The sequence below is a fragment of the Streptomyces sp. NPDC005141 genome (genome assembly GCF_053599975.1).
Window position 1 is genome coordinate 1 of the sequence record NZ_JBSFYW010000055.1, and the last position, 51,148, is coordinate 51,148.

Below are 51,148 nucleotides of genomic sequence, written 5' to 3' on the forward strand. Positions count from 1 at the left end.
GTGCCGACCAGGCGTCCGGTGCGGACTGGACTGCGGGTGGGGCTCGTCGTGCCGTTCATGGCGGCGTGGTGGACAGCCGCGCTGTTCCTCCGGACCGGGCCCGCAGTGTGTTCCGGGGCCGCTCCGGGAGTGCGCGTGGTCCCTGTTCCGGCTGCCCGCTGCCTGCGGCAGGCGGGCGATCGGGGGAGGGAGGGGGCGTGGGCGCTGGGTTCGGGGTCCTGGACCCGAGGGCAGAGGTCCTGGGCCCGTGGGTGTGCGGCGGGTCGAGGAGTGGGGCCGGGCCCTCGGCGGACGGTCACGCGCGAGCGGGCGCGGAGTCGTAGGCTGGATACCCCCGGCCCGTCCCACGTGTCGGGCGCCTCGCGTTGCCCACTCCCCGGGATGGAAGCCCTTCATGAGCCTGCACGGTCTGCTCGACGCCGTCGTCAAGGACGCCGCCCTCAAGGAAGCGGTGAAGGCCGCCGCCGACGGCAACCGGATGCACGTCGACCTGGTCGGCCCACCCGCGGCGCGCCCCTTCGCCATCGCCGCGCTCGCACGCGAGACCGGTCGCACGGTGCTGGCGGTGACGGCCACGGGCCGCGAGGCCGAGGACCTGGCCGCGGCCCTGCGCTCCCTGCTCCCGCCGGACGGCGTGGCGGAGTACCCGTCGTGGGAGACGCTGCCGCACGAGCGGCTCTCGCCCCGGTCCGACACCGTCGGCCGGCGCCTCGCCGTGCTGCGGCGACTTTCCCACCCCCGCCCCGACGACCCCGAGACCGGCCCGGTGTCCGTCGTCGTCGCGCCCGTCCGCTCGGTCCTCCAGCCGCAGGTCAAGGGTCTCGGCGACCTGGAACCCGTCGTCCTGCGCACCGGCAGCACGGCCGACCTGGGCGAGACCGTCGAGGCGCTCGCGGCAGCCGCGTACTCCCGCGTCGAACTCGTCGAGAAGCGCGGCGAGTTCGCCGTGCGCGGCGGCATCCTGGACGTCTTCCCGCCCACCGAGGAGCACCCGCTCCGGGTGGAGTTCTGGGGCGACGACGTCGAGGAGATCCGCTACTTCAAGATCGCGGACCAGCGCTCCCTGGAGGTCGCCGACCACGGCCTGTGGGCCCCGCCCTGCCGCGAACTGCTGCTCACCGCGGACGTGCGGGCGAGGGCCGCGGCACTCGCCGAGGCCCACCCGGAACTGGGCGAACTCCTCGGCAAGATCGCCGAGGGCATCGCCGTGGAAGGCATGGAATCGCTCGCCCCGGTCCTCGTCGACGACATGGAGCTGCTGCTCGACGTCCTGCCCAAGGACGCGATGGCCGTCGTATGCGATCCGGAGCGGGTACGGACGCGGGCATCGGACCTGGTGGCGACCTCACACGAGTTCCTGCAGGCGTCCTGGGCCGCGACGGCCGGGGGCGGCGAGGCGCCCATCGACGTCGGCGCGGCCTCCCTGTGGTCCATCGCGGACGTACGGGACCGGGCGCGCGAGCTGGACATGATGTGGTGGTCGGTGTCGCCGTTCGCCGCCGACGGGGACCTCACGGACACCTACGACGCCGCGGGGGACACCCTCAAGCTGGGCATGCACGCCCCCGAGACCTACCGGGGCGACACCGCCCGCGCGCTCGCCGACACCAAGGGCTGGCTGGCCGACGGCTGGCACACGGTCTACGTCACCGAGGCGCACGGCCCGGCGGCCCGCACCGTCGAGGTGCTGGGCGGTGAGGGCATCGCCGCCCGTCTGGAGACCGACCTCACCGAGATCGGCCCGTCCATCGTCCATGTGGCCTGCGGCTCCATCGACTACGGCTTCGTCGACCCGGCGCTCCGGCTCGCCGTCCTGACGGAGACCGACCTCTCCGGCCAGAAGGCGGCGGGCAAGGACGGCGTCCGGATGCCGGCCCGCCGCCGCAAGACGATCGACCCGCTGACCCTGGAGACCGGCGACTACATCGTGCACGAGCAGCACGGTGTCGGCCGCTACATCGAGATGGTGCAGCGCACCGTCCAGAGCGCGACCCGTGAATACCTGGTCGTCGAGTACGCCCCCGCCAAGCGCGGCCAGCCCGGCGACCGTCTCTACATCCCCACCGACCAGCTCGAGCAGATCACCAAGTACGTCGGCGGCGAGGCCCCGACGCTGCACCGCCTCGGCGGCGCCGACTGGACCAAGACCAAGGCGCGCGCCAAGAAGGCGGTCAAGGAGATCGCCGCCGACCTGATCAAGCTGTACTCGGCGCGGATGGCGGCCCCGGGGCACGCGTTCGGCGCCGACACGCCCTGGCAGCGCGAGCTGGAGGACGCCTTCCCGTACGCGGAGACGCCCGATCAGCTCACCACGATCGCCGAGGTCAAGGACGACATGGAGAAGACGGTCCCGATGGACCGCCTGATCTGCGGCGACGTCGGCTACGGCAAGACGGAGATCGCCGTCCGCGCCGCGTTCAAGGCGGTGCAGGACGGCAAGCAGGTGGCGGTCCTGGTCCCCACGACGCTGCTCGTGCAGCAGCACTTCGGCACGTTCTCCGAGCGCTACTCGCAGTTCCCGGTGAACGTCCGCGCCCTGTCCCGCTTCCAGACGGACACCGAGGCCAAGGCGGTCCTGGAGGGGCTGCACGAGGGCTCGGTCGACCTGGTCATCGGTACCCACCGGCTGTTCTCCTCCGAGACCAAGTTCAAGGACCTGGGCCTGGTCATCGTCGACGAGGAGCAGCGCTTCGGCGTCGAGCACAAGGAGCAGCTGAAGAAGCTGCGCGCCAACGTCGACGTCCTGACGATGTCCGCGACCCCGATCCCCCGCACCCTGGAGATGGCGGTCACCGGCATCCGCGAGATGTCGACGATCACCACCCCGCCGGAGGAGCGGCACCCGGTGCTCACCTTCGTCGGCCCGTACGAGGAGAAGCAGATCGGCGCGGCGATCCGCCGTGAACTGCTGCGCGAGGGCCAGGTCTTCTACATCCACAACCGGGTCGAGTCCATCGACCGAGCGGCCGCCCGGCTCAGGGAGATCGTCCCGGAGGCGCGGATCGCCACGGCCCACGGCCAGATGTCGGAGCAGTCGCTGGAGCAGGTGGTCGTGGACTTCTGGGAGAACAAGTTCGACGTGCTGGTCTCCACGACGATCGTCGAGTCGGGCATCGACATCTCGAACGCGAACACGCTGATCGTGGAGCGCGGCGACAACTTCGGCCTGTCGCAGCTGCACCAGCTGCGCGGCCGGGTCGGCCGCGGCCGGGAGCGCGGCTACGCCTACTTCCTGTATCCGCCGGAGAAGCCCCTCACGGAGACGGCCCACGAGCGGCTCGCGACGATCGCCCAGCACACCGAGATGGGCGCGGGCATGTACGTGGCGATGAAGGACCTGGAGATCCGCGGCGCGGGCAATCTGCTCGGCGGCGAACAGTCGGGCCACATCGCCGGCGTCGGCTTCGACCTGTACGTCCGCATGGTGGGCGAGGCGGTCGCGGACTACCGCGCCTCGCTGGAAGGCGGCGTGGAGGAGGAGCCGCCGCTCGAGGTCAAGATCGAGCTGCCGGTCGACGCGCACGTCCCGCACGACTACGCGCCGGGCGAGCGGCTGCGCCTCGCCGCGTACCGGTCCATCGCCTCCGCGAACACGGAGGAGGACGTCAAGGCCGTACGGGAGGAACTCGTCGACCGCTACGGCAAGCTTCCGGAGCCGGTCGAGAACCTGCTCCTCGTGGCGGGCCTGCGGATGCTCGCGCGCGCCTGCGAGGTCGGCGACATCGTCCTGCAGGGCAACAACATCCGCTTCGCGCCGGTGGAGTTGAGGGAGTCCCAGGAGCTGCGCCTGAAGCGTCTGTACCCGGGAACCATCATCAAGCCGGCCGCCCACCAGATCCTCGTCCCCCGCCCGAAGACCGCGAAGGTCGGCGGAAAGCCGCTGGTCGGGCGGGAACTGCTCGGCTGGACCGGGGAGTTCCTGGCTTCGATCCTGGGGTCTTAGGTCCTGGGGTCTTCGGTCTTGAGGCCCAGACCCTGGGGTTCCAGACCCTGGGTCTTTGGGGCACCCGACCTGCCGGGATTTCCGGCGACCGGGGTTTCCGGCGGTCCGGCTCCGGTGGGGACTTCGCCCCGGAGCCTTCAGCCGGTCAGGGCCGCGGGGAGCGGAACAGCATGCCCGCCAGGGCGTGGAAGACCTCGTCGGGGTCCTGCTCGCCCACCTGGGCGTCCAGATTGTGGCTGAGCAGGAGCGTGGCGAAGCCGTGGGCGAGGGACCAGGCCGCGACGCCGGCGAGGCGGGTGTCGGGGCCGCGGCCCTCCGAGGGGAGTGCGGAGACGGCGGCGCGCAGACGCTCTCCCGCGAGCGCTCTCGCCGCGGTGAGCTCCACGTCGTTCTCGCGGAGCAGCTCCGGGGAGAACATGACCTGGAAGTGGGCCGGATGCTCCCGCGCGAAACGTACGTAACGCACGCCCGCGTCACGCAGGTCGTCGGCCGCGTCGAGCGCGGTCGCCAGGAGGCCGTAACCCTCAGCCGCGATGGCCGTGAGCAGGCCGGTGCGGTCCTTGAAGTGGTGCGCCGGGGCGGCGTGCGAGACGCCCGCGCGGCGCGCCAGGTCGCGCAGGCTCAGCGCGGCGGGCCCCTCGACGGCGATGACGTCGAGAGCGGCGCCGAGGATGGCGCGGCGCAGGTCCCCGTGGTGGTACGGGCGCGCGGAGCCGCTGGTCTTCGCGGGATTCATGACAGCAGCGTACGCCGAATCTAGGCATTGCCAAGTTCGGGTGCCCGGTTCGGCCAGGAGAATCTAGTCATTGACAAGTTGAGTCGGGTCGGGCAATCTTGTCAGTGTCAAGTTGTGGAGCGTGTCGTTACGTGACAAGGGGTGGAGTCATGTCGGGGAACGTCAGCGAGACAAGCGGGGCCGGCGGAGCGGGCGTGGCGGAGGAGAGCGCGGGCGTCGAGCTCGGCCGGGTGCGCCAGCTCTGGCATCTGCTGGAGCCCCTGCACGCCGTGCTGTATTACGCGCCGGAGACCTTCGAGGAGGCGGTGGCGCTCGGATACGGGATCGAGGAGCGCTGGCCCAGCTACTTCCCCTACCGTGCGGCGCCGTTGGGGGTGGTCGGCAGCGGGCGAGTGGCCTCCGCCTTCTACAGTTTCAGCCCGCGCATGGTCGACGAGAACATCAAGTCGGCCTGGGAGACGGCGAGTCCGGAGCAGGTGCTCGCGGCGCGCGAGCGGGCCGTCGACCGGGCGTACCGCGCGATACTCGGCGACCGCGTCACCAGCCCCGAGCTCGCAGAGGCCGCCGCGCTGGCCCGCCGCGCAGCCGAGGCCGTGGACACGGCGGGGCGCCAACTCGCCGCGGCCAACGCGGATGTGCCCTGGCCCGAGGCCCCGCACCTCCAGCTGTGGCATGCGGCGACGATCCTGCGTGAACACCGAGGCGACGGCCACCTCGCGGCCCTGCTGGTCGCCGGGCTGGACCCGGTCGAGTCCCTGGTCTCGTTCGCGGCGATAGGGGCGGCCTCCGTGGAGCGTTTCGAGAGCCGTGGCTGGAGTCCCGAGGAGTGGGGAGCCGCGAGGGACCGTCTGTTCGCCCGTGGTCTGGTGGACGAGGACGGTGCCGCCACGGACGCCGGACGTGAGCTGCGCCGCCAGGTCGAGCAGCACACCGACCGACTCGCCTCCGCCCCGTGGCAGGCGCTCGGCCCGGACGCCGTCGCCCGACTCGCCGATCTGCTCGGCGAGTTCTGGGTCGCGGTGCTGGGCTCGGGGCTGCTGCCGTCGGAGACGACGCTGGGGATCGGCAAGGTCTGACAGCCGATCGGCTTTGCCTGACGGGGGCGGCGGTCGACGGTCGGAAGGTGCGGGGCTCGGGCCGGGGGCACCCCAATGCCCCCGGCCTGCCCGGCCAAGGACCGCGGCAGTCCGGCGGGGGCGCTACGGCCCCAGTCCACCGGCGGGGGCGCTACGGCCCCAGGCTCTATAGGCGAGGGTGCAACAGCCCCTGGTTCCAGCGGCGAGGGCGTAACGATCCAGGGCCCCACCCCGCGGAGACGCAACCACCCCGGCCCCACCCGGCGAGGCGCCGTGATGGGGCTGAAGTGGACGTACTGGTCGTAGCGCGCGCATCACGCTCGCTGTCACCGATCGGCTCATCGGCCGGTGGGTGGACCTGTCGGGCGAGCCGATCTGCCGCCTCGGTTCCGTATGGGGCGGCTCAGCGCCTGCACACGGCACCTGGCTGCGGTGCGCGACGGCTCAACGCCCGCGCGCTGCACCTCGGTGCGGTGCGCCCAACGGCCGACGATGGGCCGGTCGGTGCGCATTCTTCGGATCGCTCCGGCTATGGCTGTCCGGGCCGGTCACGGTCGCGGTCCATGCCCATCGCGCCTTCGGCCTTCTGTTGCGCGTCGTCGACCTTGTCCGTGTATTTGTCGCCGGTCTTCTTGTTGACCTGCTTCTCCGCGGCGTCGGACATGTCTCCTGCCTTGTCCTGTGCCGCCCGGCTGCTCTTGAACCTGTCGAAGATGCCCATCCAGAGCTCCTTCCGGGGGTGACTCACGATCGACGATACGCCCGGCATGCGCCGATTGCCCATCGATGCCTGGTAAGGCCGAGGAATGGCGGCCATTACCTTGGGCAGACGGGAAACACGCCCGAGCAGGGCGGACCCGGGGAGGCGAAGGGGAGGGGCGTCGTGGCGCGTCTGAGGGGTGGGGCGGCTGCTGCCGCAGTGGTGCTGGTCGTCATCGGTGCCGGGATCAGCGGCTGCAAGAAGGATGCCATCGGTTCCGCGGGACCGGAGGAGACGGCGGCCGGCGGCGGTGGCGCCGCGCTTGTCGCCGTGGACTCGCTGACCGTCAAGGGGCGCGCGCCCAAGACCGGGTACAGCAGGGAGCGGTTCGGTACGGCGTGGGCCGACACCGATTCGAACCACTGCGATACCCGCGACGACATCCTCAAGCGGGACCTCGGGGAAGTGAAGTTCAGCGACGGCAAATGCAGGGTGTCCAGCGGAGTCCTCGAACCGGATCCGTACGGCGGCAAGGACGTCACCTTCACCCGCGGGCGCAGCCTGGTCGACATCGACCACCTCGTCGCGCTCTCGGACGCCTGGCAGAAGGGCGCCAAGTACTGGGACGCGAGCAAGCGGATCGCCCTGGCCAACGACCCGCTCAACCTCCGCGCCGTCGGCGCGAGCGCCAACCGCAGCAAGGGCGACGGCGACACGGCGACCTGGCTCCCGCCCAACAAGTCGTACCGCTGTACGTATGTCGCCGCGCAGGTGGCCGTGAAGAAGAAGTACGGGCTGTGGGTCACCGGCGCCGAGAAGGCGGCCATGAAGAAGGTGCTGGCCGGCTGCCCGGGCCAGAAGCTTCCCTCGGGCGGGAACCCGACGGCCGCGCCGAAGAGGTTCCACGCGAACTAGGTAGTACCGGGTACGCGTTGGCGTGTGACGCGATCCGGGTGGGGTGCGTGAGCCGGCTGTGAACAGGTGCGACGCCGGGGCCGGCCTCGTCCCGCCGTGCCGTGCCGGTCGGATACGGAAAACGGTTTCATCCGGGTCGGGTCGGCGCCTACCGTGTCCGGCATGGAGCTGAAGACATCGTGCCTTGCCGAGCGCCCGGAGATGCTGCGGGAGGTGGTCGGGATGGCCGACAGCTGGCCGGAGTTCCTGCTCCACGACCCGGTGGGGAACGCGCACTACGGCCGGATCGCCACCGAGCTTCCCGAGTATGTGCTCTTCGCCGAGGACGAGCGCGGGCGGGTCGTCGCGCATGCCTACAGCGTGCCGTTCGCGCTCGCGGGCGAGGAGGGGGACGAGTTGCCCGCGCGAGGCTGGGACGAGGTGCTGGCCCGGGCCTTCTCCGACCGCCGCCGTGGCACCCCGCCCGACACGGTCAGCGCCATCTCGATCGTCGTCGCCCCGCACGCCCAGGGCGGCGGCCTGTCGGCCCGGATGCTCTCCGCGATGCGGGACAACGCCCGGGCGCGCGGCTTCGACGAGGTCGTCGCCCCCGTCCGCCCCAGCGCCAAGCATCTGGAACCGAGCACCCCGATGCGGGAGTACGCCTTCCGGGAGCGTTCCGACGGTCTGCCGCACGATCCGTGGCTGCGCGTGCACGTGAGGGCGGGCGGCCGGATCGAGGCGGTGGCGCCGGCGTCGATGACGGTGGCGGCCTCACTGGAGGAGTGGCGCGACTGGACCGGGCTGCCCTTCGACACGGAGGGCCTGGTCGAGGTGCCCGGCGCGCTGGTGCCGGTGCACTGCGAACCGGAGCGAGGTTACGCGGTGTACGTCGAGCCCAACGTGTGGGTGCGGCACTCCGTCTGAGCCCGACGCGGGGTGGTGAACGGTGCGTGGTCAGCTGCCCAGCTCGTCCAGGTCGAGGATTTTCCCGGCGGGCTTGTCGGCGGCGACCGGCTTGTCGTACTCGCTGAAGGTGATCGTGCCCGGGTCCTCGGCGGAGGTGCTGTCGACCCGCAGCAGGTAGGGCTTGCCCTTGGTGGCGACGTACAGGGTGTACCGGTCCTTGCCGTCCTTCTCGTGCAGGACGATCGCCGGGGTCCCGTCGACGGTGGTCGTTTTGCCGCGGGTGGCATCGGAGTTCACGTCCTCCGCGTCGGCGAGCACGGAGTCGAGGTCGCAGAAGCCCGCGATGTCCTTGGCGTCGGAACCGGTCGCGGACATCTTGGTCCACTTGCCGGCCAGCATGTCCACGACCCCGTCCGTCTCGGCCTTGGAGTCGCCCCCGCTCTGGGCGCGGAGGAACGCCTCGTCGTACTTCATGTAGACGGTGTCGCCGGTCTTGATGAGGTCGGCCTTGCCCTGGCCCTTCATGTTCATCGTTCCGGCGCACTCGCCCTTCTTGTCGAGTGCCATGTCGATCCGGATGGTGCCGCCGTCCTCGTCGTCGGGTACATCGCCCTTCATCCGGAGCGAGGTGGCACCCGTGGTGGCCTTCACGGCCCGGTCGGCGATCTCGCCCCCGGACAGTCCGGCGAACGGTTCCTTCGGCTTGCTGTCCGCTTTGGTCTCGCCCGGCAGACAGCCGGTGAGGCCCGCGGTGGCCGCGGCGGCGAGGCAGAGAGCGGCAAGTGCGGTGCGACGCATGAGAGTTCCTTGGCGTGGTGTCGGGTGGGTCGGGTGGTGGAGAGGGTGGCGAGCGGTTTCCGGGGTGGCGGGACGGCGTCAGCCCGTCTTCTTCCAGTCCCCGCAGCCCGCCGTCTTGAAGTAGGCGTCGCCGGCGCCGATGGTGACGACGGCGGTGCCGGACACGTTGTTGTTGGCCACGATGGAGTTCATGGAGTGCGAGGCGTCCTTGTCGCGCTCCCAGTAGCAGGAGTCGTCGGCGTTGCCGTTGGACTTGTAGGTGCCGGGGGCGATGTCCGCGCCGACTCTGTACATGCCGCCGTCGCCCTTCATACGCGTGGCGGGTGAGCCGGTCGCCTTCGCGTCGACGGCCTCCCAGTCCTCGCAGTCGGTGGTCTTGAAGAGCTTGTCGCTCGCCTTGACGGTCACGTAACTGGTGCCGCTGACGTTGTCGTTGGCGATCAGGGAGTCCATCTCGCCCGAGGCGTCCTTGGCGCGTGCCCAGTAGCACATGCCGTCGGTGTTGCCCGTGGTCCGGTAGGTGCCGGGCTTGATGTCGCTGCCGACCTGGAAGTCGCCGTCCCCCTTGAAGGCGACCTTCTTCGCGGCCTTGTCCGCCGCGCCGCCCTTCTTGGTGTCCGCCTTCTTGCCGGACTCGTGCTGGGCGGCGGAGGTGTCCTTGCCGTTGCCGTCGGAACCGCTGTCGCCGTTGTTGCCCGCGTTCGCCGACACGGCGCCGATGACGACGATGCCGACCACGGCCCCCAGCCCCAGCTTGACCTTGATGCCCATGACTGCGCCCTCCCCTTGCTGTGAACAGATTGCGTGAACACGCACGGCGACCGGTTCGTTCCGGCGACTTGCCCGTTCGATGAGTCAATAACAGCAGAGCGTGTGAACCGAGTCAACACGATGAACGAGAAAGTGTGTGTACACGTGCGTGAAGGGTTGGATCTTGCATTCGTCGGTATGCTCGGCGTCACAGACCGGACGGTGGGCCACGGGTGTCACGAGCCGCGTGGCGTGGCGCCGGCCGGACCGGCGCCACGGGTGCCACGAACGCCAGGACACCGCAGCGGGAACGGGTGTCTCAGGCAGCAGGTGTGCCACGGGGGCCCATTGGGGGCGCCGACCAGAACGAGGGGAGCCGGGCGGGTGCAGCACAACGCGACAGAGGTGACCGCCGCCGGAATCGCACGGCTCGCCGGAGTCGGCCGCGCGGCCGTCAGCAACTGGCGCCGCCGGCACGCCGACTTCCCCAAACCGGTCGGCGGCACCGAGACCAGCCCCTCGTTCGCGCTGGCCGAAGTCGAGGCCTGGCTGCGCGACCAGGGCAAACTCGCCGAGGTTCCGCTGCGCGAACGCGTCTGGCAGCAGCTCGCCGGCCACCCCGAAGGCCCCGTCGCCGCACTCGTCCACGCCGGATGCGTGCTCCTGCTCATCCACGACCGCCCCACCGACTGGCTGGAGCTGAGCGCGGGCTCCGACGAACGGCTCGCCGCCCTGCTGCCCGCCGCCCTCGACCAGGTGATCACCCCGCGTTTCGGCGCGCCGCGCGAGCGCGCTGTGAACACACCGACCGGCCCCGCGCTGCTCACCTCCGCCCCGCTGCTCCGCGGGGCCGCCGAGCTCGCCGCGGAGCTGGGCGCCCGGCAGACGTACGAGTTCCTGCTCGGGCGTCACCTCGACGCCAACCCGCGCCAGTACACGCTCACGCCGGGCGACCTCGCCGAGCTGATGGCCGAGCTCGTCGGACCGGCGCGCACGGCGCTCGATCCGGCGTGCGGCACAGGTGCGCTCCTGCGCGCGGTGGCGCCCCGGCCGGACCAGGAGCTCTACGGCCAGGACAGCGCGCCCGAGCTCGCGGCGCTCTCCGGGCTGCGGCTCGCACTCCAGGGGAAGGCCGCCGTCCGCACCGCCGCCGGCGACAGCCTCCGCGCGGACGCGCACCGCGCGCTCAAGGCCGACGTCGTGCTGTGCCACCCGCCGTTCAACGAGCGCAACTGGGGGCACGACGAACTCGCCTACGACGCCCGCTGGGAGTACGGGTTCCCGGCCCGTACGGAGTCCGAACTGGCCTGGGTGCAGCACACGCTGGCCCACCTCAAGGACGGCGGCGCCGCCGCCCTCCTCATGCCGCCGGCCGCCGCCTCACGCCGCTCGGGCCGCCGTATCCGCGCCGACCTGCTCCGCCGCGGTGCCCTGCGTGCCGTGATCGCCCTGCCGGTCGGCGCGGCGCCCCCGTACAACATCCCGCTGCACATCTGGGTGCTGCGCCGCCCCGAGAAGGCGCCCGCGCAGCCCGAGCTGCTGGTCGTCGACAGCGGCGTGTCGGCCGGAGAGGGCCGCGGCGGCTTCGACTGGGCGGCCGTTCGCGGCGCGGTGCTCGATGCGTGGCGGCCCTTCGAGCGGACCGGCACCGCGCCGGAGCGGCCGGGCCTCAGCCGTTCGGTTCCGGTCATCGAACTCCTCGACGACGACGTCGACCTGGCCCCCGCGCGCCACCTTCCGCCGGCCGCCGCCGGAGGCGGCACCGAGCGGCTCGCGAGCGTGCGGGAGCACCTCGGCGACACCCTGCGCCTCACCGCCGACCTCACGCCCGCCGAGGCGCAGCGCATGCCCCCCGTGCGCTGGCCGCTGATCACCGTCGGCGAACTCGCGCGCGGGGGAGCCCTCTTGCTGCGCACGGGCGGAAGCAGCGCCCCCGCGCGCGCGGCGGTGCTCACCGACCACGACGTGCTCGCCGGAATCGCGCCGTCCGGAAGCCTCCCCGAAGGCGAAGAGGAAGCCGTGCTCGTCGAGACGGGCGATGTCGTGGTCCCCGTGCTGGGCGGCGGTTCCATGGCGCGGGTGGTCGACGAGGACACGGCGGGCGCCGTCCTGGGGCGCAACCTCACGCTCCTGCGCCCCGATCCGGCCTCCCTGGACCCGTGGTTCCTCGCGGGCTTCCTGCGTGGCACCGCGAACAACCGGCAGGCCAGCAGCTACGCGTCCACCGCCACCCGGCTCGACGTGCGGCGCCTGCAACTGCCCCGGCTCGCGCTGGACGACCAGCGCCGCTACGGGGAACGCTTCCGCGCGCTCGCCGAGTTCGAGGAGGCGCTGCGGCGCGCGGGGCGGCTCGGGGAGCAGCTCGTGCGGGGCATGTACGACGGTCTGACGGACGGGACGGTCACGCCGGGCTGACGGAACGGGAGTTTCCTGCGGGGGCTCCCGAAGTCCGCCGGGGCACGCGAAGCGATCAGCACGACAACGGTTCGGTACAACCCGGGACCGGTTGTCCTCGTCGGCCTATACGCTCGGACTCCCAACTCGTACGTCCGTCCCCATCAGGCCTCCAGGAGCAGTCATGCACGGCCACGGCTACGCGCCGCCTCCGCCGAAGCGACCCTCGACCGGGGTGCTGGTCGTGCTGCGCGTGATCTTCGCAGCGGTGCCGATCCTGAGCATCGGCTTCCTGGCGTGGGTCGCCACGCTGCGCGTCGCGCTCGTGACCCGCAGGGCCGCCGACTGGTGGATCTTCGTGGGTTCGCTCGTGGCCATGGGGATCAGCTTCGCCTACCTCAGCACCGACCACACCGACGACTTCAGCAGCCCGAACGGCAACGTCGGAATGATCATCCTGCTGCTGAACGCCGCTGCCTGCACGGGCTACTTCCTGTTCGCGGACATCCGCCACTACAGCCGGCCGGCCCCGTTCGTCTATCCGCAGGCCGCCCACCCGGCCGAGCACTACGGGTACCCGCAGCCCGCGTCCCCGTACGCGACCCCGGTCCCTCAGCAGCCGGCGGCGCCCGTGCGGCAGGCCCCCGTGATGCCGCCTCCGCCGCAGCGGCCCGCGCCCGCGCGGATCGACCAGGTGCGTGCCGAGCTCGACGAGCTCAGTGACTATCTCCGTAAGCGCGACGGTCAGCACGAAGACGGCAGGGACGGCAGATGAGTGTGGCGACGAGCCGTGTGATCGCGGACCGTTACGAACTGTCCACGCTCATCGGGCAGGGCGGCATGGGCCAGGTCTGGACCGCCTACGACCAGCGCCTGGACCGGCGTGTCGCGGTCAAGCTGCTGCGCCCCGACAAGGTGGCCGGCCAGGAGGCCGACGAGCTGCGCCGCCGCTTCGTGCGGGAGTGCAGGGTGACCGCGCAGGTCGACCACCCCGGTCTGGTCACGGTCCACGACGCGGGCAGCGTGGGCGAGGAACTGTTCCTCGTCATGCAGTACGTGGACGGGGCGGACCTCTCCGACCATCTCGCCGAGCACGACCCGTACCCCTGGCAGTGGGCCGTCGCGGTCGCGGCCCAACTGTGCGCCGTGCTGAGCGCGGTGCACGCCGTCCCGATCGTGCACCGGGACCTCAAGCCGCGGAACGTGATGGTCAAGCAGGACGGCACGGTCACCGTGCTCGACCTGGGTGTCGCCTCCGTCATGGACACCGACACCACCCGGCTGACCCACACCGGCTCGCCCATCGGCAGCCCCGCCTACATGGCCCCCGAGCAGGCGATGGGCGGCGCGGTCGGCCCGTACACCGACCTGTACGCGCTCGGGGTGCTGCTGCACGAACTCCTCAGCGGTGACGTGCCGTTCTCCGGTTCGACCGCGCTCGGCGTGCTGCACCGGCACCTCTACGAGCCGCCCCTCCCGGTGCGCCGACTGCGCTCCGAGGTGCCGCCCGCGCTGGAGGACCTCGTGCTGCGCCTGCTCTCCAAGGACCCGCAGCACCGGCCGGCCTCCGCGCAGGAGACGTACGAGCAACTGCTCCCGCTGCTGCCGGCCCGCGGCATGCCCACGGGTGCCCCCCTGGACCCCACGCGCCCCTTCCTGCGCCCGCACGCGCCGTGGCCGGACCGGGCGCGCACGCCGGCACCCCAGCCGCAGGCCGCGCCCGCCGCGGAGAAGCCCGATGTCGCGGGCGCCGTCGACGAGGTCAAGCGGCTGCTGGGCGAGGGCCGCATCACGCAGGCCGTGGACATCCTCGGCTCGATCCTCCCGGCGGCCGCCGCCGAGCACGGGGAGCACTCGCCCGTCGTGCGCACCCTGCGCAAGCAGTACGCGGCCACGCTCATGGACGACGGCCAGTACCGCCGCGCGCTGCCCGAACTGCGCCGTCTCGCCGACGAGCGCGCCGCCGAGGCGGGCCAGGCCGACCCGCAGTCCCTGCGCTTCCGCTACGAGGCGGCCCAGTGCCTGGAACAGCTCGGCGAACCCGCCGCCGCGCTGGCGGAGTACCGCGCCCTGCTGCCGTACTACGAGAACCAGTACGTCGCCGGAGACCCGGAAGTCTCCCTCGAAGTCCGCCGCAGGATGGGCCACTTGCTGCTCGCCCTCGGTGACCGCGGCGCCGCCCACGACATGCTGGCCAGACTCCTGCACGACGTGGAGCGGCTGCGCGGTCCCGGATACCCCATGGCGGCGGAGATCCGGCGGACCCTCCAGTGGCTGGGGCAGGTGAGGGGCTAGGGCGCGTCCGCCGTCCTGCCGCTCCGGCCCTCGAAAGCTTTGCGCCACCTTGGCCGAAGCTTGTGGTGATCACGGTGCGCAGTTTTCCGAACGGTGGCGGCGCGCCCGGTACGGTGCGATCCGCTTTCGTGCGCCACACGCGCGCGGCGCCCACTCGATGCGCGCCGCACGCCCGCGTGACCCGCGCACCCGACACTTGAACCATGGGGTGGGGATTTTCATGTCCAGCCATCGGCATTCCAAGAAGCGCAGATACGCGGCATGGGCCGCGGCGGGCGCGGCTGTGGTCGCCGGAGCGGGGATCGCCGCGCAGACCTCGATGGCCACGACCACGTGGCCCGCGCAGAAGACCTTCACGGGCCGCGCCTTCGACACCTGCGCCGCGCCCTCGCTGAACGCGATGAAGGCCTGGCACACCGGCTTCTACGGAGCGGCCGCCGTGTACATCGGCGGCAAGAACCGCGGGTGCGGCCAGCCCAACCTGACCGCGTCCTGGGTGAAGTCGGTGAGCACGGTGGGCTGGAAGCTCATCCCGCTCTACGTCGGCGCCCAGCCGTCCTGCCAGACCGGGAGCAGCCCCGAGAAGCTCACCACCGCGACCGCCGCGTCCCTGGGCGCGACCGACGGCGCGGACGCGGTCGCCAAGGCCTCCGCCCTCGGCATGAAGGCCGGCAGCCCGATCTACCTCGACATGGAGTCGTACGACGTCACGAACAAGGCGTGCAACGACGCCGTGCTGACGTATGTGCGCGCCTTCGACAAGACCCTGCACGCGAAGACGTACCGCACCGGGTACTACGGCTTCACCAGTTCCAGCGCCAAGGCCATCGCGACCGCGACCGACAAGACGGATCTGCCGGGCAACCTCTGGTACGCGCTGTGGGACAAGACGAACACCACGACCACCGACTGGCCGTGGGGCGCCACCCAGTTCACCGACCACAGCCGCGCCCACCAGTACATGGTCAACAGCAAGGAGAGCCGCGGCGGTTACGCGATCACCGTGGACCGGGACGCGTGGGACGCGCCCGTGGCGATCACGGGCTGAGGACGATGTGACGTGCGGCGGTGCCCGAAGTCGTCGCGAATCGTTGGTCGAATGGCTGGCCGAGAGGCGGGCCACTGCCTACCATCGATCACCGCAAGACTTTGTGCACCGCCGCACAATCTCCTCGGGAGGCTTCCTTGCACCGCCGCCGTCGTACCGCGCTCGTTCTCTCCGCCGCGATCGTCGCGGCGGCCCCTCTCCTCACCGGCTGCGCCAGTGACGCCCATCCGGGTGCCGCGGCCGTCGTCGACGGCCGGCGGATCACCGTCGCGCAGCTGGAGAGCCGGGTGAACGAGGTGCGCACGGCGCAGCGGGCCGCCAGCAAGGACGACGCCCAGTACGAGCAGGTCATCGCCAACACCGGCACCCTCACCCGCGACACCCTGCACGGCATGGTCCTGGACCGGGTGCTGGACCGGGCGGCGAAGAACGCCGGGGTGAGCGTGACCCGCAAGGACTCCCAGCAGATGCGGGCGGCCCTCGAACAGCAGGCGGGCGGCTCGGAAGCGCTGGAGTCGGCCTGGCTGACGAACTACGGTGTGGCGCCGCGGCGCCTCGACGACAGCCTGCGCACCGAGATCGAGGCCCGGAAACTCGCCTCCGCGCTCGGTGCCGACATGAACACCACCGACGGCAAGGCCGCCTTCTGGAAGGCGATGTCCGCCGCCTCCAAGCAGCTCCACGTCGACCTGAACCCGCGCTACGGCACCTGGGACGTCCAGAAGAGCAGCCGCGTCGACGCGAAGACGCCGTGGCTGCGGGAGGTCACGCCGACGGGGACCCAGCAGACGGCGTGACCGTCTCCGGGCCGTCCGCGAACCGACGGCGCCCCCGGGCCTGTGGACGACTTCGGGGGCTGTCGGCGGTGTGGGTTACGTTCGAGGGGTGAACGCAACCAGCAGCTTCGAAGGCGACGAGCGGACCGCTGCCGACGCGACCGTCGTCGGCTCCGCCCCCGGCCGTATCGTCCTGCTCACCACCAGCCACCGTGTCGCGCCCGGGCTGTTGTCCTGGCCCGCCTGGCAGGCGCTGCACGGCGCCGACCGGGTCCTGTGCGCGGACGGCGCGCACCCGCAGGTGCCGTATCTGCGCGAGGCCGGCATCACGGTCGACGAGGAGTCCCCGACCGCGGAGGACCTGGTCGACGCGTGCGCCGGCGGCCGTTCGCTGGTCGTCGTCGCCACCGGTGAGGGCGAACCCCGCCTCACCGACGGCCTGGCACGGCTGGCCGGCTCCGGCCGGGTCCAGATGCCGGACCTGGAACTACTGCCCGCCTCGTACGACCTGCCGGGCGCCCGCCTGCTCGACCTCGTCCAGGTGATGGACCGCATCCGTGCCGAGTGCCCCTGGTCGTCCCGGCAGACCCACAAGGGCCTGGCGAAGTACGGCATCGAGGAGGCGTACGAACTCGTCGAGGCCATCGAGGAGGGCGACAGGGACGAGCTGCGCGAAGAGCTCGGTGACGTCCTGCTCCAGGTCGTGTTCCACTCCCGGATCGCCGAGGACGACGAGGAGGCCCCCTTCTCGATCGACGACGTGGCCGGCGGCATCGTCGCCAAGCTGATCCACCGCCACCCCCATGTCTTCGGCGACGAGACGGCCACGACGCCCGAGGAGGTCAAGGCGCACTGGCTGCGCACGAAGGCCGAGGAGAAGCGGCGTACTTCCGTCACCGAGGGCGTCCCACTGGGTCAGCCGGGCCTGGCCCTGTCGGCCAAGTTGTCGTCCCGGGTGCGTACGGCCGGACTCGAGGTCCCGCTGCCCGCCGGGGAGGGCGTGGGGTACGAGCTGCTGGCGATGGCCGCCCGCGCCGAGGCCGGGGGCGTGGACCCGGAGGCCGCGCTGCGGGCGGCGGCACGGGCGTACCGGGACGCGATCCGCGTGGCGGAGGGCGTCGTGGGGACGGACCAGGACCAGCACGAGGACCAGCACGAGGACCGGGACGGGGACCGGGACGAGGAAAGGTGAGGGGTGAGGACGGGGAGGGCGAAGGGGAGGACTGACGGCGGTCGGAGCTACGCCCCCGTGGCGCGGTCCGCCGGGTTGTGCCAGTTCGGCACGGGGCGGTCGAGCAGCCACTCCGCCGCGCCCAGCGGACGGGGACGGCTCTCCCCGGTCGGCGGCAGCAGGTCGTGGAAGACGCGGTCGGCCGGTGCGCCGAGGGCGGGAAGGGCCTCGCCGACCTCCTCGACGAGATCGGGCGGACCGGCGATGTAGACGTCGTGCCGGGTCCAGCCGGCCCGGTTGCCCAGCGCGGTGAGCAGCCGTTCCGTCGCCTGCGCCTTGGGGCGGCCGGGCGCGGGCGTGATGAAGGTGACGGCGAGCTTGGGGAGCCGGACCCGCAGGCGTTCGACGGCGGGCCGGTCGTAGAGGTACGCGATGTCGCGGGCGACGAGGAACAGACGGGCCTCGTGCGATGGGTCGAGCTGTTCCAGCAGGGCCTTCACCGGGGCCCAGCCCGTCCCGGCCGCGATCAGGGTCACGGGCCGGTCGGCCGGGGTCCGCAGGGTGAGGCCGCCGCCGGGTGCGCCCAGCCGCAGCACGTCGCCCACGCGGGTCTGCCGGACGAGCGCGGTGGAGAGCACCCCGTCCTCGACACGGCTGATGTGCAGGTCGACGGTGCGGTCGGCGCGGGGTGCGTTGGCGAGGGAGTAGGGGCGCCAGACGCACGGCAGTTGGGGCATGTTGACGCTGACGTACTGACCGGGGGAGTAGGTGAGCCGTTGCCGAGGCCGCAGGGTGAGGACGACGAGATCGTCGCCGTGCCGGGTGCGGGAGACGACCTCCGCGTCCCACCAGCGGGGCTCGCCGTTGTGCTGGGCCTCCCAGGCGCCCTGCAGCATGAGGTGGGTGATCGTCCCGTACGCCTCGGCCCAGGCCTTCTCGGCCTCGGTGCTCCAGGCGGAGCCCGCCACGAACGCGAACGCGGCGATCAGGCTCGCCCCCACGGCCGCGTAGTGGTCCGGCTGCGCCAGATACTTCCGGTGGTCCCGCCCGAGATCCCTCAGGTACCGGGGCAGTTCCGGATCCTCCAGGCCGTCCATGACGAACGTGAGTGCCGCGAAGAGCCGGTCCCGCTGCCGTTCCATGTCCTGCGGGAGGTCCGCCGGGAACAGCCCGCGGAGCTCCGGGTTGTGGCGGAACAGGTGCGAGTAGAAGTACTTGACCGCGAACTCGGCCCGTCGTTCCACGACCGCGAAGCTGGATCTGAGTATTTCGGGGTCCACTGCGTGAATGTAGGGAGGTGCCGAGCGGCCGAGTCAAACAGCCGGCCATGTCTGGACAGCCTTGGGTGAAAGGGACAGGGGTGCTCTCCGCCGCCGCCGGGCGTCCCCGGTGCCGCCCCGATCGCCGGCCGGCCCGGGCGTCCCCGCCTCCTGCGGATACCGTCGAGGAGTGACCGAGCACGAATCCCCCGCCAGCGCCGCCCCCGAACTCTTCACCTGGGAGTTCGCCACCGATCCCTACCCGGCCTACGCGTGGCTCAGGGAGCACGCGCCCGTGCACCGCACCCGGCTGCCCAGCGGAGTGGAGGCCTGGCTCGTCACGCGGTACGCCGACGCCAAGCAGGCGCTCGCCGACCAGCGGCTGTCCAAGAATCCCGCGCATCACGACGAACCCGCGCACGCGAAGGGCAAGACCGGGATTCCCGGGGAGCGCAAGGCCGAGCTGATGACGCATCTGCTGAACATCGATCCGCCGGACCACACCCGGCTGCGGCGGCTCGTCAGCAAGGCGTTCACCCCCCGGCGGGTCGCCGAGTTCGGCGCGCGGGTGCAGGAGTTGACGGATCAGCTCATCGATCAGTTCGCGGCCCGGGGCTCGGCCGACCTCATTCACGAGTTCGCCTTCCCGCTTCCCATCTACGCCATCTGCGACATGCTGGGCGTCCCGCGCGAGGACCAGGACGACTTCCGGGACTGGGCGGGGATGATGATCCGGCACGGCGGCGGGCCGCGGGGCGGGGTCGCCCGGTCCGTCAAGAAGATGCGCGGCTATCTCGCCGAGCTCATCCACCGCAAGCGCGAGGCGCTGTCCGATGTGCCGGACCCCGGCGAGGACCTCATCTCCGGACTCATCCGCGCCTCCGACCACGGCGAGCACCTCACCGAGAACGAGGCCGCCGCCATGGCCTTCATCCTGCTCTTCGCCGGTTTCGAGACCACGGTCAATCTCATCGGGAACGGGATGCACGCCCTCCTCACCCACCCCGAGCAACGGGCCCGTCTCCAGGCCTCCCTCGCGGCCGGGGAGAGCGGACTGCTCGAGACGGGTGTCGAGGAACTCCTGCGCTACGACGGGCCCGTCGAGCTGGCCACCTGGCGGTTCGCGACGGAGGAGGTGCGGATCGGCGGGCAGGACATCGCGGCCGGCGATCCCGTGCTCGTGGTCCTCGCCGCCGCGGACCGCGACCCCGAGCGGTTCGAGCAGCCGGACACGCTCGATCTCGCACGGCGTGACAATCAGCACGTGGGCTACGGCCACGGCATCCACTACTGCCTGGGCGCGCCGCTGGCCCGTCTGGAGGGGCAGACCGCGCTCGGCACACTCCTCACGCGCCTCCCCGACCTCCAACTTGCGGGAGATCCGGCCGATTTGCGCTGGCGGGGAGGACTCATTATGCGTGGGTTGCGCATGCTTCCGGTGGAGTTCACCCCGGTCAAATAGTTCTTGATCGGTTCATCGGCGACCCTTCGCCACCCCTGTCGAAGGGGTTCTTCCGAATACCGGAAAGAGAGCCCTTCCGGCTACCGGAACATGACGATCCATCAAATCTGTGATCTTCACGTGATCTGTACTGCATCGACTTGTGACAAGCGTTCGAGTCCGGCTACGTTCACCCATCAACGCGGCACCTGCGCTTCTTACTTCGCAGGGCGCCCGTAGTCCCCTGCTGTCACGCGAAAGGCTTCCGCATGCTCTCCGGGAACGGCCGTCACCGTCGCCCCCGTCAGGCCCCGGCCCTCATTGTCGCCGCAGGGGTGACCGGATCGGCGATCGCCATCCCGTTGCTCGGCGCGACGAGTGCGAGCGCGGCCGACGGAACCACCTGGGACCGGGTGGCACAGTGCGAGAGCGGCGGCGCGTGGAGCGCCGACAACGGCAACGGGTACTACGGCGGGCTCCAGGTGACCCAGGACGACTGGGAAGCGCACGGCGGTCTCGAGTACGCCCCGAGAGCCGACCAGGCCAGCCGTTCGCAGCAGATAGCCGTGGCCGAGAAGGTGCTCGACGACCAGGGGCTCGCGGCCTGGCCGACCTGCGGACCGCTCTCCGGGCTCAGCGCGGACTCGGGCGAGGTCCATGTCGACACGGGCCTGGCCGGAGACTCGTCGGCCGGCGGGAGCGACTCGAGTGGCTCCGTTTCGTCCGGATTGTCGACTTCGCCAAACTCGTCTCCTTCCTCCACCTCGTCCGGTTCGTCCGAGAAGGGCGACTCCTCCGACGTGACCGACGACACCGCGAAGTCCGGCGCTTCGAAGGGTTCCGGTAGCTCGGACAAGGCGACCGCCAAGGGTGGCGAGTCGGACAAGTCGGGGCAGAACGGCACCTCTTCGGATGCCTCCGACGACGCGAGCGCCAGTGCCGGACGGCACCGCGGCGGCAGCGCCGACGAGGACGCGGTGGACGACGCGGCCGGCGACCGTACCGACAGCGCCGCCGGGCGGCACGCCTCGCGCGGCTCGAGCGCCTCGCGCGACACCGCGGACGACGCGTACGTCGTGCGCACCGGGGACAACCTCTGGAGCATCGCCGACGCCCTTGACCTCGAGGGCGGATGGGCCGATCTGTACGTCGTGAACGAGGACACGGTCGGCGCCGATCCCGACCTCATCGTTCCCGGTCAGAGCCTGTCTGTTACTACCGAAACGGTCGAAAAGTAGCGGGAGTTCACGTCACGGTTCGCTGTGGAATGTCCGGTTTGGCGCGAGTGAGAGATGGGTCTCAGAAGCCCTGATCGTCTTTGAAAATCCGCCGATCGACTGCTTACGGTCGTGACCGCTCGCCACAGCGGGCCCCGACGGTCACAACGCCGAATCCTGCCAGCGGCCGTACGGGAACAGTCGTCGCGTCATGCGCCGTAGGCAGGAGCGGGGGACCCAAGGTAAGCGCCGCGTCCGGGAGTTGAGAGACACCCGGAACGGCTTGGGGTTAAGTCGCGTGTCGGACGTCCCGGAGACGGGGCCGAAGACACGCGGCCGGGCAACTCAACCGGCCCGAACCCGACAGCTCACCTCGCAGGCGTCGGTGAGGGGATCACTCCATGCTGTTTTCCAGCAAGGGCAAGCACCGCCGTCCGAACAAGGCCACCCGCGTCGCCACGCTCGCCGGTGTCACCGGTGTCGCCATCGCCGCTCCGCTGATGGCGGCCGGCAACGCCTCCGCCGCCACCGCCTCCGAGTGGGACGCCGTCGCCCAGTGCGAGTCCGGCGGCAACTGGTCGATCAACACCGGCAACGGCTACTACGGCGGCCTGCAGTTCTCGTCCTCCACCTGGGCCGCGTACGGCGGCACCGCCTACGCCTCCACCGCCGACCAGGCGTCGAAGTCGCAGCAGATCACCATCGGCGAGAAGGTCCTCGCCGCGCAGGGCAAGGGCGCCTGGCCGACCTGCGGCACCGGACTGTCGAGCGCCGCGTACAGCGGTGGCACCTCGACCCCGTCGACCCCCTCCGGTTCCTCCTCGTCGAGCGCCTCGCAGGGCACCACCACCCGTACGACGGAGCAGCCCGCCTCCCGTTCCTCGGAGCGTCCGGCCGCCCAGAAGACCGTCACCACCCCGACCGGCAAGAAGGTCAAGAAGGGTGACGGCGAGTACAAGGTCGTCAAGGGTGACACCCTCAGCTCGATCGCCGAGAAGAAGCACGTCAGGGGTGGCTGGCAGAAGCTGTTCAAGCTGAACAAGGACATCGTCGCCGACGCCGACTTCATCTACCCGGGCCAGCAGCTGCACCTCGGCTGAGCGTGGCCGCGTACCGGCCCGACGTGGTCGCCCTCGGCGGACGGCGACCGCATCCCGGCCGCGCGCAGCCTCACCCGCGCTGAATGACAGCTCCCCTCACAGGCCGGGCCTCCATGTGGAAGGCCCGGTGAGGGTCCCCGTCCCCACGGGCTCCCCGCTCCGGTGCTTGTTCCCCCGCATGCACCGGAGCGGGGTTTTTCATTTCTTTTTTTGTTCCGTTCAGGAACAATATGTACCCTCAGTTCTGCCCAAAGGGTGGTCGATCGGCTGGCCGATCCCCCCGGGCCGGTTAGGCTCATCCCGCAGGGCTGGCAAGTCCTGCGTACCCGCGTCACATCCCAGAAGGAGATGCTCGTGCCGTCCATCGACGTCGTCGTAGCCCGGGAAATCCTGGACTCCCGAGGCAACCCCACGGTCGAGGTCGAGGTCGGCCTCGACGACGGCAGCACGGGTCGTGCCGCCGTTCCGTCCGGCGCTTCCACCGGCGCCTTCGAAGCCATCGAGCTCCGCGACGGTGACCCGAACCGCTACCAGGGCAAGGGTGTCGAGAAGGCCGTCCTCGCCGTCATCGAGCAGATCGGCCCGGAGCTCGTCGGCTACGACGCCACCGAGCAGCGCCTGATCGACCAGGCGATGTTCGACCTGGACGCCACCGACAACAAGGGCTCGCTCGGCGCCAACGCCATCCTCGGCGTCTCGCTCGCCGTCGCGCACGCCGCTTCCGAGGCGTCCGACCTGCCGCTCTTCCGCTACCTGGGCGGCCCGAACGCGCACCTGCTGCCCGTTCCGATGATGAACATCCTGAACGGCGGCTCGCACGCCGACTCGAACGTGGACATCCAGGAGTTCATGATCGCCCCGATCGGCGCGGAGTCCTTCTCCGAGGCCCTGCGCTGGGGCACCGAGGTCTACCACACCCTCAAGTCCGTCCTGAAGTCCAAGGGCCTGTCCACCGGCCTCGGCGACGAGGGCGGCTTCGCCCCGAACCTGGACTCCAACCGCGCCGCGCTCGACCTCATCCTCGAGGCCATCAAGCAGGCCGGTTACGTCCCCGGCGAGCAGATCGGGCTCGCCCTCGACGTCGCCGCGTCCGAGTTCTACAAGGACGGCAAGTACGAGTTCGAGGGCAAGTCCCGCTCGGCCGCCGAGATGACCGAGTACTACGAGGAGCTCGTGGCGGCGTACCCGCTCGTCTCCATCGAGGACCCGCTCTTCGAGGACGACTGGGCCGGCTGGAAGGTCCTCACCGACAAGCTCGGTGACAAGGTCCAGATCGTCGGCGACGACCTCTTCGTCACCAACCCGGAGCGTCTGGCCCGCGGCATCGAGGAAGGCGCCGCCAACGCGCTGCTCGTCAAGGTCAACCAGATCGGTTCGCTGACCGAGACCCTGGACGCCGTCGAGATGGCCCAGCGCAGCGGCTTCAAGTGCATGATGTCCCACCGCTCCGGCGAGACCGAGGACGTCACCATCGCCGACCTGGCCGTCGCCACCAACTGCGGCCAGATCAAGACCGGCGCCCCGGCCCGCTCCGAGCGCGTCGCCAAGTACAACCAGCTGCTGCGCATCGAGGAGATCCTCGACGACGCCGCGGTGTACGCCGGTCGCTCGGCGTTCCCCCGCTTCAAGGACTGAGCCCTCAAGGCTCAGGAAGCGTCGTCCGTACGTCCCCGTACTCGGTCCCGTACCGTGTGCGGGGACGTACGCACGTGACGGGCCCGCACCGACGGGCCAGTACTGGGGAGGCGGGACTCATGGCCGTGAAGGACCGGGACCGGTTCTCCACCTCGACCAGGCTGAAGCTGCTCGGCGAGCAGACGGCGGCCCGTGTCTACCGCTCCCAGACCAAACGGCAAGCCCGCCGCTCCCGGCTGACCGGCCGGGCCGCGCTGCTGGCCCTGGTCCTGTGCTCCCTGATCGTCGCCCTCGCGTACCCGATGCGGCAGTACGTCTCCCAGCGCGCCGAGGTCGCCGACCTGGAGCGGCAGCGGGAGCAGGCCCGGCAGCGGGTCGAGCAGCTGCGCGACCTCAAGGCGCGCTGGCAGGACGACGCGTACGCCGAGCAGCAGATCCGGCAGCGGCTGCACTACGTGATGCCCGGTGAGACCGGCTACGTCGTGATCGACCCGGACGCGGCGAAGCAGGCCCGCGCCGACAAGGGCACCACCGACCGCCCCTGGTACACCAATGTCTGGGACGGCGTGGACAAGTCCGACGCCGCCGACCAGTGACGACCCATGAACTGACCAGAAAGACACGTGACTCACGGCATGGAAACGCCACCGCCCACCACCCCGCGCACCGAGCCCACCGACGCCGACGTCGAGGCCTTCAAGCAGCAGCTCGGCCGGCCGCCGCGCGGGCTGCGCGCGATCGTGCACCGCTGCCCCTGCGGTCAGCCGGACGTGGTGGAGACGGCCCCCCGCCTCCCCGACGGGACGCCGTTCCCGACCACGTACTACCTGACGTGCCCGCGGGCCGCGTCGGCGATCGGGACGCTGGAGGCCAACGGGGTCATGAAGGAGATGACCGACCGGCTGGCCACCGACCCCGAACTGGCCGCGGCCTACCGCGCCGCCCACGAGGACTACATCGCGCGCCGTGACGCCATCGAGGTCCTGGCGGGCTTCCCGAGCGCGGGCGGCATGCCGGACCGGGTGAAGTGCCTGCACGTCCTGGTCGCCCACTCGCTGGCCGCGGGGCCGGGCGTGAACCCGCTCGGCGACGAGGCGATCGCGATGCTGCCGGAATGGTGGCGCAAGGGGGCGTGCGTGACACTCCCGGCGGAAGGCGGCTCGAAGAGCGAGGCGCAGGACGCCGGGGACGCCGCGCAGGACGTCGTGCGGGGTGAGGGGCAGTGACCCGGGTCGCCGCCGTCGACTGCGGTACGAACTCGATCCGGCTCCTCGTCGCGGACGCGGACCCGCGGACCGGGGAACTCGTCGAGCTGGACCGCAGGATGATCATCGTGCGGCTCGGCCAGGGCGTCGACCGGACGGGGCGGCTGGCGCCGGAGGCGCTGGAGCGGACGTTCGCCGCGTGCCGTGAGTACGCGGCGGTCGTCAAGGAGCACGGCGCCGAGCGGCTGCGGTTCGTGGCCACCTCCGCCTCCCGGGACGCGGAGAACCGGGACGAGTTCGTGCGCGGGGTGCTGGACATCCTCGGCGTCGAGCCGGAGGTCATCACCGGTGACCAGGAGGCGGAGTTCTCCTTCACCGGGGCGACCAAGGAGCTGACCGGTCGGGACGACCTGGCCAGGCCCTACCTGGTGGTGGACATCGGCGGCGGTTCGACCGAGTTCGTCGTCGGGGCCGACCGGGTGGACGCGGCACGCTCCGTGGACATCGGCTGCGTACGGATGACGGAACGGCACCTCGTGCACGACGGTGCCGTGACCGACCCGCCCACCGCGGAGCAGATCGCGGCCATGCGCGCCGACATCGAGGCGGCCCTCGACCTCGCCGGGGAGACGGTCCCGCTGCGCGAGGCGCGGACGCTGGTGGGGCTGGCCGGCTCGGTCACCACGATCGCGGCGATCGCGCTGGAGCTCGACGCGTACGACTCCGCGAGGATCCACCACTCCCGGGTCTCGGTCGACCGGGTCCGCGAGATCACCGAATGGCTGCTGCGCTCCACCCACGCCGAGCGCGCGGCGGTCCCCTCCCTGCATCCGGGGCGCGTCGACGTGATCGCCGCGGGTGCGCTCGTACTGCTCTCGATCATGGAGCGGACCGGAGCCCGGGAGGTCGTCGTGAGCGAGCACGACATCCTCGACGGCATCGCGTGGTCGGTGGCCTAGCTCTCGTTCGCTACCGATCAGTAGCCTCGGCTGAGCAGGTCGGATAACGTATGAGCGCGCCCGAGGGGGTCGCGGAACCCCCTCGATCGGGCCTCGCGAGGAACTTCGTGAAGTTCTTCACAAGGAAAAGGGCCCTGCTGGGCGAGGAAGGGGCCACTTGGGCCCTTCCATGGGGCCCTGGCGGTCCGGGAGCATGCTCGACGGAGCGTTGCGGCCGTGTTTCCGGGCGGTGGATCAAGGGTGTGGTCCACTGGGCCGAACGGGTTGGACCGCAGCTCACGCGGTGTTGACAACGGTACGAACCGTACGGTGGTTCCCCCCGGTCATCATGACCTCGATCACGTGGGCGGCGGAGTGTAGCAGAGCCCCTGCCCGAGCTTGTGAAGGGGCGCACGAGCGACCCCCCCTGAGCGGGTGGATACTCGATGGCATGAGCACCACGGAGCGTCCCAGGATCCTCGTAGTAGGCGGTGGGTACGTAGGCCTGTACGCAGCTCGGCGCATCCTCAAGCAGATGCGCTACGGAGAGGCGACCGTCACGGTCGTCGACCCCCGGTCGTACATGACCTACCAGCCCTTCCTCCCCGAAGCCGCCGCAGGCAGCATCTCCCCGCGGCATGTCGTCGTCCCGCTGCGACGCGTACTTCCCAAGGCGGAGGTCCTCACGGGCCGGGTCACCACGATCGACCAGGACCGCAAGGTCGCCACGATCGCCCCCCTCGTGGGCGAGGCGTACGAGCTGCCTTTCGACTATCTCGTCATCGCGATGGGCGCGGTCTCCCGCACCTTCCCGATCCCCGGCCTCGCCGAGCAGGGCATCGGCATGAAGGGCATCGAGGAGGCCATCGGCCTGCGCAACCACGTCCTCGAGCAGCTCGACAAGGCCGACTCCACCACGGACGAGGATGTCCGCCGCAAGGCGCTGACCTTCGTCTTCGTGGGTGGCGGCTTCGCCGGCGCCGAGACCATCGGCGAGGTCGAGGACATGGCCCGGGACGCGGCCAAGTACTACAGCAGCGTGTCCCGTGAGGACATGCGCTTCATCCTCGTCGACGCCGCGGACAAGATCCTTCCCGAGGTCGGCCCCAAGCTCGGCCAGTACGGCAAGGAGCACCTGGAGAGCCGCGGTGTGGAGATCTACCTCTCCACCTCCATGGACTCCTGCGTCGACGGTCACGTGGTGCTGAAGAACGGCCTCGAGGTCGACTCCAACACGATCGTCTGGACGGCCGGCGTCAAGCCGAACCCCGTCCTCGCCCGCTTCGGTCTGCCGCTCGGCCCGCGTGGTCACGTGGACACCCAGACCACCCTCCAGGTGCAGGGCACGGACTACATCTGGGCCGCGGGCGACAACGCCCAGGTGCCGGACGTCGCCGCCCGCAAGGCCGGTGTCGAGAACGCCTGGTGCCCGCCGAACGCCCAGCACGCGCTGCGTCAGGCCAAGACCCTCGGCGACAACGTGATCTCCGGTATGCGGGGCTTCCCGCAGAAGGAGTACGCGCACGCCAACAAGGGTGCGGTGGCCGGTCTCGGCCTCCACAAGGGCGTCGCGATGATCGTCATGGGCAAGATGAAGATCAAGCTCAAGGGCCGTCTCGCCTGGTACATGCACCGTGGCTACCACGGTCTGGCCATGCCGACCTGGAACCGCAAGATCCGCGTCTTCGCGGACTGGACGCTCGCGATGTTCCTCAAGCGCGAGGTCGTCTCCCTGGGCGCCATGGAGTCTCCTCGCGAGGAGTTCTACGAGGCCGCCAAGCCGGCTCCGGCAGCGGCCGCCCCGGCGCCCGCCGTCAAGACCGAGGAGAAGGCCAAGGCCTCCTGACCTCCGGTCACCGAACGCCCCGAAGGGGCCGCCCGCCATCCGTGGTGCGGGCGGCCCCTTCGGCGTTTCCGGCACGAAAAACATGGTGTGTACACGCATTTTGCGAATTCATGACGCGGAGAGGGGACTGCGCGCAGGGCGGGTAGGTGTTTACGTGGTGTCGGAGCGTTCGGGAGTGTCGTCTCGGAGGTGTACGCCATGCAGGAAGCCGCGCCGCGGCTGAACAGCCTTGTCGAACAGTTGCTGGGAGCCCCGCTCCCCCTGCGCATCCGCGCCTGGGACGGTTCGGAAGCGGGCCCGCCCGGGGCTCCGGCGCTCGTCGTCCGCAACCGGCGGGCCCTGCGCCGTCTCCTGTGGAAACCGGGCGAGCTGGGTCTCGCGCGCGCCTGGGTCTCCGGCGACCTGGGCGTCGAGGGCGACCTGTTCACCGCCCTGGACCTGATCTCCGGGCTCGTGTGGGATCGCGGCGAGGACGCCCGGGGGCTCGGGGAGGCACTGCGCGACCCCGAGGTGCGCGCCGCCGTGCGCGGGCTGGTGAGGATGGCCGGGCCGCCGCTGCCGCCGGCCCCGCCCGTCGAGGAGGTGCGCAGACGCCGCCACCTGCACACCAAGCGCAGCGACCGGCGGGCCATCAGCCACCACTACGACGTCGGCAACGACTTCTACAAGATCGTCCTTGGCCCGTCCATGGTCTACTCGTGCGCCTACTGGGACGAGGGCGGCACCCTGGAGGAAGCCCAGCGCGACAAGCTCGAACTCATCGCCGGGAAACTGGCCCTGAAGCCTGGTCAGCGGCTCCTCGACGTCGGCTGCGGCTGGGGTTCGATGGCCGTCCACGCCGCCCGCGACCACGGCGCGACGGTGGTCGGGGTGACACTGTCGCAGGAACAGGCCGCGTACGCCCGTAAACGGGTCGCCGACGAGGGCCTGACCGACAGGGTGGAGATCCGGGTCCAGGACTACCGGGACGTCACCGACGGGCCCTACGACGCGATCTCCTCCATCGGGATGGCCGAACACGTCGGCGCCGAGCGCTACCTGGAGTACGCCGAGGTGCTGAACCGCCTGCTCAGACCCGGCGGGCGGCTGCTGAACCACCAGATCGCGCGACGGCCTCAGCGCGACGAATCGACCTACTCCGTCGACGAGTTCATCGACGCCTACGTCTTCCCCGACGGCGAACTCGCGCCCGTCGGGACGACCGTGACGCAGCTGGAACGGGCCGGGTTCGAGGTGCGCGACGTCGAGTCCATCCGCGAGCACTACGCGCTCACCCTGCGCAGCTGGGTGGCCAACCTGGAGACCGGGTGGTCCCGTGCCGTCCGGCTCACCAGCTCCGGCCGGGCCCGTGTCTGGCGCCTGTACATGGCGGCCAGCGCGGTCGCCTTCGAACGCAACGACATCGGCGTCAACCAGGTCCTGGCGGTGAAGACCCCGGACGGAACCGGCGCGTCCGGGATGCCGCTGCGGGCGCGAACCTGGAACTGACGCGGAACGGCCGGAGAAAGGCGAGGGGCCCCGTTCCGTCCGGAACAGGACCCCTTCTCCGCGTGTCCCGGGCTGCGGGACCGGCCCGCTGCCCGGTCCCGCTACTCCGACTTGATCGCCGTCAGCATGTTCAGGCGGGCCGCCCGGCGGGCCGGCCACAGCGCCGCGAGGACGCCGACCCCTGCCGCGAGGAGCAGGAAGACCGCCATCCGGCCCCAGGGGAGGACCAGTTCGTACGTCGACATCCTGCTGCCCAGCAGCTCGCCGGCCGCCCAGCCGAAGAAGACGCCGAGACCGATGCCGAGGACCCCGCCGAAGAGCGAGATGACCAGGGACTCCAGACGGACCATCCGCTTGATGCCCTTGCGGTCCAGGCCGATCGCGCGGAGCATCCCGATCTCCTGCGAGCGCTCGAAGACCGACATCGCGAGGGTGTTGATGACACCGAGGACGGCGACGATCACCGCCATCGCCAGCAGCCCGTAGAGCATGTTCAGCATCAGCGTGAACATCTGCGCGATGCTGTCGGAGAGGTCCTGCTTGTCCTGGACCTTGATCGCGGGGTTGTCGCCGAGGGCCTTCTCCAGCCTGTCCTTGGCCGCGGCCGAGGCACCGCCCGCCGTCTTCACCATGACCTGCATGTCGGCGGCCTCACTCTGGTGCGGGGTGAGCGTGGCGTTGTCCAGGATGATGCCCTGGATCATCTCGTTGCCCTCGTACACCCCGGCGACGGTCAGGCTCCCCTTCTTGCCGTCCTCGTAGGAGACCTGGAAGTCCGAACCGGCCTTCCACCCGTGGGACTCGGCGGTGTCCGCGTCCACCACGACCCTAGCGCCGCCGACCTCGAAGGAGCCGTCCGTGACGGCGAGATCGGTGAGCTTGCCGATGGCCGCGCCGTTGACGCCGGTCAGGAACTCGGTCCGACGGTCGATGCGGGAAGGCGCGTTGCGCAGCGAACTGGCGTCGGTGACCCCGTCGACCGCGGCGAGCTTCTTCTCGACGTCAGGGGAGAGCGAGTTGCCGTTAGCCATCGAGACGACGTAGTCCGCCTTGATCGCCGAACTGGCCATCTCGTCGATCGACTTCTGCAGGCTGCCCGCCATCACGGTCATGCCGGTGATCAGGGTGAGGCCGATCATCAGCGCCGAGGCGGTGGCGGCCGTACGGCGCGGATTGCGCACCGAGTTCTGCCGGGCCAGCTTGCCGGAGATCCCGAAGACACGCAGGACGGGAGCCGCCGCGGCGATCAGCGGGCGGGACAGCAGCGGGGTGAGGACGAAGACGCCGATGATGAGCAGCACCGCGCCGAGGCCCATAGGGGCCTGGCCGTCCGAACCGTCCATCGTCGTCGCGTAGAGGACCACGGCGACACCGGCGGCCGCGAACAGGGCGCCGAGCGTGTTCCGCAGGACCAGGGACTTCGTCGTGGCCTTCGCGTGGACGCTGCTCATCGCGGCGACCGGCGGGATCTTCGCGGCGCGGCGGCCCGGCAGCCAGGCGGCCAGCATCGTGATGAGGACGCCGACGAGCAGCGCCGTGGCGATCGTGCCGGGCGAGACGACCAGCGGCCCTTCCGGCACCGTGGCGCCGAGCGTGCCCATCAGGGAGCGCATTCCGGCGCCGATGCCGATGCCCGCCGCGAGCCCGCCGACGGCGGCGACCGCGCCGACCACGAACGCCTCGATCAGCACCGACCGGGTGACCTGGCGGCGCGAGGCGCCGACGGCGCGCAGCAGCGCCAGCTCCTTGGTGCGCTGGGCGACCAGCATGGTGAAGGTGTTGGCGATGATGAACGTGCCCACGAACAGCGCGATCCCGGCGAAGACCAGCAGACCCGTCTTCATGCCGCTCATCGCCGAGGAGATCTGCTCGGCCTGGTCGTCGGCGAGCTGCCGGCCGGTGGTGGTGGAGGCGACGTCCTTCGGCACGACGTCGTCGAGGGCGTTGCGCAGCGCGGTCTGGCTGGTGCCCGGTGCGGCCTTCACGTCGATCTCGTCGTAGGAGCCGACCGAGTGGAACAGCCGCTGCGCGGTCGCCGTGTCGAACAGGGTGAGGCTGCCGCCCGCGGCCACATTGCCGTCGTCGGTGGTGAAGATGCCGGTCACGACGGGCTTCAGGACGGGGCCGTCGACCGACAGGCGCACGGTGTCGCCGACCTTGTAGCCGGCCCGCTTCGCGGTCTCGGCGTCGATCGCGACCTCGCCCGTGCCGTGGGGCGCGTGCCCGGTCGTCAGCGGGTAGCGGGGGTCCTTCCCGCCGTCCTTCCCGCTCCAGTAGTTGCCGCCCTGCGACTGGAAGCCGCCGCCGATGAGCTTGCCGTCCTTGTCGGCGATGGCGGTGAAGCCGTTGACGACGCCGACCGCGGAGGCGGCTCCCGGCGCCGCGGCCGCCTTGTCGAGCAGCGGCGGCGTCAGCTTCCGCGTCTTGCCGAGGGTGTCGCCCGCGTCCGCCGCGCTCTCCGGCCGGATGGCGACGTCGACCTGGCCGAAGCCCTTGGCGGAGCTCTTCTGGTAGGCGTCCGAGATGGTGTTGGTGAAGACCAGGGTCCCTGACACGAACGCCACGCCGAGCAGCACGGCGAGCACGGTCATCAGGAGCCTGGCCTTGTGCGCGAATACGTTGCGCAAGGCGGTACGGAACATGGGTCTTCTCAGTCCAGGAGTCGCAGGAGGGCGCGGGAAGCCACGGGCGGGCGCGCAGAGGGCGCGGACGGCCACGGGCGGGCACGGTGAGCGTGCGGAAGGGTGCGGAGGGGGCGGGAAGACGCCCGGGGGGAGCCGGGGCGCGGGGTGCCGGGGCGAGCCGTCCGGCGGGGCGTCAGCTGGTGCGGCCCTTACCGTCAAATTGCTTCATGCGGTCCAGGACGGAGTCGGCGGTCGGCTCGTACACCTCGTCGACGATCCGTCCGTCGGCGAGGAAGACGACCCGGTCCGCGTAGGCGGCGGCCACCGGGTCGTGGGTCACCATCACCACGGTCTGGCCCAGCTCCCGTACGGAGTTGCGCAGGAAGCCGAGGACCTCCGCGCCCGAGCGCGAGTCGAGGTTCCCGGTCGGTTCGTCGCCGAAGATGATGTCGGGGCGGGAGGCGAGGGCGCGGGCGACGGCGACGCGCTGCTGCTGGCCGCCGGAGAGCTGGGAGGGCCGGTGGCCCAGACGGTCGGCGAGGCCGATCATCTTGATGACCGTGTCCAGCCACTCCTTGTCGGGCTTGCGGCCCGCGATGTCCATCGGGAGCGTGATGTTCTCCAGGGCCGTCAGGGTCGGCAGCAGGTTGAACGCCTGGAAGATGAAACCGATCTTGTCCCGGCGCAGCTTGGTGAGCTGCTTGTCCTTCAGGGAGCCGAGTTCGGTGTCGCCGATGCGCACCGAGCCGGAGGAGAAGGTGTCCAGTCCCGCCACGCAGTGCATCAGCGTGGACTTGCCGGACCCGGACGGGCCCATGATCGCGGTGAACTCGGCCTGCCGGAAGCCGACGCTGACCCGGTCGAGGGCGACCACCTGGGTCTCGCCCTGCCCGTAGACCTTCGACAGTTCCGTGGCGCGGGCTGCGACCGCGGTGCTTGTGCCGGCGAGGGGAGTGGTGGTCACGGAAGGGTGCTCCTGTCGGTACGACGACGTCGATGACGTTGATGGGGTCGTGTTCCATCGTCCGTGCCGATCCGTGGAATGTAGTCAGCCGCTGTTCCGGTTCCGGGGGCAGACTGCGGTCGGACCGCGAGCCGTGGAGTCATACCTGGGGATGACGGACCTCCCCTGAGGGCTCTCCGGGTAGCGGGCGTCGTCCGCGGCTCGTCCCGACCTTGTTCGGACGGTGAAATTCCGTCAATCCACGTACACGGGCCCAGCGCGTCCGAAAGGCTGTTGGCAAGTGCTGATGGCCCGTACCGGGTGCTGATGCACCCTCAGACGTCAATAAAATAAGACAACATCGGTCCGCCTGCCCGCTGTTCGGGGGATGCACCCCGATAGGCTCGGAACCTCGATGCGGAGCCCATGGCCTGCCCGGATGGTGGAATGCAGACACGGCGAGCTTAAACCTCGCTGCCCCTCGCGGGCGTACCGGTTCAAGTCCGGTTCCGGGCACTTCCGATCTTCACCGACGCGCACCACCCGGTCGTCACGGGTGGGCACGACATGCGTCCCGCCCTTCGCGGCCGCACGCTGATCCCAGGAACGACGGCGCTCCGTCCGTCCCTCCTGGGGGCCCACCCGGTGGGCACCCCGACCGTTGACAGTGACTCCGTGGCGACGGAGACTCGCGGGGGTGATCAGGTGAAAGAAAGTTCACCAGGCGAACGGCGGGAGGAGGGCAGTGGTGATGCGTACCACCGTGGGGATCATCGGGGCCGGGCCGGCCGGGTTGCTGCTGGCCCGGCTGCTGCACCGCGCCGGGATCGAGTCCGTGGTCCTGGAGAGCCGGGACCGCGCGTACGTGGAGCAGCGGCAGCGGGCCGGGATCCTGGAGCAGGGGACCGTGGACGTGCTGCGGGCCGCCGGAGCCGGGGAGCGGATGGACCGGGAGGGGCTGCGGCACGACGGGATCGAGCTGCGGTACCGGGGAGAACGGCACCGGATCGACTTCCCGGCGCTCACCGGCGGGCGCTCCGTGATGGTGTACGCGCAGACGGAGGTGTGCAAGGACCTCATCGCGTTGCAGCTCGAGGAGGGCGGGCCGCTGCTCTTCGGGGCCGAGGCGCTGGCCGTCGAGGGGGCCGAGGGCGACCGGGCCCGCGTGCGGTTCACGTACGAGGGGCGCGAGGACGCCCTGGAGTGCGACTACGTCGTCGGGTGCGACGGCTTCCGGGGCGTCGCCCGCAAGGCCGTGCCCGCCGAGCTCTCCCGCACCTTCGAGCGGTCGTACCCCTTCGGTTGGCTCGGCATCCTCGCCGATGTCCCGCCCTCGCACGACGAACTCGTCTACGCCCGCCACGACCGCGGCTTCGCCCTGCTCAGCATGCGGTCGCCCGCCGTCTCCCGCCTCTACCTCCAAGTGCCCGAGGGCACGCATGCCCGGGCGTGGAGCGACGAGGAGATCTGGGACGAGCTGGAGCGGCGACTGGAGACGGCGGACGACTGGCGGCTGGTGCGGGGCGCCATCACCGCCAAGTCAGTCACGCCCATGAGGAGCCACGTCCACGAGCCGATGCGGCACGGCCGGCTCTTCCTCGCCGGGGACGCCGCCCACATCGTGCCGCCGACCGGAGCCAAGGGCCTCAACCTCGCCGTCGGCGACGTCGTCACCTTCGCCGGCGCCCTGGTCCACCTCAGGGACACCGGATCGGCCGAGCGGCTCGACGCCTATTCCGAGACCTGTCTGCGCCGGGTCTGGCAGGCCGAGCGGTTCTCGTACGACATGACGACCCTGCTGCACCGCGACCCCGCAGCGACCCCCTTCGAGGACCGGATCCGAGCGGCCCGCCTGGAGCGGATCACGAGCTCCCGCGCGGCCGCGAGGGACCTCGCGGAGGGGTACACGGGGTTTCCCCTCGGGGACCGGCAGTAGGACGACAGGAATAAGAAGGGATCAAGGCGGCTTGAGAGGGCACGAGAGCTCTCGGAAGCCGGTGTCACGGCTTCGTACCAGTGCGGGCGTACTTGGGGGCGCGCGCGTACGGTGGCACAACAAGGGAAAGATCCTCCCCAAGCACTAGGGTCAATCCTTTGCCTACCTATTACTCTTGAGCCAAGGCCCACTCAGGGTGGCCATGGAGGAGTGAAATGAGGAGCAGTAACCCGGTCTTCTCGCGACGGGGGTTCAGCCGCGACAACGGCTACGCGGGATTCAACGCGGCGCCGCAGGCCGGGGGACCCGCTGTCGGCACGCAGGGGAACCCGTACGCCCAGCAGGGCGGCAACCCCTACGCGCAGAACCCGTACGCACAGCAGGACCTTCAGCACGGCGCTCCGCCGCAGGCCCCGGTCACCACCGGCCGTATGACGATGGACGACGTCGTCATGCGCTCGGCCATGACGCTCGGCACCGTCGTCGTCGGCGCCGTCCTCGCCTGGGCGCTGCTGCCGGTCTCGTCCACGAGTTACGGCCTGGCCATCGGCTCCGCGCTGGTCGCCTTCGTCCTCGCGATGGTGCAGTCCTTCAAGCGCACCGCCACGCCCGCGCTGATCCTCGGTTACGCCGCCTTCGAAGGCGTCTTCCTCGGGGTCATCAGCGAGATGTACAACTCGCAGTGGTCCGGCGCGCCCTTCCAGGCCGTGCTCGGCACCATGGCGGTCACCGGCGCGACCCTGCTCGTCTACAAGGCGGGCTGGATCCGGGTGACCGCGCGGTACGCGCGCATCGGCCTGACCATCGCCATCGCCTTCATCGTCGTCATGGCGGTGAACCTGCTGCTGGTCGCCTTCGGTGTCGCACCGGACGGCGGACTGCGCAGCAACGGCCCGCTGGGCGCGATCGTCGGCATCCTGGCGATCCTGATCGGCGCGTTCTTCCTGACCCTGGACTTCAAGCAGATCCAGGACGGCATCGCCTACGGTGCGCCGAAGGAAGAGGCCTGGCTGGCCGCGTTCGGCCTGACCATGACCCTCGTCTGGATCTACGTCGAGATGCTGCGGCTGGTCGCCATCTTCAGCGGCGACGACTAGAGGCGCCGACGGCCGGCAGGCCGTCAGATGACCTGAAGGGCCCGCGAACCACCGGTTCGCGGGCCCTTCGTCGTCGGGTGCCGGTGTCTCGGTGGTGCGCGCTCACAGCAGTTTGCGCGCGGCCCTCCTCAGGTCGTACTCGTGAATGATCGCCTTGGCGTGGCCGTACGCGAGATCGTGCTCGGCGCGGAGCCAGCTGACCTTCTCCTCGAAGCGGAAGAGGGCGGGTCCTTCGTCGACGGTGCGAAGCCAGTCGGAGATCTCACGACCGGTGCAATGAGGGATGCGGGCGAGCAGGTTGCGATGGGTCTCCTCGGAGAAGACTTGGGACATCGGCGCCTCCGAACGCAAAGGGGATGTAAGCCGGTCCTTCACGCCACCGTGCCTGAGGGTTGGGTTGTTGGCAACAGTCCCGCAGCTGCGCGTAGTCTCGCGGCGTGCTGGATACGACGCCGTTGACCCGTGCCGTGGACCACTTCGCCGACCGGTTGCGGGCCGCACCGCAGAGCCGCCTGCAGCGAGGTGCCGCGGCTGAGGCACTAGGGCTGGCCAGGGAGTTCGCGCTGCGCACCCAGCGGGTCGAGGACCCGTCGGGGGAGCCCCGGGAGATGCCCGACGCCGGGATGTTCGCCGCCGCCGATCAAATCACGGTCGCCGCGCACGACTTGGCGCTCGTACTGAAGAACGAGGAGGAACTGGCGGAAGCGGTCACGCTCGTGGCGGAGGCGCAGAAACGCGCCGGGGTCTGATCCGTCGATCGACTCCGGCGCGGTCGCCCGGCCCCCCGGGTGTGTCGGCCCGCCGCTCCGAGCCGCCGCTTCGGGGCGCGGTCACGGCGAAGCCATGACGCCCTGGGTCACAGCGACGCTATGACACGGTCCGCCAGGATGTACACGCTCTCCTCGCCGAAGGCGAAGGTCAGGGCGTACGCGCCCGACACACCGGAGCCGCCGAGCAGGACCGGGGTCTCACCGGCGTCCAGAGCCGCGGCGAGCCGCTCGGCGGTCTCGCGGTGGCCCGGGGTCATGCACAGGGTCGTACCGTCGGCGAAGACGTAGACGTCGAGGGTGCCGAGCGGGCCGGGGCGGACGTCCGCCAGTTCCGTACGGGACTCGGCGAGCTCCTCCAGGCAGGCCACCGTGCGTTCGTGGTCGTTGACCACGGGTGACTGGACCGGGACGAAGTCCGGGTGCGAGGGGTGGCGGCGGCGGGCGGCGGCGAGTTCGGGGGAATCGCCGGCGGTGCCGGTCTGAAGGAACTCCTCGACGTCCGGCTCGGCCAGGGCCTCGGCCACCGGCTCCAGGTGCTCCAGGCCCACGAAGTCCGAGTGGCGCGGCAGGAAGAGTTCGCTGTCCGGGAGTCCGAGCAGCGACGGCGCGTCGGAGGCGTCACGCGCCTCCTGGGCGGCCCAGAAGGCCCGCGCCTCGGCGAGCTCCCGCTCCCGCTCCTCGGCGAGCGCCTCGGCCACGGCCGTGCGTATCTCGTTCGCGTCGGCGGCTCCGCGCGCCGCGGGCACGAGACCCCGCGCGTCACCGGCACGGCTCTCGGCGAGTTCGCTGTGCAGGGCCGCGACCTGGCGACGCAGACCCTGCAGGGTGCGCAGAACGGCGACGCCCACGGCCGCGGTGGCGGCGACGGCGAGCAGCAAAGCAATCGGCATGGCGCTCACTGACGTACTCCCGGTTCAAGTCGGCCCCCGACTTCCTACATCAGCTTGAAGGGAGAACCATCAAACTGTCAGTGCGTAACGTCACGAATAGGACAGGACTTTGGGCCTGGGGTTTAGCTGCTCAACCACTCTGACCTGCTGGAATCCCCTTTCGAAGGGACATAGGTCACATCTTGGAAGGGATTGGATCACAAATCGGCCCAGAAGCCCGGTGGTTACGGGCTTCTGGGCCGATTCGGTCACGGTGGGTTCAACTCCCGTCACGGGAGCGGGTCAACGGGTCACTGTTCTCAGCTGAGGCGCTCGATGACCATCGCCATGCCCTGGCCGCCGCCGACGCACATCGTCTCCAGACCGAACTGCTTGTCGTGGAACTGGAGGCTGTTGATCAGCGTGCCGGTGATGCGGGCGCCGGTCATGCCGAAGGGGTGGCCGACCGCGATGGCGCCGCCGTTCACGTTCAGCTTGTCCAGCGGGATGTTCAGGTCGCGGTAGCTCGGGATCACCTGGGCGGCGAAGGCCTCGTTGATCTCGAACAGGTCGATGTCGTCCACGGTGAGGCCGGCGCGGCGCAGCGCCTGCCTGCTGGCCTCCACCGGGCCGAGGCCCATGATCTCGGGGGAGAGGCCGGTGACACCGGTCGAGACGATGCGGGCGAGCGGGGTCAGGCCGAGCTCGCGGGCCTTCGTGTCGGACATGATCACGAGGGCGGCGGCGCCGTCGTTCAGCGGGCAGCAGTTGGCCGCGGTGACCATGCCGTCGGGGCGGAAGACCGGCTTGAGGCCCTGGACGCCCTCCAGTGTCACGCCCGCGCGCGGGCCGTCGTCCTTGCTGACGACCGTGCCGTCCGGGGTCGTGATCGGGGTGATCTCGCGCTCCCAGAAGCCGTTCTTGACGGCTTCCTCGGCGAGGTTCTGCGAGCGCACGCCGAACTCGTCCATGTCCTGGCGGGTGACGCCCTTGAGGCGGGCCAGGTTCTCGGCGGTCTGACCCATCGCGATGTACGCGTCCGGGATCAGGCCGTCCTCACGCGGGTCGTGCCACGTCGAACCCTCGGACTGCGCGATCTCGAGCGTGCGGGCCTCGGCTTCGGCGAAGAGGGGGTTGTGGGTGTCGGGCATGCCGTCGGAGGTGCCCTTGATCGACCGCGACACCATCTCGACGCCCGCCGAGATGAAGACGTCGCCCTCGCCGGCCTTGATGGCGTGCAGGGCCATGCGGGAGGTCTGCAGGGAGGAGGAACAGTAACGGGTGATGGTGCAGCCCGGGAGGTGGTCCATTCCCATCTGCACGGCCACGATGCGGCCGAGGTTGTGACCCTGCTCGCCGCCGGGGAGGCCGCAGCCGAGCATCAGGTCTTCGATGTCCTTCGGGTCCAGCTCGGGGACCTTGGCGAGGGCGGCCTCGATGATCGTGGCGGTCAGGTCGTCGGGGCGCACGTCCTTCAGGGAGCCCTTGAAGGCGCGGCCGATCGGGGAGCGGGTGGCTGAGACGATCACGGCTTCGGGCATGACGGCTCCATTGGCGTACGGGAAGTGTGCAGGGCTGGTTGGGAAGTTACCCGTACGTACCGTCGAGGTCACCGGTCTTGGTGTGTGACACCGGACGCACTTTTCTAAGCGCTTGCTTTTTGCTGGCGGGGACGCCTTGAGGGGGTGGGGCCCTTGAGGTGGGGCGGGACTTGAGGTGGGGCGGGACGAGGGGTGGGCCCCCTCCCGAGGCCGCGCCCTCCCGGGGCTCCGCCCCGGACCCCGCTCCTCAAGCGCCGGAGGGGCTGAATCCTTGCCGGCCGGGACTGGATTCCGGCCCGGCTCGGCAGCGCCGGCCCCGGTGAGACGCCCAGGGGCGCGGGAATCGCGCGACCGTCCCCACGCACCCGCGCCCGGGAACGCGCCCCGGAGCCCCGCCCCTGGGGCCCGGAGCACGCCGCCCTATGACCCGGAGCCCCCTTCCCCCAGGGCCCGGAACCCGTTCCCCCCGGGGCCCGGAACCCGTTCCCCCCGGGGAGTCAGGGGGACGGGGACGGGGCCGGGTCTGTGGCGGGGAGGCGGCGGCGTCGGCGGCGTTTGAGGAGGGCCCAGGGTCCGCGGGGGCCCGTGGGCATGGCGGCCGCGACCTCGGTGCCGGGCTCGGAGGCGGCCTCGGCGGCAGCCCGGGCGACCGGCAGGAACCCCTCGTGGCGCGCGACGTCCGGACGCTCCTCCTCCGCCGGCCAGAGGCCGAGCGCCGCACAGACCGTGGGCAGCAGAGCCATGGCCACCGTGGCGTACCCCTCCGCCGAGGGGTGGTAGTGGTCGGGACCGAAGAGCTCGCGCGGGTTCGCCGCGAACTCCGGGCCCAGCAGGTCGCCCAGCGACACCGTACGGCCGCCCTGTTCGACCGTTCCGATCGTCTGGGCGGCCGCCAGCTGACGGGACGCGCGCCGCGCCAGCCAGCGCAGCGGCTGCTGGACCTGCTCGACCGTGCCCAGGTCGGGACAGGTGCCGACGACGACCTCCGCACCGGCCGTGCGCAGCCGGCGTACCGCCGCGGACAGGTGACGTACGGAGCGCGTCGGCGGCATCCGGTGCGTGACGTCGTTCGCCCCGATCATGATCACGCAGATGTCGGGCAGCCGGGCGGTGTCGCTGACGGCGAGCGCGACCTGGCGGTCCAGGTCGTCCGACTGCGCGCCGGGCAGCGCCACATTGCACAGCTCCACAGGCCGCTCGGCCACCGCCGCGAGCCCGGAGGCCAGCAGCGCGCCGGGCGTCTGGCGGGCCCGGCGCACTCCCTGGCCCGCGGCCGTGGAGTCGCCGAGCATCGTCAGGCGCAGCGGGGGTTCGTCAGGGGAGGCGCCGGCGTAGTCGTACCCGTAGAGACCCTCCGCGCGCGGGGCGTAGGGAGCGTGCCCGTTGCCCACATGCCTCTTCACGAACTGCACCTCGGCCAGCACCAGGCCGACGGCCGCCGCACCCACCAGCCCGACCCCGCCACCGCCGTACGCCGCTCCCGCAGCGATCCGCCGGGCCACCCTCGCCCTCGACAAGCTCGACATCCGTCGCCGCCACCTCCGTGTAGCCGTACAACCACTGCTTGCCCCGAAGGGCGGGTCGGCCAATCTCAACGGCGCGTGAACGGCTGCGCAGGGCCGTAGGCTGACGGGACCATTCCTGTTGAAAACGCAGCTCCGGAGACAACGGTGCAATTCCACGACTCGATGATCAGTCTCGTCGGCAACACCCCGCTGGTGAGGCTCAACAACGTGACCGCGGGCATCCAGGCGACCGTCCTGGCGAAGGTCGAATACTTCAACCCCGGCGGATCCGTGAAGGACCGTATCGCCCTGCGCATGATCGAGGCCGCGGAGGAGAGCGGCGCCCTCAAGCCCGGCGGCACGATCGTCGAGCCGACCAGTGGGAACACCGGTGTGGGGCTCGCCATCGTGGCGCAGCAGAAGGGGTACAAGTGCATCTTCGTGTGCCCCGACAAGGTCTCCACCGACAAGATCAACGTGCTGCGCGCGTACGGGGCCGAGGTCGTGGTCTGCCCCACCGCCGTCGACCCCGAGCACCCGGACTCGTACTACAACGTCTCCGACCGGCTGGTGCGGGAGACCCCGGGGGCCTGGAAGCCCGACCAGTACTCCAACCCGAACAACCCCCTCTCGCACTATCACTCGACCGGCCCCGAGCTGTGGGAGCAGACGGAGGGGAAGATCACCCACTTCGTCACGGGGGTGGGGACCGGCGGCACGATCTCCGGCACCGGCCGGTATCTGAAGGACGCCAGTGACGGCAAGGTGCAGGTCGTCGGCGCCGACCCCGAGGGGTCCGTGTACTCCGGCGGTTCCGGCCGGCCCTACCTCGTCGAGGGCGTCGGCGAGGACTTCTGGCCCACCGCGTACGACCGCACGGTCGCGGACGAGATCGTCGCCGTGTCCGACAAGGACTCCTTCCAGATGACGCGCCGGCTGGCCAAGGAGGAGGGGCTGCTCGTCGGCGGCTCCTGCGGCATGGCCGTGGTCGCCGCGCTGCGCGTCGCCGAGCGTCTCGGCCCCGACGACGTCGTCGTCGTGCTGCTCCCCGACAGCGGGCGCGGCTACCTCAGCAAGATCTTCAACGACGAGTGGATGGCCGACTACGGCTTCCTGGAGGACACCGGCCCGAGCGCCCGGGTCGCCGACGTGCTGAACGACAAGGCGGGCGGCTCCATCCCCTCGCTCGTCCACATGCACCCGGAGGAGACCGTCGGCGAGGCCATCGAGGTGCTGCGCGAGTACGGCGTCTCGCAGATGCCGATCGTCAAGCCGGGCGCCGGTCACCCGGACGTGATGGCCGCCGAGGTCATCGGGTCGGTCGTGGAGCGCGAGCTCCTCGACGCGCTGTTCACCAAGCGGGCTTCTCTGGAGGACCCGCTGGAGAAGCACATGTCGTCGCCGCTGCCGCAGGTCGGTTCCGGTGAGCCGGTCGGCGACCTGATGTCCGTGCTCGGTGGCGCCGACGCCGCGATCGTGCTCGTCGAGGGCAAGCCCACCGGTGTCGTCAGCCGGCAGGACCTGCTGTCCTTCCTGGCCAAGGGCGGCACCAGGGCGTAGCCGGGTTGCGCGGGTGCCGCCCTGACGGCGTCCGACGGGGCCCGGGGGCGCACGGGTGAGGGCCGGGGGTGGCGCCGGGCGCACAACGTCCGGCCGTCCGCGCTCGCGGCAGGATATTTGTTCGAAGTGTCGGATCCGTGGTGGATCTTCCAGCTCCGGCCGGGGTGAACTTCGCGGAAGTGGTACGAGCGCGTCACGTCCGCGCAGCACCCGCTTAACACGGGTCCGGCAGATTAGTGGGTGTCGGCAGGGCGGGAGCGGCTCCCCGCCCGGGCCGACGCCAGAACGGCGCCAAGGACCTCCGGAGCGGCTCCCGGACCTCCATGGACGCCTAGGACGCGTAAGCCCGGTCCTGACCCGGCCCGCGTCCCTCGCGGGGACCGCCGTCGTCCCGCCCCCCGGTAACGGGGGTGCGGCGGTCCCCGCGCAACACGTCGAAGGGCCCGGCACTTGTCTCAAGTGCCGGGCCCTTTCGTACGTCCAGCGCCGTCGTCCCGCGCGGCACAGTTTCCCCCGTGGTGATGGCGCTTCGCGGCGCCCGTTCCCCGCGAGGTCCCGTTCCGGCAGCCCTAGTCCTCCCAGTCCGACTCCGGCCGGGTCGTGCGGCGGCGGAAGAAGTTCGGGGAGAGGCGCGCCGCCTGGACCACGTTCACCCCGACGATGCCGCCCCAGGCGACGAGCAGTCCGGGCAGGTGCGCGACCCCGCCGCCGATCGCGGACAGCGGGATCGCGAGGACGAGCGAGACGATCCCGAAGCCGAAGCGCTCGCCCCAGGAGTCGGACGACTGGGGTGAGCGCGCGCCGCGCGCCACCACCATCTGCTGTTCGGCGAGCTGGCGCCGCACCCGGCGGTCGACCGCGCCGTCGAGGCGTTGCTCGACCTTCTCCAGGAACGAGTCGACCAGCGCGGACTCGTACTCGTCGCCGAGCTCCCTGCGCGCGTGCAAGGTGGCGTCGAGTTCCTTCTTCAGTTCGGCGTCGCCGTGGCGGGCTTCCATACCGGTCATGCCCTTCACGTTAGGCAGCCGCGGTCCGCGGGGCACTGGGGATAGCCCCCCTTTTGCGGCTGGGCCGAGCCCCCGGGCGGGTGCCGGAAGATGCCCCTTGCCCGCTCTGCATACCGTCATGCAGAGTTCTCGGTACCTGAATAGATTGTCGATGACCGGCCTCGATCGCCGGGGCCTGCGGCAACCGGGCACGATCCGTGTCCGGACGGAGAAGGGTGCGCGAGTGGTGTCGTCTCGGAGCAGGGAAACGTCGCGTCCGCCGACGCCTCCGGCGCACGTCGCTCTCGTGGTCCTGGACGGTCGCAGCACCGGTGTCGACGACGTCGTACGGCTCGCCGACGGTGCCGCGCGGCCGGTTCCCGGCACCGATGCGATGAAGCGGGTCGAGGACTCCTGGTGCGCCGCCCGGCAGATCGCCGCCACCGGCCGCGTCTACGGCCGCTCCACCGGTGTCGGAGCGAACCGCAACGAGGACGTGCCCTCCGAGGCTGCCGCCGACCACGGACTGCGCCTGCTGCGCAGCCACGCCGGCGCCATCGGCGAGGAACTGCCCGCCCGCCAGGTCCGCGCCATGCTCGCCGTCCGCGCGAACCAGCTCCTCGCGGGTGGCGCCGGACTGCGGCCCACCGTCGTGACGGCGCTGTGCGAGGCGCTGGAGGCCGGCGCGTACCCGGTCGTCAACGAGTTCGGCTCGGTCGGCACCGGGGACATCGCCGCACTGGCCCAGGTGGGCCTGGCCCTCGCGGGGGAGCACCCCTGGCGGGGGCCGGACGGTTCGGTGTCCGGCGGCGCGGGGGTGAACGGCTCGGTGGTGGAGGAGCTGCCGGCGGGAGAGGACCCCCGACAGGGCGCGGAAGGCCCGGCAGCCGGTGGGGCGGTGGTGAGGGCGCCGCGGCCGGGGGAGTGGTCCCCGCGCGGTACGGAGGGCTCGGCGGCGGGGGAGTGGTCCCGGCGGCTCGCGGAGGGTTCCGTGGTGCCGGGTGCGCGGTCCGGTGGGTGGGCGGCCCCGGAGGCGCAGCCGCTCGACAACAACGACGCGCTCGCGCTCATCAGCAGCAACGCGCTCACCCTCGGGCAGGCCGCGCTCGCGCTGCACGAACTGCGCGGGCTGATCGGCGCCACGCAGGTCGTCGCCGCCCTGTCGCTGCTGGCGGTCGACGGGTCCCACGAGGCCTACGCGGCGCCCGTGCACGCGGCCCGGCCGCACCGGGGGTCCGTCGAAGTGGCGCGCCGGATGCGGGAGTTGATCGGGGCCGCGGACCGGCCCACGCCACCGCTCGGGCGGATCCAGGACCCGTACGGCTTCCGCTGCCTCCCGCAGATACACGGCCCCGCGCACGACGCGGCGGACGCGCTGGAGACGGTCCTCACGGTGGAGATCAACGCCGCCGCCGAGAACCCACTCATCTGCCCCGAGGACATGACCGCTTACCACCATGGCGGCTTCTACCAGGCCCAACTCGCCCTCGCCCTGGACCACTTCAGACTCGCGGTCACCCAGGTGGCGCGCCTGTCCACCTCCCGCCTGTCCACCCTCAACGAACCCGCCTACACACGGCTGCGCCCCTTCCTCGCCGACCACGAGCCGGCGTCCTCCGGCGTGATGATCCTCGAGTACGCCGCCGGTGCCGCACTCGGTGACCTGCGGGCCTTCTCCGCGCCCGCTTCGCTCGGCCACGCTGTACTCTCCCGGGGCGTCGAGGAACAGGCGAGCTTCGCCTCGCTCGCCGCACGCCAGACGCTGCGGGCGTGCGGTGCGTACCGTCTCGTCGTCGGCTGCGAACTGGTCGCCGCGGTACGGGCGCTGCGCCAGCGCGATCTGCGGCCCGACCCCGAGCTGCCGGCCGGGCGGGCACTGGAACTGGCCGAGGCGGTGCTCGACGCGGAGCAGGCCGACCGGCCGCTCACGGACGACGTGTCGGCGGCCGCCGCACTGCTCGACCGGTTCACGGACATCTGGAGGGGGAGCACGCCATGAGCGCGGGCACAGACAGGAACGCGGGCGGAAGCGCGGACGCGGACAGCGACGCGAGCAGGGACGTGAACGGGGACGGGGACGTGAACGGCGACGTGAACGGGGACGCTGCCGTGGAGAGTGACGCGACGGTGAGCGACAGCCCCGCCGGGCGTCTCCAGGCCCTCTTCGAAGGGCACCGGCTCACCCCGACCCAGCGGCGCATCGCGCACAGCATGGTGCGGCGCGCCGCCGATGTGCCGTTCCTGTCCAGCGTCGAACTCGCCGAACTCGCCGGAGTCAGCCAGCCCTCCGTCACCCGCTTCGCGGTCGCCCTCGGCTTCGACGGCTACCCGGCGCTGCGCAAGCACCTGCGCGAGGTCGCGCCCGCCGAACCGGCCACCGACACCGCCTCGTACAACGAGTACCAGCAGGCCGTGGAGGCCGAGATCGAGAACCTGCGTCACCTCGCCGAGGTGCTCGCCGACCCGCGCCCGGTCGCGAGGGCCGGGCGCCTGCTGGCCGCGTCCCGTCCGCTGCCCGTCCTCGGACTGCGCGCCGCCGCCTCCCAGGCCTACGGCTTCGCCTACTTCGCCGCCAAGGTCCACCCCGACGTACGGCTGCTGCACGAGGGCGGCACGATGCTCCAGGACCGCGTCGACGCGGCCGTCCGGGCCGGGGCCACGGCCCTGCTGTGCTTCGCGCTGCCCCGGCATCCGCGCGAGGTCGTCGACGCCCTCGGCTACGCGAAGGAGGCCGGGCTGACCGTCGTCACGGTCGCGGACTCCGCGTTCGCGCCGGTGGCGAAGGTGTCCGACCTGCTGCTCCCCGCCGCTGTCGGCACCGGTCTCGCCTTCGACACGGCCTGCGCGCCGATGCTGCTGGGCCGCGTCCTGCTGGAGGCCATGTGCGACGACCTGCCGGACGCGCAGGCGCGGCTGGAACAGTTCGACGCGCGGGCCGCGGTGCGGGGACTGTTCGTGGAGTAGGCGAGGCGTCGGCCGCCGTGCGGGGGCTGTCCGTGGAGCGGCTGCCGGGTCCGGACTTCGGCGTTTCTCAGACTCGTCTCACCTTCCGTGGCTAGCCTGCGCGCCCAGAGACACACGGGCGCGACGGCGGTCGGCGACGGGCCCGTGGACGCGAAAGCGCTGAGACGGGAGGCAGATCGTGGGACGCGGAGGACAGGGCTTGGCCCGGATGGCCGTCGTGGTGAGGGCCGGAGCCGCACCACTGTGGTGGTGCGGAGTGCTGGCCGGCGGAGTCGGGCTGCTGGTTCCCGGACTGACCGGGCGCAGGATCGGCGTCCTCGCGGGCGCCGCGCTGTTTGTCGTCGCGGCGGCCGTGGTCGCGTACTGGCGCGGGAAGCGGTACGCCGCCCTGGTGCGCTCCGCCGACCGCGCCGGCAAGCACGATGTGCTCCAGGACCGTGCCGTGACGCTTCGCAACTGGCGCCGGGGCCACCGCTGGTGGCTCCTTCTCGGCTTCGCCGCCGCGCTGGGCAGCTCGTTCGCCGTGCCCGCCGCGGGTGGCATGCTGCTCGCCGGCGCGGGCGTCGGACTGTGGCTGAAGGCCCGTCGGCTCGGGCAACTCGAACGTGCCGACCAGGCGTTGATCTGGGTACGCGTCGACTGGCTCGGCCCGCGTGCCGGTGCCCCCGTGGGCAAACCGGTCCGGGCCGTCCGGGCCACCGGAGTGGCGGCGGGCGACGCCGCGCCCGGCGGGGCGCGGCGTCGCTGACCGGGCCGGAACTAAACCTCCAGGTCGGCCTCGATCCTCTTCAGTTGGTGTCGGGCCATCGCCAGGTTGGCGCGCTTCTGGTCGAGCACCAGGTACAGGAAGAGGCCGTTTCCGCCGCGGCCCTTGATGAGCCGGATCAGGTGGTACTGGTCGGAGAGCGTGATCAGGATGTCCTCGATGTCGCCCTTCAGCCCCAGGTGTTCCATGGTCCGGAGTTTGGCCCGGACGACGTCGGTGTTGCCGGCGGCCGCGACGGTGAGGTCGAATCCCTTGCTGCCACCGATCGTGCCCAGCGCCATTCCGCTGGTGTAGTCGACGAGGGCGGCTCCGGTAGCGCCCTCGATGGACGCCAGTGCCTCTTTGAGCGCGGTCTCGGTGTTCGTCATGGTGCGGTGCTCCTTCAACTCTCTGATGTTCTCGGGTGGTTGGTGGCAGGGGTAGATGTGGTGCGTGCGGCGGCGGTGCCGCGCGCGGTGCGTGTGCGCGAAGTGCCCGACGAGGGCTTCGCGGAGGTCTTGGCCGGCTCGGTGACCGGCTCGCCGCGCGCCGTGGCGGCGTCGACGAGCTCGCCGATCCGGGTGCTGGATCGCCGCCCCTCCAGGTGCAGGCGGCCGACATTGACACGGTCCTGGGCCAGCAGCGTCAGCACGGCGGAGCCGCCCGCCGCGTAGGTCGCCACGTAGCCGTGCACACCGCGCACCAGCAGTTCGCGCAGGTCGCCGTGCCCGGTGGACTCGGCCATGCGTATGGCGACCCCCAGGGCGGCGGCGGTGAGCGCGGCCAGTCCGTCCGGCTCCACACCGGGCGTGTCGTGGGCGAGGACGAGACCGTCGGCGCTGGCCGCGAGCGCTCCGGTCAGCTGGGGCACACGGGCCCTCAACCGATGGAGTTCGTCGAGGACTTCGGGCTCCGCCGCCATCAGCAGTCTCCTCTCGGCACGCTGTCGTAGCGCGCGGATCACAAGGCCTCCCGCGGGTAGGGACTCACAAGGCCTCCAGCGCGTCTCTGAGTCGTCGCAACAACGCGACGTCGGGATCGGCGGAGGTCTGGGTGAGCACGCTGGGAGGGGGAAGCGGCTGCGGCGCGGGCGCGGCCGTCACGAGCCCGGCGGCGGCGAGTCGGCGCAGGTCGACGAGCGTGTGGAAGGCGGGCCGCCCCAGCGCCAGGGAGACGTCCGCCGCCGTGCGGACGCCGTCCACCCGCCCGAGGACCGCCTCCTGGCGCTGCGGCACCGCCGGCCCCCCGGTGAGCGAGGCACGCCGCAGCGGCGCGGTGTCGGTCGCGGGGTCGGGCCATATGCGGTGCAGCAGTTCGCGCCGGCGTACCGTCTCGCGCTCCAGCGCGGCCACGGGGACGGGGCGGAGCGGGCCGAACCAGTGCGCGGCGCCGTACCGGAAGCGGGTCGGGGTGCTGCTCGGTCCGAGCACGAAGTACGCCGCGTCGTACAGCGAGCCGAGGTGGCACAGCTCCAGCGCGCCTTCCGCTATCCGCCCGCTGTCGATCAGGAACCGGCCGACCCGACGGCGCGCTCCGGCCGTGGCGACCGCCTCCCGCCACACCTCGGCGTCCAGCACCCCGCGGACGGAGAACAGCACGTCGAGTCCGGGCGTGGCCGGGCTCTCGGCGTGCACCACCTCGCCGTCGGCGAGATAGAGGGTGCCGCGCTCGCGGATGAGGACGCCGGTGGCCCGCTCGTCGGCGAGCCGGCTGAGCATCGGCGAGACACCGACGGGAGCACTCGGTGCCCTGTCCCGGACCGGGAGCCGGGGCGGGGGAGGTGTTCTGACCGTCGTCATACGAGCACCAGCCGTCCGGCCATCTCGCCGAGCCGGATGCGTGCCAGGGCGAGATTGCCGTCCGAGCGGCCCAGCCACAGGTGCAGGAACACGCTGCTGTCGAAGGTGGTCCGGACGAACCGCAGGACGTGATAGCTGTCGCGGTTGCTGATGATCAAGTCCTCGATCGGGGTCTCCTGGTCCGACCACTCGGACCAGTCGGAGCCGTCCTTCGGGGCGAACGAGCGGTTCTCCGCGGCGAGCCGGGCCAGCTCGGCTGCCTCCGCCGCGGTCGTCTCGTGGTCGTCGCCCGGCGCGTCGCCGACCGTGCCCAGGGCCAGGCCGCTGGTCCAGTCGACCACCGAGGCACCCCGCGCACCGGGCAGTGTCATGGCTTCCAGTAGGCACTCGTCGATTCCGGGCACCGTGTCTCCCCTCCCGCCAAGGGTTCGGCCGAGTGACGCCGAAGTTACGCACTGTGTGCACGGGAGGGGAGTGATCGGGCATTTTCCTGTGGAACATGCCCCTGATGGCTAAGGTGGGTCAACTGACCACATTTTCCGGCGCGCGGAAACCACCGGTGGCTGATTTGTATTGCCCCAGGGTGCGTCGCAGGGGCGCTCGTGAGTGCGTTGTGGCGCACGCGGTATTCGGATGCGCCCCGGGGCCCTGGCGCGTGCCCGCCCGTCTCCGGGGCGGGCGGTGACTACAGCGCGGTGAGCGACGGCCCGTGCGCCCCGCCCGACTCCGTGACGATCTCGTCGAGCGTCTGCGGCTCCCGTACGACCGCGAAGCGCACGCCGTCCGTGCCGTCGCCGGCCGGTGCGAAGCCGTAGATGCCGGGACGGGCAAGGGAGTTGTACGCGTAGTGGTGGGCGAAGCAGTACGCGCCGGTGTCCAGCGCGGCCACGTGGTCGCCCTGCTCGAGCAGCGGCAGCGCGCGGCCCCTCGCGAGCAGGTCGCCCGCGAAGCAGGCGGGGCCCGCGACGTCCTGGACGACGTCCGGTCCCGTCCTGGGGCGGCCCTTCCCGTCGTACGCGGCGATCCGCAGCGGCCAGGCCTCCGGCGCGTACACCGTACGGGTCGCGACCTGCACCCCCGCGTGGGTGACCGCGACCGAGCGGCCCCCGGCGGACTTCGCGTACTCGACCCGCGTCAGAACCGTCCCGTGCTTGGCGAGCAGTGAACGCCCGAACTCGGTGACCAGCCCGTACCGCCCGTCGAACAGTCCCGGCACCACCTCCGAGAGCAGCCGCGCGTACTGCGCGTACGTCGGGGCCGTCGTGTCGGAGGTGAAGTCGACCGGCAGCCCGCCGCCGATGTCGATCGTGTCGACCTGGCGCCGCCCGACATGCCGGTTGATCTCCTCCGCCAGCGCGTACGTCTCCGCCACGCCCTGCGCCATCAGGGAGAGCGGCATGCCCTGCGAGCCCGCGTGCGCGTGCAGCCGGGTCAGCCAGGGGCGGTCGGCGTACGCCCGCACGATCCACGCGCGGGCTCCCTCGTCCCGCAGCGCGACCCCGAACTTGGAGGTCGCCGTGGCCGTCGACAGCGCCTCGATCGAACCCCTGCCGACCTGCGGGTTCACCCGGAGTCCGATGGGGGAGCCGGTGGCCGCCGAGCGCATCAGGGCGTCGATGCGGTCCAGCTCCTGCGGATTGTCCGCGTTGACCGCGATGCCCAGGGCCAGCGCCTCGCGCAGTTCGCCGGGCGTCTTGGCGGGTGAGTCGAGCACGGTCCGGGCCGGCGGTATCCCGGCCGCCCGGGCGAGCGCGAGTTCTCCGGGGCTCGCCACCTCCGCCCCGATGCCCTGTTCGCGCAGCAGCCGCAGCACGGGCACGAGGGGCGTCGCCTTCACCGCGAAGGCGTGCAGCACGGGAGTGCCGGGAGCGATCACCGCGTCGAAGGCGGCGCGCAGCGCGGCGGCCGAGGCCCGGATGCCGGGGACGTCGAGGAGCGCGACGATGGGGTGCCCCGGGGTGAGGAGGCCCTGTTCCACGGCGGCCCGCACGGCGTCGTCCCGCCGGGAGACCCGCTCGGAGTCCGGCCCGCCCCCGCCTTCGCTCGCTGCCCGGCCCTCGTCCGTTGTCCCGCCGTCGCTTGCCGTCGCCCCGGCCTCGTCCGTTGTCCCGCCGTCGCTTGCCGTCGCCCCGGCCTCGTCCGTTGTCCCGCCGTCGCTTGCCGTCGCCCCGGCCTCGTCCGTTGTCCCGC

Annotated in this window: 43 protein-coding genes, 1 tRNA gene and 1 riboswitch; of the genes, 27 read left to right on the top strand and 17 right to left on the bottom strand. The window is 71.3% G+C overall.

Annotation, left to right across the window (positions count from 1 at the left end; all coding sequences use genetic code 11):
* Positions 1-394: 394 nt before the first annotated feature.
* Positions 395-3,943 (top strand): transcription-repair coupling factor, encoded by a 3,549-nt coding sequence (mfd, locus tag ACWD68_RS32155; RefSeq protein ID WP_451809972.1) that lies wholly within the window; start codon positions 395-397, stop codon positions 3,941-3,943.
* A 145-nt stretch (positions 3,944-4,088) separates the two neighbouring features.
* Here mfd and ACWD68_RS32160 read toward each other — a convergent pair whose 3' ends face one another.
* The gene (locus tag ACWD68_RS32160) at positions 4,089-4,679 is read right to left on the bottom strand and encodes a TetR/AcrR family transcriptional regulator (protein ID WP_451809973.1); all 591 of its coding nucleotides are present in this window, start codon (positions 4,677-4,679) and stop codon (positions 4,089-4,091) included.
* 149 nt (positions 4,680-4,828) lie between these two features.
* Between ACWD68_RS32160 and ACWD68_RS32165 the strand changes: the two genes are divergently transcribed.
* On the top strand, positions 4,829-5,755 hold the full coding sequence (locus ACWD68_RS32165) for an SCO6745 family protein (RefSeq protein ID WP_451809974.1): 927 nt from the start codon (positions 4,829-4,831) through the stop codon (positions 5,753-5,755).
* A gap of 529 nt (positions 5,756-6,284) precedes the next feature.
* On the opposite strand, the gene ACWD68_RS32170 is transcribed toward ACWD68_RS32165, so the two are convergent.
* On the bottom strand, positions 6,285-6,476 hold the full coding sequence (locus ACWD68_RS32170) for an antitoxin (protein WP_451809975.1): 192 nt from the start codon (positions 6,474-6,476) through the stop codon (positions 6,285-6,287).
* A gap of 162 nt (positions 6,477-6,638) precedes the next feature.
* Here ACWD68_RS32170 and ACWD68_RS32175 point away from each other — a divergent pair, with 162 nt between their 5' ends.
* Both ACWD68_RS32175 and ACWD68_RS32180 read left to right on the top strand, forming a co-directional pair.
* Positions 6,639-7,370: an HNH endonuclease family protein gene (locus ACWD68_RS32175; protein WP_451809976.1), complete on the top strand. Its 732-nt coding sequence runs from the start codon at positions 6,639-6,641 to the stop codon at positions 7,368-7,370.
* 162 nt (positions 7,371-7,532) lie between these two features.
* A complete protein-coding gene (locus ACWD68_RS32180; protein ID WP_451809977.1) occupies positions 7,533-8,276 on the top strand; it encodes an N-acetyltransferase in 744 nt (247 codons plus the stop codon).
* A gap of 30 nt (positions 8,277-8,306) precedes the next feature.
* Here ACWD68_RS32180 and ACWD68_RS32185 read toward each other — a convergent pair whose 3' ends face one another.
* On the bottom strand, positions 8,307-9,056 hold the full coding sequence (locus ACWD68_RS32185; RefSeq protein ID WP_451809978.1) for a hypothetical protein: 750 nt from the start codon (positions 9,054-9,056) through the stop codon (positions 8,307-8,309).
* Positions 9,057-9,134: 78 nt separating this feature from the next.
* Complete coding sequence (locus ACWD68_RS32190) at positions 9,135-9,827, bottom strand: hypothetical protein (RefSeq protein ID WP_451809979.1); 693 nt, start codon at positions 9,825-9,827, stop codon at positions 9,135-9,137.
* A 363-nt stretch (positions 9,828-10,190) separates the two neighbouring features.
* Between ACWD68_RS32190 and ACWD68_RS32195 the strand changes: the two genes are divergently transcribed.
* The 6 genes from ACWD68_RS32195 to ACWD68_RS32220 all read left to right on the top strand — a co-directional run bounded on the left by ACWD68_RS32195 (position 10,191) and on the right by ACWD68_RS32220 (position 17,511).
* Complete coding sequence (locus ACWD68_RS32195; RefSeq protein WP_451809980.1) at positions 10,191-12,221, top strand: N-6 DNA methylase; 2,031 nt, start codon at positions 10,191-10,193, stop codon at positions 12,219-12,221.
* Positions 12,222-12,384: 163 nt separating this feature from the next.
* A complete protein-coding gene (locus ACWD68_RS32200) occupies positions 12,385-12,975 on the top strand; it encodes a hypothetical protein (protein WP_451809981.1) in 591 nt (196 codons plus the stop codon).
* Positions 12,972-14,495, top strand: coding sequence for a protein kinase domain-containing protein (locus tag ACWD68_RS32205; protein ID WP_451809982.1), 1,524 nt, complete (start codon positions 12,972-12,974; stop codon positions 14,493-14,495). Before ACWD68_RS32200 ends, ACWD68_RS32205 begins: the two co-directional genes overlap by 4 nt.
* A gap of 220 nt (positions 14,496-14,715) precedes the next feature.
* Positions 14,716-15,543: a glycoside hydrolase domain-containing protein gene (locus ACWD68_RS32210; protein WP_451809983.1), complete on the top strand. Its 828-nt coding sequence runs from the start codon at positions 14,716-14,718 to the stop codon at positions 15,541-15,543.
* 137 nt (positions 15,544-15,680) lie between these two features.
* Positions 15,681-16,340 (top strand): SurA N-terminal domain-containing protein, encoded by a 660-nt coding sequence (locus ACWD68_RS32215; protein WP_451809984.1) that lies wholly within the window; start codon positions 15,681-15,683, stop codon positions 16,338-16,340.
* 88 nt (positions 16,341-16,428) lie between these two features.
* Positions 16,429-17,511 (top strand): nucleoside triphosphate pyrophosphohydrolase, encoded by a 1,083-nt coding sequence (locus ACWD68_RS32220; RefSeq protein WP_451809985.1) that lies wholly within the window; start codon positions 16,429-16,431, stop codon positions 17,509-17,511.
* Between the two features lie 47 nt (positions 17,512-17,558).
* Here ACWD68_RS32220 and ACWD68_RS32225 read toward each other — a convergent pair whose 3' ends face one another.
* Positions 17,559-18,770 carry a globin domain-containing protein gene (locus ACWD68_RS32225; protein ID WP_451809986.1) on the bottom strand — a complete coding sequence of 404 codons (1,212 nt, stop codon included), beginning with the start codon at positions 18,768-18,770 and terminating at the stop codon, positions 17,559-17,561.
* A gap of 169 nt (positions 18,771-18,939) precedes the next feature.
* Between ACWD68_RS32225 and ACWD68_RS32230 the strand changes: the two genes are divergently transcribed.
* The 9 genes from ACWD68_RS32230 (at position 18,940) to ACWD68_RS32270 (ending at position 29,619) form a co-directional block, all read left to right on the top strand.
* Positions 18,940-20,211 carry a cytochrome P450 family protein gene (locus ACWD68_RS32230; RefSeq protein ID WP_451809987.1) on the top strand — a complete coding sequence of 424 codons (1,272 nt, stop codon included), beginning with the start codon at positions 18,940-18,942 and terminating at the stop codon, positions 20,209-20,211.
* A 314-nt stretch (positions 20,212-20,525) separates the two neighbouring features.
* Positions 20,526-21,428, top strand: coding sequence for a LysM peptidoglycan-binding domain-containing protein (locus tag ACWD68_RS32235; RefSeq protein WP_451809988.1), 903 nt, complete (start codon positions 20,526-20,528; stop codon positions 21,426-21,428).
* A 183-nt stretch (positions 21,429-21,611) separates the two neighbouring features.
* Positions 21,612-21,804: riboswitch (cyclic di-AMP (ydaO/yuaA leader) on the top strand.
* Positions 21,805-21,808: 4 nt separating this feature from the next.
* A complete protein-coding gene (locus ACWD68_RS32240; RefSeq protein ID WP_451809989.1) occupies positions 21,809-22,507 on the top strand; it encodes a transglycosylase family protein in 699 nt (232 codons plus the stop codon).
* 348 nt (positions 22,508-22,855) lie between these two features.
* A complete protein-coding gene (gene eno, locus ACWD68_RS32245; RefSeq protein ID WP_451809990.1) occupies positions 22,856-24,142 on the top strand; it encodes a phosphopyruvate hydratase in 1,287 nt (428 codons plus the stop codon).
* Positions 24,143-24,261: 119 nt separating this feature from the next.
* Positions 24,262-24,738, top strand: a complete 477-nt coding sequence (locus ACWD68_RS32250) for an FtsB family cell division protein (RefSeq protein ID WP_451809991.1) — start codon at positions 24,262-24,264, stop codon at positions 24,736-24,738.
* A gap of 39 nt (positions 24,739-24,777) precedes the next feature.
* The gene (locus ACWD68_RS32255) at positions 24,778-25,368 is read left to right on the top strand and encodes a DUF501 domain-containing protein (RefSeq protein WP_451809992.1); all 591 of its coding nucleotides are present in this window, start codon (positions 24,778-24,780) and stop codon (positions 25,366-25,368) included.
* Positions 25,365-26,306 carry a Ppx/GppA phosphatase family protein gene (locus ACWD68_RS32260; protein WP_451809993.1) on the top strand — a complete coding sequence of 314 codons (942 nt, stop codon included), beginning with the start codon at positions 25,365-25,367 and terminating at the stop codon, positions 26,304-26,306. Before ACWD68_RS32255 ends, ACWD68_RS32260 begins: the two co-directional genes overlap by 4 nt.
* A 430-nt stretch (positions 26,307-26,736) precedes the next feature.
* Positions 26,737-28,131 (top strand): NAD(P)/FAD-dependent oxidoreductase, encoded by a 1,395-nt coding sequence (locus tag ACWD68_RS32265; RefSeq protein WP_451809994.1) that lies wholly within the window; start codon positions 26,737-26,739, stop codon positions 28,129-28,131.
* 198 nt (positions 28,132-28,329) lie between these two features.
* Complete coding sequence (locus ACWD68_RS32270) at positions 28,330-29,619, top strand: class I SAM-dependent methyltransferase (protein WP_451809995.1); 1,290 nt, start codon at positions 28,330-28,332, stop codon at positions 29,617-29,619.
* Positions 29,620-29,720: 101 nt separating this feature from the next.
* Here ACWD68_RS32270 and ACWD68_RS32275 read toward each other — a convergent pair whose 3' ends face one another.
* Both ACWD68_RS32275 and ACWD68_RS32280 read right to left on the bottom strand, forming a co-directional pair.
* Positions 29,721-32,261 carry an ABC transporter permease gene (locus ACWD68_RS32275; protein ID WP_451809996.1) on the bottom strand — a complete coding sequence of 847 codons (2,541 nt, stop codon included), beginning with the start codon at positions 32,259-32,261 and terminating at the stop codon, positions 29,721-29,723.
* Between the two features lie 175 nt (positions 32,262-32,436).
* Positions 32,437-33,207: an ABC transporter ATP-binding protein gene (locus ACWD68_RS32280; RefSeq protein ID WP_451809997.1), complete on the bottom strand. Its 771-nt coding sequence runs from the start codon at positions 33,205-33,207 to the stop codon at positions 32,437-32,439.
* A 412-nt stretch (positions 33,208-33,619) separates the two neighbouring features.
* On the opposite strand from ACWD68_RS32280, the gene ACWD68_RS32285 reads away from it, so the two are divergent.
* The 3 genes from ACWD68_RS32285 to ACWD68_RS32295 all read left to right on the top strand — a co-directional run bounded on the left by ACWD68_RS32285 (position 33,620) and on the right by ACWD68_RS32295 (position 36,219).
* A tRNA-Leu gene (locus ACWD68_RS32285) sits at positions 33,620-33,702 on the top strand.
* A 235-nt stretch (positions 33,703-33,937) separates the two neighbouring features.
* A complete protein-coding gene (locus ACWD68_RS32290) occupies positions 33,938-35,122 on the top strand; it encodes a 4-hydroxybenzoate 3-monooxygenase (protein WP_451809998.1) in 1,185 nt (394 codons plus the stop codon).
* Between the two features lie 215 nt (positions 35,123-35,337).
* The gene (locus tag ACWD68_RS32295; RefSeq protein ID WP_451809999.1) at positions 35,338-36,219 is read left to right on the top strand and encodes a Bax inhibitor-1/YccA family protein; all 882 of its coding nucleotides are present in this window, start codon (positions 35,338-35,340) and stop codon (positions 36,217-36,219) included.
* A gap of 102 nt (positions 36,220-36,321) precedes the next feature.
* Here ACWD68_RS32295 and ACWD68_RS32300 read toward each other — a convergent pair whose 3' ends face one another.
* Positions 36,322-36,552, bottom strand: coding sequence for a DUF4287 domain-containing protein (locus tag ACWD68_RS32300; RefSeq protein ID WP_103550712.1), 231 nt, complete (start codon positions 36,550-36,552; stop codon positions 36,322-36,324).
* Positions 36,553-36,656: 104 nt separating this feature from the next.
* Between ACWD68_RS32300 and ACWD68_RS32305 the strand changes: the two genes are divergently transcribed.
* Positions 36,657-36,968, top strand: coding sequence for a hypothetical protein (locus ACWD68_RS32305; RefSeq protein ID WP_261704010.1), 312 nt, complete (start codon positions 36,657-36,659; stop codon positions 36,966-36,968).
* A gap of 107 nt (positions 36,969-37,075) precedes the next feature.
* Here the strand turns inward: ACWD68_RS32305 and ACWD68_RS32310 are convergent, their stop codons facing one another.
* The 3 genes from ACWD68_RS32310 to ACWD68_RS32320 all read right to left on the bottom strand — a co-directional run bounded on the left by ACWD68_RS32310 (position 37,076) and on the right by ACWD68_RS32320 (position 40,925).
* Positions 37,076-37,879, bottom strand: coding sequence for a hypothetical protein (locus ACWD68_RS32310; protein WP_451810000.1), 804 nt, complete (start codon positions 37,877-37,879; stop codon positions 37,076-37,078).
* A 299-nt stretch (positions 37,880-38,178) separates the two neighbouring features.
* On the bottom strand, positions 38,179-39,399 hold the full coding sequence (locus tag ACWD68_RS32315; protein ID WP_451810001.1) for an acetyl-CoA C-acetyltransferase: 1,221 nt from the start codon (positions 39,397-39,399) through the stop codon (positions 38,179-38,181).
* A gap of 497 nt (positions 39,400-39,896) precedes the next feature.
* The gene (locus ACWD68_RS32320) at positions 39,897-40,925 is read right to left on the bottom strand and encodes an SGNH/GDSL hydrolase family protein (RefSeq protein WP_451810002.1); all 1,029 of its coding nucleotides are present in this window, start codon (positions 40,923-40,925) and stop codon (positions 39,897-39,899) included.
* Positions 40,926-41,069: 144 nt separating this feature from the next.
* Here ACWD68_RS32320 and ACWD68_RS32325 point away from each other — a divergent pair, with 144 nt between their 5' ends.
* A complete protein-coding gene (locus tag ACWD68_RS32325; RefSeq protein ID WP_451810003.1) occupies positions 41,070-42,464 on the top strand; it encodes a cystathionine beta-synthase in 1,395 nt (464 codons plus the stop codon).
* A gap of 569 nt (positions 42,465-43,033) precedes the next feature.
* On the opposite strand, the gene ACWD68_RS32330 is transcribed toward ACWD68_RS32325, so the two are convergent.
* Positions 43,034-43,471: a hypothetical protein gene (locus tag ACWD68_RS32330; protein ID WP_451810004.1), complete on the bottom strand. Its 438-nt coding sequence runs from the start codon at positions 43,469-43,471 to the stop codon at positions 43,034-43,036.
* Between the two features lie 226 nt (positions 43,472-43,697).
* Here ACWD68_RS32330 and ACWD68_RS32335 point away from each other — a divergent pair, with 226 nt between their 5' ends.
* The 3 genes from ACWD68_RS32335 (at position 43,698) to ACWD68_RS32345 (ending at position 47,162) form a co-directional block, all read left to right on the top strand.
* Positions 43,698-45,449 carry an aromatic amino acid ammonia-lyase gene (locus ACWD68_RS32335; protein WP_451810005.1) on the top strand — a complete coding sequence of 584 codons (1,752 nt, stop codon included), beginning with the start codon at positions 43,698-43,700 and terminating at the stop codon, positions 45,447-45,449.
* Positions 45,446-46,414 carry a MurR/RpiR family transcriptional regulator gene (locus ACWD68_RS32340; protein WP_451810006.1) on the top strand — a complete coding sequence of 323 codons (969 nt, stop codon included), beginning with the start codon at positions 45,446-45,448 and terminating at the stop codon, positions 46,412-46,414. The genes ACWD68_RS32335 and ACWD68_RS32340 overlap by 4 nt, the downstream gene beginning before the upstream one ends.
* Positions 46,415-46,592: 178 nt before the next feature.
* Positions 46,593-47,162, top strand: a complete 570-nt coding sequence (locus ACWD68_RS32345) for a hypothetical protein (protein ID WP_451810007.1) — start codon at positions 46,593-46,595, stop codon at positions 47,160-47,162.
* Positions 47,163-47,173: 11 nt separating this feature from the next.
* On the opposite strand, the gene ACWD68_RS32350 is transcribed toward ACWD68_RS32345, so the two are convergent.
* The 5 genes from ACWD68_RS32350 to ACWD68_RS32370 form a co-directional block, all read right to left on the bottom strand.
* Positions 47,174-47,548, bottom strand: coding sequence for a roadblock/LC7 domain-containing protein (locus tag ACWD68_RS32350; protein WP_266759533.1), 375 nt, complete (start codon positions 47,546-47,548; stop codon positions 47,174-47,176).
* Positions 47,549-47,562: 14 nt separating this feature from the next.
* Positions 47,563-48,081 (bottom strand): roadblock/LC7 domain-containing protein, encoded by a 519-nt coding sequence (locus tag ACWD68_RS32355; RefSeq protein WP_385696471.1) that lies wholly within the window; start codon positions 48,079-48,081, stop codon positions 47,563-47,565.
* A gap of 64 nt (positions 48,082-48,145) precedes the next feature.
* Positions 48,146-48,958 (bottom strand): transcriptional regulator, encoded by an 813-nt coding sequence (locus ACWD68_RS32360; protein ID WP_451810008.1) that lies wholly within the window; start codon positions 48,956-48,958, stop codon positions 48,146-48,148.
* Entirely contained in the window at positions 48,955-49,362 is a 408-nt protein-coding gene (locus ACWD68_RS32365) for a hypothetical protein (RefSeq protein WP_261704018.1), read from the bottom strand. Before ACWD68_RS32365 ends, ACWD68_RS32360 begins: the two co-directional genes overlap by 4 nt.
* Before the next feature lie 281 nt (positions 49,363-49,643).
* The gene (locus tag ACWD68_RS32370) at positions 49,644-50,948 is read right to left on the bottom strand and encodes a diaminopimelate decarboxylase (protein ID WP_451810014.1); all 1,305 of its coding nucleotides are present in this window, start codon (positions 50,946-50,948) and stop codon (positions 49,644-49,646) included.
* Positions 50,949-51,148: the final 200 nt, after the last annotated feature.

Coding starts and splice junctions, on each gene's coding strand:
- mfd (WP_451809972.1), top strand. CDS start 395: ATGAGCCTGCACGGTCTGCTCGACGCCGTCGTCAAGGACGCCGCCCTC.
- ACWD68_RS32160 (WP_451809973.1), bottom strand. CDS start 4,679: ATGAATCCCGCGAAGACCAGCGGCTCCGCGCGCCCGTACCACCACGGG.
- ACWD68_RS32165 (WP_451809974.1), top strand. CDS start 4,829: ATGTCGGGGAACGTCAGCGAGACAAGCGGGGCCGGCGGAGCGGGCGTG.
- ACWD68_RS32170 (WP_451809975.1), bottom strand. CDS start 6,476: ATGGGCATCTTCGACAGGTTCAAGAGCAGCCGGGCGGCACAGGACAAG.
- ACWD68_RS32180 (WP_451809977.1), top strand. CDS start 7,533: ATGGAGCTGAAGACATCGTGCCTTGCCGAGCGCCCGGAGATGCTGCGG.
- ACWD68_RS32185 (WP_451809978.1), bottom strand. CDS start 9,056: ATGCGTCGCACCGCACTTGCCGCTCTCTGCCTCGCCGCCGCGGCCACC.
- ACWD68_RS32190 (WP_451809979.1), bottom strand. CDS start 9,827: ATGGGCATCAAGGTCAAGCTGGGGCTGGGGGCCGTGGTCGGCATCGTC.
- ACWD68_RS32200 (WP_451809981.1), top strand. CDS start 12,385: ATGCACGGCCACGGCTACGCGCCGCCTCCGCCGAAGCGACCCTCGACC.
- ACWD68_RS32205 (WP_451809982.1), top strand. CDS start 12,972: ATGAGTGTGGCGACGAGCCGTGTGATCGCGGACCGTTACGAACTGTCC.
- ACWD68_RS32210 (WP_451809983.1), top strand. CDS start 14,716: ATGTCCAGCCATCGGCATTCCAAGAAGCGCAGATACGCGGCATGGGCC.
- ACWD68_RS32240 (WP_451809989.1), top strand. CDS start 21,809: ATGCTGTTTTCCAGCAAGGGCAAGCACCGCCGTCCGAACAAGGCCACC.
- eno (WP_451809990.1), top strand. CDS start 22,856: ATGCTCGTGCCGTCCATCGACGTCGTCGTAGCCCGGGAAATCCTGGAC.
- ACWD68_RS32250 (WP_451809991.1), top strand. CDS start 24,262: ATGGCCGTGAAGGACCGGGACCGGTTCTCCACCTCGACCAGGCTGAAG.
- ACWD68_RS32255 (WP_451809992.1), top strand. CDS start 24,778: ATGGAAACGCCACCGCCCACCACCCCGCGCACCGAGCCCACCGACGCC.
- ACWD68_RS32265 (WP_451809994.1), top strand. CDS start 26,737: ATGAGCACCACGGAGCGTCCCAGGATCCTCGTAGTAGGCGGTGGGTAC.
- ACWD68_RS32270 (WP_451809995.1), top strand. CDS start 28,330: ATGCAGGAAGCCGCGCCGCGGCTGAACAGCCTTGTCGAACAGTTGCTG.
- ACWD68_RS32275 (WP_451809996.1), bottom strand. CDS start 32,261: ATGTTCCGTACCGCCTTGCGCAACGTATTCGCGCACAAGGCCAGGCTC.
- ACWD68_RS32290 (WP_451809998.1), top strand. CDS start 33,938: ATGCGTACCACCGTGGGGATCATCGGGGCCGGGCCGGCCGGGTTGCTG.
- ACWD68_RS32295 (WP_451809999.1), top strand. CDS start 35,338: ATGAGGAGCAGTAACCCGGTCTTCTCGCGACGGGGGTTCAGCCGCGAC.
- ACWD68_RS32300 (WP_103550712.1), bottom strand. CDS start 36,552: ATGTCCCAAGTCTTCTCCGAGGAGACCCATCGCAACCTGCTCGCCCGC.
- ACWD68_RS32310 (WP_451810000.1), bottom strand. CDS start 37,879: ATGCCGATTGCTTTGCTGCTCGCCGTCGCCGCCACCGCGGCCGTGGGC.
- ACWD68_RS32315 (WP_451810001.1), bottom strand. CDS start 39,399: ATGCCCGAAGCCGTGATCGTCTCAGCCACCCGCTCCCCGATCGGCCGC.
- ACWD68_RS32320 (WP_451810002.1), bottom strand. CDS start 40,925: ATGTCGAGCTTGTCGAGGGCGAGGGTGGCCCGGCGGATCGCTGCGGGA.
- ACWD68_RS32330 (WP_451810004.1), bottom strand. CDS start 43,471: ATGACCGGTATGGAAGCCCGCCACGGCGACGCCGAACTGAAGAAGGAA.
- ACWD68_RS32340 (WP_451810006.1), top strand. CDS start 45,446: ATGAGCGCGGGCACAGACAGGAACGCGGGCGGAAGCGCGGACGCGGAC.
- ACWD68_RS32350 (WP_266759533.1), bottom strand. CDS start 47,548: ATGACGAACACCGAGACCGCGCTCAAAGAGGCACTGGCGTCCATCGAG.
- ACWD68_RS32355 (WP_385696471.1), bottom strand. CDS start 48,081: ATGGCGGCGGAGCCCGAAGTCCTCGACGAACTCCATCGGTTGAGGGCC.
- ACWD68_RS32360 (WP_451810008.1), bottom strand. CDS start 48,958: ATGACGACGGTCAGAACACCTCCCCCGCCCCGGCTCCCGGTCCGGGAC.